General features: G+C 72.1%; 52 protein-coding genes (2 of these 52 only partly in view). 35 read left to right on the forward strand and 17 right to left on the reverse strand.

What is annotated here, in order from left to right:
* From ACFYYN_RS15840 to ACFYYN_RS15925, 18 genes are all read left to right on the forward strand, one after another.
* A protein-coding gene (locus ACFYYN_RS15840; RefSeq protein WP_500324640.1) for a sugar ABC transporter ATP-binding protein crosses the window boundary here: on the forward strand, positions 1-1,308 show its 3' portion. The gene continues 234 nt to the left of window position 1, outside the view; only the last 1,308 of its 1,542 coding nucleotides appear in the window; the start codon falls outside the window, past its left edge; it ends in the stop codon at positions 1,306-1,308.
* Positions 1,308-2,345 carry an ABC transporter permease gene (locus ACFYYN_RS15845; RefSeq protein WP_500546259.1) on the forward strand — a complete coding sequence of 346 codons (1,038 nt, stop codon included), beginning with the start codon at positions 1,308-1,310 and terminating at the stop codon, positions 2,343-2,345. The genes ACFYYN_RS15840 and ACFYYN_RS15845 overlap by 1 nt, the downstream gene beginning before the upstream one ends.
* 85 nt (positions 2,346-2,430) lie before the next feature.
* Positions 2,431-3,468, forward strand: coding sequence for a substrate-binding domain-containing protein (locus tag ACFYYN_RS15850; RefSeq protein ID WP_500546399.1), 1,038 nt, complete (start codon positions 2,431-2,433; stop codon positions 3,466-3,468).
* Positions 3,469-3,517: 49 nt separating this feature from the next.
* Positions 3,518-4,732, forward strand: coding sequence for a Gfo/Idh/MocA family protein (locus tag ACFYYN_RS15855; RefSeq protein WP_500546260.1), 1,215 nt, complete (start codon positions 3,518-3,520; stop codon positions 4,730-4,732).
* A 28-nt stretch (positions 4,733-4,760) separates the two neighbouring features.
* Positions 4,761-5,765, forward strand: coding sequence for a sugar phosphate isomerase/epimerase family protein (locus tag ACFYYN_RS15860; RefSeq protein WP_499515840.1), 1,005 nt, complete (start codon positions 4,761-4,763; stop codon positions 5,763-5,765).
* A gap of 294 nt (positions 5,766-6,059) precedes the next feature.
* On the forward strand, positions 6,060-9,779 hold the full coding sequence (locus ACFYYN_RS15865) for a ThuA domain-containing protein (RefSeq protein WP_500546261.1): 3,720 nt from the start codon (positions 6,060-6,062) through the stop codon (positions 9,777-9,779).
* A gap of 93 nt (positions 9,780-9,872) precedes the next feature.
* A complete protein-coding gene (locus ACFYYN_RS15870; protein WP_500324644.1) occupies positions 9,873-11,027 on the forward strand; it encodes an inositol-3-phosphate synthase in 1,155 nt (384 codons plus the stop codon).
* Positions 11,024-12,241 (forward strand): SCO3242 family prenyltransferase, encoded by a 1,218-nt coding sequence (locus ACFYYN_RS15875; protein ID WP_500546263.1) that lies wholly within the window; start codon positions 11,024-11,026, stop codon positions 12,239-12,241. Before ACFYYN_RS15870 ends, ACFYYN_RS15875 begins: the two co-directional genes overlap by 4 nt.
* Positions 12,238-13,095 (forward strand): sugar phosphate isomerase/epimerase family protein, encoded by an 858-nt coding sequence (locus ACFYYN_RS15880; RefSeq protein WP_500546264.1) that lies wholly within the window; start codon positions 12,238-12,240, stop codon positions 13,093-13,095. The genes ACFYYN_RS15875 and ACFYYN_RS15880 overlap by 4 nt, the downstream gene beginning before the upstream one ends.
* Positions 13,092-13,727 (forward strand): EboA domain-containing protein, encoded by a 636-nt coding sequence (locus ACFYYN_RS15885; RefSeq protein ID WP_500546265.1) that lies wholly within the window; start codon positions 13,092-13,094, stop codon positions 13,725-13,727. Before ACFYYN_RS15880 ends, ACFYYN_RS15885 begins: the two co-directional genes overlap by 4 nt.
* On the forward strand, positions 13,727-14,575 hold the full coding sequence (locus ACFYYN_RS15890; protein ID WP_500324648.1) for a TatD family hydrolase: 849 nt from the start codon (positions 13,727-13,729) through the stop codon (positions 14,573-14,575). Before ACFYYN_RS15885 ends, ACFYYN_RS15890 begins: the two co-directional genes overlap by 1 nt.
* A 13-nt stretch (positions 14,576-14,588) precedes the next feature.
* On the forward strand, positions 14,589-15,758 hold the full coding sequence (eboE, locus tag ACFYYN_RS15895; RefSeq protein WP_500324649.1) for a metabolite traffic protein EboE: 1,170 nt from the start codon (positions 14,589-14,591) through the stop codon (positions 15,756-15,758).
* Positions 15,755-17,143, forward strand: a complete 1,389-nt coding sequence (locus ACFYYN_RS15900; RefSeq protein ID WP_500546266.1) for an alkaline phosphatase family protein — start codon at positions 15,755-15,757, stop codon at positions 17,141-17,143. The genes eboE and ACFYYN_RS15900 overlap by 4 nt, the downstream gene beginning before the upstream one ends.
* Positions 17,144-17,177: 34 nt before the next feature.
* Entirely contained in the window at positions 17,178-18,230 is a 1,053-nt protein-coding gene (locus ACFYYN_RS15905; protein WP_500546267.1) for a sugar phosphate isomerase/epimerase family protein, read from the forward strand.
* Positions 18,231-18,787: 557 nt separating this feature from the next.
* Positions 18,788-19,024 (forward strand): hypothetical protein, encoded by a 237-nt coding sequence (locus ACFYYN_RS15910; protein WP_500546268.1) that lies wholly within the window; start codon positions 18,788-18,790, stop codon positions 19,022-19,024.
* A 238-nt stretch (positions 19,025-19,262) separates the two neighbouring features.
* Entirely contained in the window at positions 19,263-20,006 is a 744-nt protein-coding gene (locus ACFYYN_RS15915) for an SDR family oxidoreductase (protein ID WP_500546269.1), read from the forward strand.
* Between the two features lie 209 nt (positions 20,007-20,215).
* On the forward strand, positions 20,216-21,121 hold the full coding sequence (locus tag ACFYYN_RS15920; protein WP_500436799.1) for an SDR family NAD(P)-dependent oxidoreductase: 906 nt from the start codon (positions 20,216-20,218) through the stop codon (positions 21,119-21,121).
* A gap of 120 nt (positions 21,122-21,241) precedes the next feature.
* Positions 21,242-21,577, forward strand: a complete 336-nt coding sequence (locus ACFYYN_RS15925) for a nuclear transport factor 2 family protein (RefSeq protein ID WP_500546271.1) — start codon at positions 21,242-21,244, stop codon at positions 21,575-21,577.
* 117 nt (positions 21,578-21,694) lie between these two features.
* On the opposite strand, the gene ACFYYN_RS15930 is transcribed toward ACFYYN_RS15925, so the two are convergent.
* The 3 genes from ACFYYN_RS15930 to ACFYYN_RS15940 all read right to left on the reverse strand — a co-directional run bounded on the left by ACFYYN_RS15930 (position 21,695) and on the right by ACFYYN_RS15940 (position 24,126).
* A complete protein-coding gene (locus tag ACFYYN_RS15930; protein ID WP_500546272.1) occupies positions 21,695-22,399 on the reverse strand; it encodes a TetR/AcrR family transcriptional regulator in 705 nt (234 codons plus the stop codon).
* A gap of 110 nt (positions 22,400-22,509) precedes the next feature.
* Positions 22,510-23,655: an alpha/beta hydrolase gene (locus ACFYYN_RS15935; protein WP_500546273.1), complete on the reverse strand. Its 1,146-nt coding sequence runs from the start codon at positions 23,653-23,655 to the stop codon at positions 22,510-22,512.
* A gap of 138 nt (positions 23,656-23,793) precedes the next feature.
* A complete protein-coding gene (locus ACFYYN_RS15940; protein WP_179279764.1) occupies positions 23,794-24,126 on the reverse strand; it encodes a tetratricopeptide repeat protein in 333 nt (110 codons plus the stop codon).
* Between the two features lie 403 nt (positions 24,127-24,529).
* Here ACFYYN_RS15940 and ACFYYN_RS15945 point away from each other — a divergent pair, with 403 nt between their 5' ends.
* A complete protein-coding gene (locus tag ACFYYN_RS15945) occupies positions 24,530-24,991 on the forward strand; it encodes a hypothetical protein (protein ID WP_500546274.1) in 462 nt (153 codons plus the stop codon).
* A 90-nt stretch (positions 24,992-25,081) separates the two neighbouring features.
* Here ACFYYN_RS15945 and ACFYYN_RS15950 read toward each other — a convergent pair whose 3' ends face one another.
* A complete protein-coding gene (locus ACFYYN_RS15950) occupies positions 25,082-25,399 on the reverse strand; it encodes a hypothetical protein (protein WP_500436797.1) in 318 nt (105 codons plus the stop codon).
* Between the two features lie 774 nt (positions 25,400-26,173).
* Here ACFYYN_RS15950 and ACFYYN_RS15955 point away from each other — a divergent pair.
* The 5 genes from ACFYYN_RS15955 to ACFYYN_RS15975 all read left to right on the forward strand — a co-directional run bounded on the left by ACFYYN_RS15955 (position 26,174) and on the right by ACFYYN_RS15975 (position 32,649).
* Positions 26,174-27,415: an ABC transporter substrate-binding protein gene (locus ACFYYN_RS15955; RefSeq protein ID WP_500546275.1), complete on the forward strand. Its 1,242-nt coding sequence runs from the start codon at positions 26,174-26,176 to the stop codon at positions 27,413-27,415.
* Positions 27,412-28,314, forward strand: a complete 903-nt coding sequence (locus tag ACFYYN_RS15960) for a carbohydrate ABC transporter permease (RefSeq protein WP_500546276.1) — start codon at positions 27,412-27,414, stop codon at positions 28,312-28,314. The genes ACFYYN_RS15955 and ACFYYN_RS15960 overlap by 4 nt, the downstream gene beginning before the upstream one ends.
* A gap of 32 nt (positions 28,315-28,346) precedes the next feature.
* Positions 28,347-29,132, forward strand: a complete 786-nt coding sequence (locus ACFYYN_RS15965; protein ID WP_499517024.1) for a carbohydrate ABC transporter permease — start codon at positions 28,347-28,349, stop codon at positions 29,130-29,132.
* 179 nt (positions 29,133-29,311) lie between these two features.
* A complete protein-coding gene (gene yicI / locus ACFYYN_RS15970; RefSeq protein ID WP_500546277.1) occupies positions 29,312-31,588 on the forward strand; it encodes an alpha-xylosidase in 2,277 nt (758 codons plus the stop codon).
* Between the two features lie 41 nt (positions 31,589-31,629).
* Positions 31,630-32,649, forward strand: a complete 1,020-nt coding sequence (locus tag ACFYYN_RS15975) for a LacI family DNA-binding transcriptional regulator (RefSeq protein ID WP_500324674.1) — start codon at positions 31,630-31,632, stop codon at positions 32,647-32,649.
* Positions 32,650-32,664: 15 nt separating this feature from the next.
* On the opposite strand, the gene ACFYYN_RS15980 is transcribed toward ACFYYN_RS15975, so the two are convergent.
* Genes ACFYYN_RS15980 through ACFYYN_RS15990 form a run of 3 tightly spaced genes read right to left on the reverse strand, consistent with a single transcriptional unit; the run spans position 32,665 to position 36,229 of the window.
* Positions 32,665-35,025 carry an ABC transporter permease gene (locus ACFYYN_RS15980; protein WP_500546278.1) on the reverse strand — a complete coding sequence of 787 codons (2,361 nt, stop codon included), beginning with the start codon at positions 35,023-35,025 and terminating at the stop codon, positions 32,665-32,667.
* The gene (locus tag ACFYYN_RS15985; protein WP_500546279.1) at positions 35,022-35,708 is read right to left on the reverse strand and encodes an ABC transporter ATP-binding protein; all 687 of its coding nucleotides are present in this window, start codon (positions 35,706-35,708) and stop codon (positions 35,022-35,024) included. Before ACFYYN_RS15985 ends, ACFYYN_RS15980 begins: the two co-directional genes overlap by 4 nt.
* Positions 35,705-36,229, reverse strand: a complete 525-nt coding sequence (locus ACFYYN_RS15990) for a PadR family transcriptional regulator (RefSeq protein ID WP_500324680.1) — start codon at positions 36,227-36,229, stop codon at positions 35,705-35,707. The genes ACFYYN_RS15985 and ACFYYN_RS15990 overlap by 4 nt, the downstream gene beginning before the upstream one ends.
* Before the next feature lie 116 nt (positions 36,230-36,345).
* Here ACFYYN_RS15990 and ACFYYN_RS15995 point away from each other — a divergent pair, with 116 nt between their 5' ends.
* Positions 36,346-37,182 (forward strand): polysaccharide deacetylase family protein, encoded by an 837-nt coding sequence (locus tag ACFYYN_RS15995; RefSeq protein ID WP_500436793.1) that lies wholly within the window; start codon positions 36,346-36,348, stop codon positions 37,180-37,182.
* 100 nt (positions 37,183-37,282) lie between these two features.
* On the forward strand, positions 37,283-37,561 hold the full coding sequence (locus ACFYYN_RS16000; protein WP_500546280.1) for a hypothetical protein: 279 nt from the start codon (positions 37,283-37,285) through the stop codon (positions 37,559-37,561).
* Positions 37,562-37,584: 23 nt separating this feature from the next.
* Here the strand turns inward: ACFYYN_RS16000 and ACFYYN_RS16005 are convergent, their stop codons facing one another.
* On the reverse strand, positions 37,585-39,717 hold the full coding sequence (locus tag ACFYYN_RS16005; RefSeq protein ID WP_500546282.1) for a SpoIIE family protein phosphatase: 2,133 nt from the start codon (positions 39,715-39,717) through the stop codon (positions 37,585-37,587).
* Between the two features lie 276 nt (positions 39,718-39,993).
* Here ACFYYN_RS16005 and ACFYYN_RS16010 point away from each other — a divergent pair, with 276 nt between their 5' ends.
* On the forward strand, positions 39,994-41,040 hold the full coding sequence (locus tag ACFYYN_RS16010; protein WP_500546283.1) for a TDT family transporter: 1,047 nt from the start codon (positions 39,994-39,996) through the stop codon (positions 41,038-41,040).
* Positions 41,041-41,062: 22 nt separating this feature from the next.
* Here the strand turns inward: ACFYYN_RS16010 and ACFYYN_RS16015 are convergent, their stop codons facing one another.
* Both ACFYYN_RS16015 and ACFYYN_RS16020 read right to left on the reverse strand, forming a co-directional pair.
* A complete protein-coding gene (locus ACFYYN_RS16015; protein ID WP_500546284.1) occupies positions 41,063-41,920 on the reverse strand; it encodes an alpha/beta fold hydrolase in 858 nt (285 codons plus the stop codon).
* A gap of 122 nt (positions 41,921-42,042) precedes the next feature.
* Positions 42,043-42,837, reverse strand: a complete 795-nt coding sequence (locus ACFYYN_RS16020) for an FAD-dependent oxidoreductase (protein ID WP_500546285.1) — start codon at positions 42,835-42,837, stop codon at positions 42,043-42,045.
* Between ACFYYN_RS16020 and ACFYYN_RS16025 the strand changes: the two genes are divergently transcribed.
* A complete protein-coding gene (locus tag ACFYYN_RS16025) occupies positions 42,746-43,150 on the forward strand; it encodes a helix-turn-helix domain-containing protein (RefSeq protein WP_500546286.1) in 405 nt (134 codons plus the stop codon). The genes ACFYYN_RS16020 and ACFYYN_RS16025 overlap by 92 nt on opposite strands.
* A gap of 45 nt (positions 43,151-43,195) precedes the next feature.
* Here ACFYYN_RS16025 and ACFYYN_RS16030 read toward each other — a convergent pair whose 3' ends face one another.
* Positions 43,196-43,519 carry a hypothetical protein gene (locus ACFYYN_RS16030; RefSeq protein ID WP_500546287.1) on the reverse strand — a complete coding sequence of 108 codons (324 nt, stop codon included), beginning with the start codon at positions 43,517-43,519 and terminating at the stop codon, positions 43,196-43,198.
* A gap of 446 nt (positions 43,520-43,965) precedes the next feature.
* Here ACFYYN_RS16030 and tap point away from each other — a divergent pair, with 446 nt between their 5' ends.
* Positions 43,966-46,029, forward strand: coding sequence for a telomere-associated protein Tap (gene tap, locus ACFYYN_RS16035; RefSeq protein WP_500546288.1), 2,064 nt, complete (start codon positions 43,966-43,968; stop codon positions 46,027-46,029).
* Between the two features lie 15 nt (positions 46,030-46,044).
* On the forward strand, positions 46,045-46,593 hold the full coding sequence (tpg, locus tag ACFYYN_RS16040) for a telomere-protecting terminal protein Tpg (RefSeq protein ID WP_500546400.1): 549 nt from the start codon (positions 46,045-46,047) through the stop codon (positions 46,591-46,593).
* Between the two features lie 120 nt (positions 46,594-46,713).
* Here tpg and ACFYYN_RS16045 read toward each other — a convergent pair whose 3' ends face one another.
* On the reverse strand, positions 46,714-47,562 hold the full coding sequence (locus ACFYYN_RS16045) for a helix-turn-helix transcriptional regulator (protein WP_500546289.1): 849 nt from the start codon (positions 47,560-47,562) through the stop codon (positions 46,714-46,716).
* A 136-nt stretch (positions 47,563-47,698) separates the two neighbouring features.
* On the opposite strand from ACFYYN_RS16045, the gene ACFYYN_RS16050 reads away from it, so the two are divergent.
* Positions 47,699-48,553 carry an NAD-dependent epimerase/dehydratase family protein gene (locus ACFYYN_RS16050; RefSeq protein WP_500546290.1) on the forward strand — a complete coding sequence of 285 codons (855 nt, stop codon included), beginning with the start codon at positions 47,699-47,701 and terminating at the stop codon, positions 48,551-48,553.
* A 228-nt stretch (positions 48,554-48,781) separates the two neighbouring features.
* Here the strand turns inward: ACFYYN_RS16050 and ACFYYN_RS16055 are convergent, their stop codons facing one another.
* The 4 genes from ACFYYN_RS16055 to ACFYYN_RS16070 all read right to left on the reverse strand — a co-directional run bounded on the left by ACFYYN_RS16055 (position 48,782) and on the right by ACFYYN_RS16070 (position 51,593).
* Positions 48,782-49,306 carry a P-loop nucleotide/nucleoside kinase family protein gene (locus tag ACFYYN_RS16055; protein ID WP_500546291.1) on the reverse strand — a complete coding sequence of 175 codons (525 nt, stop codon included), beginning with the start codon at positions 49,304-49,306 and terminating at the stop codon, positions 48,782-48,784.
* 11 nt (positions 49,307-49,317) lie between these two features.
* Positions 49,318-49,698: a hypothetical protein gene (locus ACFYYN_RS16060; RefSeq protein WP_500546292.1), complete on the reverse strand. Its 381-nt coding sequence runs from the start codon at positions 49,696-49,698 to the stop codon at positions 49,318-49,320.
* 112 nt (positions 49,699-49,810) lie between these two features.
* Positions 49,811-50,380, reverse strand: a complete 570-nt coding sequence (locus ACFYYN_RS16065; protein WP_500546293.1) for a GNAT family N-acetyltransferase — start codon at positions 50,378-50,380, stop codon at positions 49,811-49,813.
* A gap of 109 nt (positions 50,381-50,489) precedes the next feature.
* Complete coding sequence (locus ACFYYN_RS16070; protein ID WP_500546294.1) at positions 50,490-51,593, reverse strand: NADH:flavin oxidoreductase/NADH oxidase; 1,104 nt, start codon at positions 51,591-51,593, stop codon at positions 50,490-50,492.
* Positions 51,594-51,881: 288 nt separating this feature from the next.
* On the opposite strand from ACFYYN_RS16070, the gene ACFYYN_RS16075 reads away from it, so the two are divergent.
* Positions 51,882-52,892 carry an aldo/keto reductase gene (locus tag ACFYYN_RS16075; RefSeq protein WP_500546296.1) on the forward strand — a complete coding sequence of 337 codons (1,011 nt, stop codon included), beginning with the start codon at positions 51,882-51,884 and terminating at the stop codon, positions 52,890-52,892.
* A gap of 35 nt (positions 52,893-52,927) precedes the next feature.
* Positions 52,928-53,347, forward strand: coding sequence for an SRPBCC family protein (locus ACFYYN_RS16080; protein ID WP_500546297.1), 420 nt, complete (start codon positions 52,928-52,930; stop codon positions 53,345-53,347).
* Between the two features lie 64 nt (positions 53,348-53,411).
* Here the strand turns inward: ACFYYN_RS16080 and ACFYYN_RS16085 are convergent, their stop codons facing one another.
* Entirely contained in the window at positions 53,412-55,754 is a 2,343-nt protein-coding gene (locus ACFYYN_RS16085; protein ID WP_500546298.1) for an FdhF/YdeP family oxidoreductase, read from the reverse strand.
* Positions 55,755-56,017: 263 nt separating this feature from the next.
* On the opposite strand from ACFYYN_RS16085, the gene ACFYYN_RS16090 reads away from it, so the two are divergent.
* Both ACFYYN_RS16090 and ACFYYN_RS16095 read left to right on the forward strand, forming a co-directional pair.
* Positions 56,018-56,410: a hypothetical protein gene (locus tag ACFYYN_RS16090; RefSeq protein ID WP_500324712.1), complete on the forward strand. Its 393-nt coding sequence runs from the start codon at positions 56,018-56,020 to the stop codon at positions 56,408-56,410.
* Positions 56,411-56,448: 38 nt separating this feature from the next.
* Positions 56,449-56,469, forward strand: partial view of an alpha/beta fold hydrolase gene (locus tag ACFYYN_RS16095; RefSeq protein WP_499515879.1) — the 5' end (the start) only. Its footprint extends 843 nt past the window's final position; 21 of the gene's 864 nt are visible here — the first part of the coding sequence; the start codon lies at positions 56,449-56,451; its stop codon lies beyond the right edge, outside the window.

Raw genomic sequence — 56,469 nt, forward strand, 5'->3', positions numbered from 1 at the left:
CCAGTGTCGCTGAAGTCGCCGATCGCCGCCATGCGGCTCGGCATCGCGACCATCTACCAGGAACTCGACCTGGTCGAGGGGCTGTCCGTCGCCGAGAACGTCTTCCTCGGCCACGAACCGACCACCGCCGGCTTCGTCGTGCGCGGACGCGACGCACGCCGTGAAGCGGCCGTCCTGCTGCGCCGGCTCGGACACCCCGAGATCGACCCCGCCCGCCGCGTCGGTGACCTCTCGGCCGCCCAGCAGCAGATCGTCTCGATGGCCCGGGCGCTCTCCCACGACGTGCGCCTCATCGTCATGGACGAGCCGTCCGCCGCGCTGGACCCCGAGGAGACCGACAACCTGCTGCGCATCGTCGGGCAGCTGACCGCCGACGGCGTCGCGGTCGTCTACATCTCCCACCGGCTGGAGGAGATCCGCCGTGTCGGCGACCGGGTCACCGTCCTGAAGGACGGCCGCGCCGTCGCCGGCGGACTCCCCGCCAAGTCGATGCCCACGCGCGACATCGTCGCCCTCATGACGGGCCGTGACGTCGAGTACGTCTTCCCGCCGCGTCCCGCGGGACCGCGCTCCGGCGATCCCGTCCTGCGGGTCGAAGGGCTCGCCCGCGACGGCGAGTTCGCCGCCGTGGACCTGGAAGTGCGCCCGGGGGAGATCGTCGGGCTCGCCGGACTCGTGGGCTCCGGACGGTCGGAGATCCTCGAGACGCTCTACGGTGCCAGGAAGCCCACCGCCGGCCGGGTGACCGTCGACGGCCGGCCCCTCAAACCCGGCAGCGTCCGCTCCGCCGTCCGCGCCGGTCTGGGACTGGCGCCCGAGGAGCGCAAGGCGCAGGCACTGCTGATGCTGGAGTCCGTCACGCGCAACGTGTCGGTGTCCACGCTCGCCCGCTTCTCCCGGGCCGGCTGGCTCGACCGCAGGGAGGAACGACGGGCCGCACAGGAGTCCACCCGGTCGCTGTCGCTGCGGCCCGACAACCCCGACGCCCGGGTGCGCACCCTGTCCGGGGGCAACCAGCAGAAGGCCGTCCTGGCCCGCTGGCTGCTGCGCGGCTGCCGCGTCCTGCTGCTCGACGAGCCGACCCGGGGCGTCGACGTCGGCGCCCGCGCCGAGCTGTACGCGGTGATCCGCCGGCTCGCCGACGACGGGCTCGCCGTACTCCTCGTCTCCAGCGAGGTCCCCGAAGTCCTGGGGCTCGCGGACCGGGTGCTGGTGCTCCGTGAGGGACGCGTCGTGCACACGGCGCCCGCGACGGAGCTGGACGAACACCGCGTACTCGACCTCGTCATGGAAGGGAGCCCGAGCTGATGACACAGCCCGCTTCCCAGGCCCCGCAGGCACCGACGCCGCCCGCGGACGCGTCCCCCGTCACGAAGGGCGGCGGCCGGCGTCCGGCGCTGGGGCTCCACGCCGACGTCCGCAACCTGTCCCTGCTCGGCGTCCTCGCCGCCCTCGTCCTCGTCGGGGGCATCACGCAGCCCGACGCCTTCCTGGACGTCTCCAACCTCCAACTGGTGCTCACCCAGGCGTCCGTCATCGGTGTCGTCACCGTCGGCATGACCTTCGTGATCACCAGCGGGGGCATCGACCTGTCCGTCGGCGCGATCGTCGCGCTCTCCTCCGTGTGGGCGACGACCCTCGCCACCCAGGAGTACGGCTTCGTGGGCATCCTCTTCACCGCGGTCGTCGTCGGCGTCGGCTGCGGGCTGGTCAACGGGGTGCTCATCGCCTACGGCGGCATGGTGCCGTTCATCGCGACCCTCGCCATGCTCGCCTCGGCACGCGGGCTCGCCCTGTACCTCACCGACGGCAAGACGCAGATCGTCACCGTGAACTCGGTGCTCGACCTCGGCCTTCCCGCCAGCTACGTCCTCGGCATCCCGCCGCTGGTGCTGGTCTTCGCCGGAGTCACCGTCATCGGCTGGCTGGTGCTGAACCGGACGACGTTCGGGCGCCGGACCGTGGCCGTCGGCGGCAACGCGGAGGCGGCCCGCCTCGCCGGCATCGACGTCCGCCGGCAGCGGCTCTACCTCTACCTGCTGTCCGGGCTGTGCTGCGGCATCGCGGCCTTCATGCTGATCATCCTGTCCGGCTCGGGCCAGAACACCAACGGAAACCTCTACGAACTCGACGCCATCGCCGCGGCGATCATCGGCGGCACGCTGCTCAGCGGCGGCCGCGGCACGATCGTCGGCTCCGTCCTGGGCGTCCTGGTGTTCATCACCATCCAGAACATCTTCGCCCTCAACAACCTGGAGAGCGCCGTCCAGCAGATCGCCAAGGGAGCGATCATCGTGGCCGCCGTCCTGGTCCAGCGCAGCACCGTGCGCAACGGCGACGGCTGACACAGCCCGTCGCCCCCGCTCCACCCGACAACCCGCACGCGCCCCGCACCGCCCTATCCCGGAGGGTTTCACCGCCATGCCACGAATCCCGGTCACCAGCCGCAGAGGACTGCTCTTCGGCGCCGCCGCCGTCTCCGCCGGAGCGGCCCTCACCGCCTGCACCAGCAACGAGCCGAAGAAGGCGGACACGGCCGCCACCAAGGCCCCGGCCGCCGACGACAAGCCCGGCACGCCGGTCACGATCGGCTTCGCTGGCCCGCAGGCCGACCACGGCTGGCTCAACGCCATCAACCAGAACGCCAAGGACCGCGCCGCGAAGTACTCCGAGGTGACGCTGGAGATCACCGAGGGCTCCAACGACACCGCCGCCCAGATCGGGCAGATCCAGACGCTGATCAACAAGAAGGTCGACGTCCTGGTCATCCTGCCGGCCGACGGCAAGGCCCTCACCCAGGTGGGCCTGCAGGCCATGAAGGCCGGCATCCCGGTGATCAACCTGGACCGGATCTTCGCCTCCCCGCAGGCGTACCGCTGCTGGATCGGCGGCGACAACTACGGCATGGGGCTCAACGCCGGCCGCTACATCGGCGAGCAGCTCAAGGACAAGCCGGACGCCAAGGTCGTCGAGCTCGCCGGCATCGACAACCTGGAGCTGACCCGGCAGCGCACCCAGGGCTTCGACGACGCCCTGAAGAACTACCCCAACATCAGGAAGGTGGCCCGGCAGGCCGCCGAGTTCACCGTCGAGACCGGCCAGGCCAAGATGGCCCAGCTGCTGCAGGCGCAGAAGCAGTTCGACGCGCTGTGGAACCACGACGACGACCAGGGCGTCGGTGCCCTGCGCGCGATCGCGCAGGCGGGCCGTGACGAGTTCTTCATGGTCGGCGGCGCGGGGTCCAAGTCGGCGATGGACGCCATCAAGGCCGACAACGGCGTGCTGAAGGCGACCGTCCTGTACCCGCCCACCATGGCCGCCTCCGCCATCGACCTGGCCCGAGCGCTCGGACAGAAGAAGGGCGTCGGCGGGTTGTCGGAGCTGGAGATCCCCGCGTCGATCACCCTGTACTCGGCCGTCGTCACCAAGGAGAACGTCGACGAGTACCTGCCGACGGGCTTCATCTAACAGATCCGCCCCGCCCGTCCGAACCGAGCAACCGACGAGGAGCAACGGCATGGCTGATATGGCCGGCAAGGAAGACAGTGAGGCAGGGGCCGCTTCGCCGGCGCTCGGCATCGGCATGGTCGGCTACGCCTTCATGGGCGCCACCCACTCCCACGCGTGGCGCACCGTGGGCCGCGTGTTCGACCTGCCGATGAGGCCCGTCCTGGCCGCGATCGGCGGCCGGGACGAGGGGGCGGTGCGGGCCGCGGCCGCCCGGCACGGCTGGGCCGCCGCGGAGACGGACTGGCGGGCACTGGTGGACCGGGACGACGTCCAGCTGGTGGACGTGTGCACCCCCGGCGACAGCCACGCCGAGATCGCCGTCGCGGCGCTCGAGGCGGGCAAGCACGTGCTGTGCGAGAAGCCGCTGGCCAATTCGGTCGCCGAGGCCGAGGCCATGGCCGCGGCGGCCGAGCGGGCGGCCGCCCGCGGCCAGGTGGCCATGGTCGGCTTCAACTACCGGCGGGTGCCCGCGGTCGCGTACGCCCGGCGGCTCATCGCGGACGGGAGGGTCGGCACGATCCGCCACGTGCGGGTGACCTACCTCCAGGACTGGCTCGTCGACCCGGACTTCCCGCTGACCTGGCGGCTCAAGCGCGAGTACGCGGGTTCCGGGGCCCTGGGGGACCTCGGCGCGCACGCCGTCGACCTCGCCCAGTACCTGGCGGGGGAGCTCCTGGTGGGCGTCTCGGCGCTCACCGAGACCTTCGTACGGGACCGGCCCGAGCTGGACGGCGCCTCGTCGGGGCTGTCGGGCTCCGGGAGCGCGCGGCGGGGGCCGGTGACGGTCGACGACGCGGCGCTGTTCACCGGGCGGCTCACCTCGGGGGCGCTCGCCTCGTTCGAGGCCACCCGGATGGCGTCGGGGCGCAAGAACGCCCTGCGGCTGGAGATCAACGGCGAGCGCGGCTCGCTCGCCTTCGACCTGGAGCGGCTGAACGAGCTGTCGTTCCACGACCACACCGAGCCCGCCGACTCGGCCGGCTTCCGGCGGATCCTGGTGACCGAGCCGGGCCATCCGTACCTGGAGGCGTGGTGGCCGCCCGGCCACGCGCTTGGTTACGAGCACACCTTCACCCACCAGGCCCGCGACCTCGTCCTCGGGATCGCCGAAGGGGTCGCCCCGGCGCCGTCGTTCGCCGACGGCCTGCAGGTGCAGCGGGTCCTGGCGGCGGTGGAGGAGAGCGCCGAGAAGAACGCCGTCTACACCCCCGTCCCCGCCTGACCACGCCCGTATCGAGGAGGCCCTCGCCGTGCCACGACCCTTCACCCTCTTCACCGGCCAGTGGGCCGACCTGCCCCTGGAGGAGGTCTGCCGGCTCGCCCGCGACTTCGGTTACGACGGGCTCGAACTCGCCTGCTGGGGCGACCACTTCGAGGTCGACAAAGCCCTGGCCGACCCCGCCTACCTGGACGGGCGGCGGGCGCTGCTCGACAAGTACGGCCTGAAGTGCTGGGCGGTCTCCAACCACCTGGTCGGACAGGCCGTCTGCGACAACCCGATCGACGAGCGCCACAAGGGGATCCTGCCCGCCCGGATCTGGGGCGACGGTGAGCCGGAGGGCGTCCGGCAGCGGGCCGCGCGCGAACTGGCCGACACCGCGCGCGCCGCGGCCGCCTTCGGGGTGCGCACCGTCATCGGCTTCACCGGCTCGTCGATCTGGCACCTGGTCGCCATGTTCCCGCCGGTCCCGGAGCGGATGATCGAGCGCGGCTTCGAGGACTTCGCCGAGCGGTGGAACCCGATCCTGGACGTCTACGACGCCGAGGGGGTCCGCTTCGCCCACGAGGTCCACCCGGCCGAGATCGCCTACGACTACTGGACCACGCACCGCGCGCTGGAGGCCGTCGGCCACCGGCCGGCCTTCGGGCTGAACTTCGACCCGAGCCACTTCGTGTGGCAGGACCTCGACCCCGTCGGGTTCCTGTGGGACTTCAAGGACCGCATCTACCACGTCGACTGCAAGGAGGCCCGCAAGCGCCTCGACGGCCGCAACGGGCGCATGGGCTCCCACCTGCCGTGGGGCGACCCGCGGCGCGGCTGGGACTTCGTCTCGGCCGGGCACGGCGACGTGCCGTGGGAGGACGTGTTCCGGATGCTCCGGTCGATCGGATACGACGGCCCGATCTCCGTCGAGTGGGAGGACGCCGGGATGGACCGCCTCGCGGGCGCCCCGGAAGCGCTTTCCCTCCTGAAGCGGTACGACTTCGATCCGCCTGCGGCGTCCTTCGACGCCGCGTTCGGAGGCAACGACTAGGCGTCACCGCAGGTCACAGCGCACATCCCGCAGCCCGGCGGCCACTGCCGCCGGGCCTGTCGGGCTGCCCGGGCCCAGCTTTGTCCTGGCGCTGGAGAAAGTTCAACTTATTCACCGCGCAAGGCCTTTCGGTCCGGGACGAACCCGGCTACCGTCCCTGAGGTGTACAGGACACAGGCCTGAAACACGAGGCCGGTCCTGAGCGGCACCCGACCAGCGTGACGGCGCACGCCGGTCCCCGGATCTTCCGCACGGCAGCTGCATCCGCCCGTACGACCTTCCCGGAGGACACACGTGCACAGAAAACGGCCCGGAGCATCCAGAACCCGATTCCGGCAGGGACTCGCGCTCCTCACCGGCGGCCTCCTCGCCGCCACGTCCCTCGTCATCTCCGCCCCCTTGGGCGCCTCGGCCCGGCCCCTCGACGCGGAGCCCGCGGCCGCGGCGGCGGAGGAGTTCCAGCAGGTCACCCTCGCCAAGGGGGAGCCCGAGACGGGCGAGCCCATGTCCCTCGCGGTCCTGCCCGACCGCAGCGTGCTGCACACCTCGCGCGACGGCGAGCTGCGCAGGACCGACGCCGCCGGCACCACCACCGTGATCGGAACGGTCCCCGTCTACACGCACGACGAGGAGGGCCTCCAAGGCGTCGGCATCGACCCGGACTTCAGCGAGAACCGGGCGATCTTCCTCTACTACGCGCCCCCGCTCGACACCCCCGCAGGCGACGCCCCCGACCAGGGGACGGCCGAGGACTTCGCCAAGTTCGACGGTGTCAACCGGCTCTCGCGCTTCACGCTGAACGCCGACTGGACCCTCGACAACGCCAGCGAGAAGAAGGTCCTCGACGTCGCCACGACCCGCGGCATCTGCTGCCACGTCGGCGGTGACATCGACTTCGACGCCCAGGGCAACCTGTACCTGTCGACCGGCGACGACTCCAACCCCTTCGCCTCCGACGGCTACGCGCCCATCGACGACCGCCCGGGCCGCAACCCCGCCTACGACGCCCGCCGCACCTCCGGCAACACCAACGACCTGCGCGGCAAGCTGCTGCGGATCAAGGTCGCCGACGACGGTTCGTACACGATCCCCGAGGGCAACCTCTTCGCCCCGGGCACGGACAGGACCCGGCCCGAGATCTACGCCATGGGCTTCCGCAACCCGTTCCGCTTCAGCGTCGACAAGAAGACCGGCATCGCCTACGTCGGCGACTACGGACCCGACGCCGGCGCGGCCGACCCCAAGCGCGGCCCCGGCGGCCAGGTCGAGTTCGCCCGCGTGACGACGGCCGGCAACTTCGGCTGGCCCTTCTGCACCGGCGACAACGACCCGTACGTCGACTACGACTTCGCGACCGGGCAGTCCGGCGCGACCTTCGACTGCGCCGCGCCGAAGAACGACTCGCCGTACAACACGGGCCTGACCGACCTGCCGCCCGCGCAGGCCGCGTGGATCCCCTACGACGGCGGTTCCGTGCCCGAGTTCGGCTCCGGCTCCGAGTCCCCCATGGGCGGCCCGGTCTACCGGTACGACCCCGAACTGGACTCCCCGGTGAAGTTCCCCGAGGCCTACGACGGCGACTTCTTCGCCGGCGAGTTCGGGCGCCGCTGGATCAAGCGCATCGACCAGGGCGAGGACGGCACGGTCCAGTCCATCAACGACGTGCCCTGGACCGGCACGCAGATCATGGACATGGCCTTCGGCCCGGACGGCGCGCTGTACGTCCTCGACTACGGCACCGCCTGGTTCGGCGGTGACGAGCACTCCGCCCTCTACCGGATCGAGAACGCCACCGACGGCCGCTCCCCGAGCGCCGAGGCGTCCGCGAACAAGACCTCGGGCACTGCACCGCTGAAGGTCACCTTCTCCTCGGCCGGCACCACCGACCCCGACGGCGACACGCTCGCCTACAGCTGGGACTTCGGCGACGGCGGCACCTCCACCGCGGCCGACCCCGCGCACACCTACCGTACGAACGGCACCTATACCGCGACCCTCACGGTGAAGGACCCGACCGGGCGCACCGCGACCGCGAGCGTCCAGGTCGTCGTCGGCAACACCGCGCCCAAGGTGACCCTGGACCTGCCCGCCGAGGGAGCCCTGTTCAGCTTCGGCGACGAGATCCCGTTCAAGGTGACCGTCACCGACCCCGAGGACGGGACCGTCGACTGCTCCAAGGTCAAGGTCACCTACGTCCTCGGCCACGACAGCCACGGCCACCCCGTGACCTCCGTCAACGGTTGCTCCGGCGCCATCAAGACCTCCGCCGACGGCGGCCACGACCCCAACGCCAACATCTTCGGCGTCATCGACGCCGAGTACACCGACGGCGGGGGCGGCGGCCAGGAGGCGCTGACCGGCCACGACCAGGCGCAGCTGCAGCCGCGCCACCGGCAGGCCGAGCACTTCACGGGCTCGTCCGGCGTCGACCTCTTCGACAAGGCCGAGGCCCACGGCGGCCGCACCGTCGGCAACATCGACGACGGCGACTGGATCTCCTTCAAGCCCTACAACCTCACCGGCTCCGTCCGGCTGACCGCCCGCGTTTCCTCCGGAGGCTCCGGTGGCTTCCTCGAGGTGCGCACCGGCTCGGCGACCGGCCCGATCCTGGGCTCCGCCCCCGTACCGGTGACCGGCAGCTGGGAGACCTTCCAGGAGATCGACGTACCGCTGCGCGCCGTGCCGAAGAAGACCACCGAGCTGTTCCTGGTCTTCAAGGGCGGCTCCGGGGCGCTCTACGACCTCGACGACTTCGAGCTCTCCAACGTCCCGGCCGACCGCGCCGCCAAGCGCGTCCTGGTCTTCTCCAGGACCGCCGGGTTCCGCCACGACGCCATCCCCACCGGCGTCGCCGCGCTGAAGGAGCTCGGCGCCACCGCCAACATCACCGTCGACGCCACCGAGGAGCCGCGTCAGTTCACCAGCAACAACCTGGCGCGCTACGACGCGGTGGTGTTCCTGTCGACCACCGGTGACGTCCTCAACGCCGATCAGCAGCAGGCGTTCGAGAACTACGTCAAGGGCGGGGGCGCCTACATGGGCGTCCACGCCGCCGCCGACACCGAGTACGACTGGCCCTTCTACGGCGGCCTCGTCGGCGCCTACTTCCAGGGGCACCCGCAGATCCAGAAGGCCACCGTCCGCGCCGAGGACCACACGCACCCCGCCACCGCGCACCTCGACGAGGCCGGCTGGGAGCGCACCGACGAGTGGTACAACTACCGCACCAACCCGCGCGGCCAGGCCCGCGTCCTCGCCACCCTGGACGAGACCACCTACCAGGGCGGCACGATGAAGGGCGACCACCCCATCGCGTGGTGCCAGACCTACCAGTCCGGGCGCTCCTTCTACACCGGTCTCGGGCACACCAAGGAGTCCTACGCCGAGCCGGCCTTCCGCCAGCACCTCCTGGGCGGACTGCGCTACGCCGTCGGACAGGTCAAGGCCGACTGCAAGCCGCAGACGGGCTACCGCGACCTGTTCAACGGGTACACCTCGGAGGGCTGGAAGCAGGCGGGCCCCGGCAAGTTCAACGTCGTCGACGGTGAACTGCGCACCGAGGGCGGCATGGGCCTGCTGTGGTACCAGGCCAAGCAGTACGGCGCGTACTCCCTGAAGCTCGACTGGAAGATGGACGGCGACGACAACTCCGGTGTCTTCGTGGGCTTCCCGGCCTCCGACGACCCCTGGTCAGCGGTGGACAAGGGCTACGAGATCCAGATCGACGCCTCCGACGCCCCCGACCGCACCACCGGCTCCGTCTACAGCTTCAAGTCGGCCAACCTCAAGGCCCGCGACCAGGTGCTGCGTCCCCCGGGCCAGTGGAACAGCTACGAGATCAAGGTCCAGGGTGAACGGCTCCAGGTCTTCCTCAACGGAGTCAAGATCAACGACTTCACCAACACCGACCCCGCCCGCAGCCTGAAGGACGGCTACATCGGCCTGCAGAACCACGGGGCCGACGACCAGGTGTCCTTCCGGAACGTACAGATCAAGGAACTTCCCTCCTCGTAGGGCAGTCCCTGCCGGCACCCACGAGCCGGCGGCGGGCGGGGAGACGCCGTGCCCCCGCCCGCCGCCCCCACCACTCGCACCAGGGAGGCAGCCGTGACGAACCCCCCCGCCCCGGCACCGGCATCGGACCACCGGTCGCCCGCGCGCACCGGAGTGTGGCTCATCGGAGCCCGCGGCTCCGTCGCCACCACCGCCGTCGCGGGATGCGCGGCGATCACCGCCGGGCTCCACCCCGCGACGGGCATGGTGAGCGAGACCGCTCCCTTCGCCTCGGCCGGCCTTCCACCACTCCCTTCCCTGGTCTTCGGCGGCCACGATACGGCTGCCTGCCCGCTGGGCAAGCGGGCCGAACAGCTCGCGGAGGGCGGCGTGCTGCCGTACGGCCTGCCGGCCGCGCTCCGCGCCGAACTCGCCGCCGCCGACGCCGAGATCCGCACCGGCGGCCCGCTCCCCGGCGACACCCGCGGTGACGAGGAGCTGATCGCGGCGTTCGCGGCGGACATCACCGCCTTCACCCACCGCCACGACCTGGCGCGGACCGTCGTCGTCAACGTCGCCTCCACCGAGCCCGTTCCCGAGCCCGGGAGCGACCGCCTCCCGGCGAGCTCCCTCTACGCGGCTGCGGCGATCGAGGCCGGATGCGCCTACGTGAACTTCACCCCTTCCACCGGGATACGGACCCGGGACCTCGCCGAGGCGGCCTCCGCCCGCGGCCTGCCTCACGCGGGACGGGACGGCAAGACGGGGCAGACCCTGCTCCGCTCCGTCCTCGCCCCGATGTTCGTGCAACGCGCGCTGTCGGTACGGGCCTGGTCCGGCACCAACCTGCTCGGCGGCGGTGACGGGGCGGTCCTTGCCGACCCCGCGGCGGCCGCGGCGAAGAACGCCGGCAAGGAGCGCGTCCTCGCCGACGCCCTCGGCGCCGCCCCCGAGGGCGAGGTGCACATCGACGACGTCCCCGCCCTCGGCGACTGGAAGACGGCCTGGGACCACATCGCCTTCGACGGCTTCCTCGGCACCCGCATGGTCCTCCAGACCACCTGGCAGGGATGCGACTCCGCCCTCGCCGCCCCGCTCGTCCTCGACCTCGCCCGCTTCGCGGCCCGCGCCCAGGAGGCCGGTCTGAGCGGACCCCTCCCCGAGCTGGGCTTCTACTTCAAGGACCCCGACCCGGGCGCCCCCGCGGCGCTCTCCGAGCAGTACGGGGAGCTGCTGGCCCTCGCCGTGAGGCTGGGGGAGTCCCGGTGAGGGCACCGGGAGCGGGGCGGCTGCGGGCCCTGGCCGTCGTGGCGGCCCTCGGCGTCGTGACGGCGTTCGCCGCGCGCCGCCCAGCGCGCGGCACGGTGCACGACACCGTCCCGCGGGGCGGGGCGGCGCGCGGCACCCACCGGCCCGGGGCGGAGGAGGGGGCCGCCCCGGGCGGGTGCGACGACGCCCGGCCCGCCGGGCCCGGGAGCGCCGACGACGCCGAGGCGGAACGGCCCGCACCGGCCCCACGGCTGTGGGACTGGGCCGAACTCCTGCGCGTCTCCGCCCTGTTCACCGTCCCGGGCGACGCCCTCGCGGGCGCCGCTGCGACGGGACGCGGTCCCCGTCGCGGCACGTTCCTCGCCATCGGCAGCTCGCTGTGCCTCTACCACGCGGGCATGGCGCTCAACGACTGGGCCGACCGCGACGAGGACGCCGTCGACCGCCCCCACCGGCCCCTCCCCTCGGGCCGGATCAGCCCGGCCGCCGCTCTGACGGCCGCCGGGGCGCTCACCGCGGCCGGCCTGGCGCTCGCGGCCCGCGCGGGACGCGCCCCGCTCGCCCTCGCCACCACCCTCGCGGCGACGGTCTGGGCGTACGACCTGCGTCTTAAGCACACGGCGGCGGGACCGGCCGCCATGGCCACCGCACGCGCCCTCGACCTCGTGCTCGGCGCGACGGCCACCCGTCCCCGGGCGCTCGCCGCCGCGCTGCCCCACGCCGCCCTGCTCGGCGCGCACACCTATGCGGTCACCACCGTCTCCCGCAACGAGACGCAGGGCGGCTCCAGCAGGGCACCGCTCGCAGCGCTGGTCACGACCACGGCGATCGCCGCCGTCACGGCCGACGCCGCCCGGACGCTGCACCACCTGCGTGCGTCCACACGCCCGCCGTCGGCCACTGCCCGGCACGGGGCGGGCGGTGGCCGGCGCGGGCGACCAACCCCGAGGACGGAGCAACCACCGGCCCTGCCCCACGTCCTGACGGCACTGGCTTCCGCGGCCTACGCCGGCACGGCGCTCACCCCCTTCCTGCACGCGGCTCTCAACCCGTCACCGCAGCTCACCCAGCGCGCGGTCGGCGGCGGGATCCGCGCCATGATCCCGTTGCAGGCCGCCCTGGCGGCCCGCTCCGGCTCGGGAGCATCCGCGGCGGCCGTCCTCGCCCTCGGCCCAGTAGCCCGCCGGGTCGCCAGAAAGGTGAGCCCCACATGAGCCTGCGCCTCGGCTACGGAACCAACGGCCTCACCGACCTCCGCCTCGACGACGCCCTCTCCCTCCTCGCCGACCTGGGCTACGACGGCGTCGGCCTGACCCTCGACCACATGCACCTCGACCCGCTGGCACCCGACCTCGCCGCCCGCACCCGACGCCTCGCGGGACGGCTGTCCGCGCTCGGCCTCGAGGTCACCGTCGAGACCGGCGCCCGCTACGTCCTCGACCCGCGCCGCAAGCACGGTCCCTCCCTCCTCGACCCGGACCCCGACGCCCGCGCCTCCCGCACCCGGTTGCTCGTCCGCGCCGTCCAGGTCGCCGACGACCTCGGGGCCCACGCCGTGCACTGCTTCAGCGGGATCACGCCCGCCGGCACGTCGTCCGCAACCGCATGGCAGCGGCTCGAAGGCGCCCTCGCACCCGTCCTGGACGCGGCGTCCACCGCGGGGGTCCCGCTCGCGGTCGAGCCCGAGCCCGGTCACCTCCTCGCGTGCCTCGACGACTTCCACCACCTGCGCGGCCTGCTCGGCGACCCCGAGCCCCTCGGACTCACCCTCGACATCGGCCACTGCCAGTGCCTGGAACCGGCGCCCCCCGCGGACTGCGTCAAACAGGCCGCCCCCTGGCTCCGCCACGTGCAGATCGAGGACATGCGCCGCGGCGTCCACGAACACCTCCCCTTCGGTGACGGGGAGATCGACTTCCCGCCCGTCCTCCAGGCCCTGGCGGACACCGGCTACGAGGGCCTGACCGTCGTGGAACTTCCCCGCCACTCCCACGCCGGACCCGAACTCGCCCGCACCTCCCTCGACTTCCTGCGCTCCCACACCCCCGCGAACGGAGCCACGGCATGACGACACCCACCCGCGAGGGCCTCCAGGGCCGGCTCGGCGACGCCGCCGGCGCCTGGCTCGACGCGGCCCTCGCCGAAGCCGGAGCCGCCCGCGACGGCACCACGGACGACGACACCCCCACCACAGCCTCCTCCGTGCCCGCCTGGGAACAGCGCTTCGCCTCCGCGGGCCGCCACTGCGGCCAGGAGCACGCCGACGCCGCCCGCGTGCTGCTCCTACGGGAGGCCCGCGCCGACGCCGCCACGCTGACCCGCCTGTACCGGCAGGGCACCGCCGCGGAGCGCCGCGCCGTCCTCCTCGCGCTGCCGCACCTCGCGCCGGCCCCCGCCGACGGGGTGCCCCTCGTCGAGGACGCCCTGCGCACCAACGACACGCGGCTCGTCGCCGCCGCCGTCGGCCCCTACGCCGCGGAGCACCTCGACCCGCACACCTGGCGCCACGCCCTCCTCAAATGCCTGTTCACCGGAGTGCCGGTGGACGCGGCCGCCCGGCTCGAGGACCGGGCACGCGGCGACGCGGAACTGGCCCGCATGCTCGGCGACTACGCGGCGGAACGCACCGCCGCGGGCCGGCCCGTCCCCGCGGACCTCCACCGCGCCCTCGCCCTGACGTCCCGGACGGAGGAGTCCTGATGCGCATCTTCGACCCCCACATCCACATGACCTCCCGCACCACGGACGACTACGAGGCCATGTACGCCGCCGGTGTCCGCGCCCTGGTCGAACCCTCCTTCTGGCTCGGTCAGCCCCGCACCTGCCCCGAGTCCTTCTTCGACTACTTCGACTCCCTCCTGGGCTGGGAACCCTTCCGCGCCGCGCAGTACGGCATCGCCCACCACTGCACCGTCGCCCTGAACCCCAAGGAGGCGAACGACCCGCGCTGCCTCCCCGTCCTCGACGCGCTGCCCCGCTTCCTCGTCAAGGACAACGTCGTCGCCGTCGGCGAGATCGGCTACGACTCGATGACCCCCGCCGAGGACACCGCCCTCGCCACCCAGCTCCAGCTCGCCGCCGACCACGGACTGCCCGCCCTCGTCCACACCCCGCACCGCGACAAGCTCACCGGGATGCGCCGCACCATCGACGTCGTCCGCGAGTCCGCGCTCGACCCCGAGCACGTCCTGCTCGACCACCTGAACGAGACCACGGTGAAGGAGGCCGCCGACAGCGGCTGCTGGCTGGGCTTCTCCATCTACCCCGACACCAAGATGGACGAGGACCGCATGGTCGCCGTGCTGAAGGCCTACGGCACCGAGAAGACGCTGGTCAACTCCGCAGCGGACTGGGGGAAGAGCGACCCCCTCAAGACCCGCAGGACCGCGGACGCGATGCTCGCCGCCGGCTTCACCGCCGACGACGTCGACCAGGTCCTGTGGCGCAACCCCGTTGCCTTCTACGGCCGCAGCGGAAAGCTGCAGCTCGACGTCCCGGCCCCCGCGGACCTGCACGAGGGCAACTCCATCCTCCGCGGCGGGGAATGAGGAGGCGGTACCCATGCGCTTCCGGCACCCCGACGGCTCCGTCGTCCACCTGGCCTACTGCACCAACGTCCATCCCGCGGAGACGCTCGACGGAGTCCTCTCGCAGCTCCGCGACCACTGCGAACCCGTGCGCAAGCGGCTGGGCCGGGACCGCCTCGGCATCGGGCTGTGGCTCGCCAAGGACGCCGCGCGCGCCCTCCACACCGATCCGGCGGCCCTGCGCGGGCTGCGCACCGCACTCGACCGCCGCGGCCTCGAGGTCGTCACCCTCAACGGCTTCCCCTACCAGGGCTTCGGCGCCGCCGAGGTCAAGTACCGGGTCTACCGGCCGGACTGGACCGAGCCGGAGCGGCTCGCCTACACCAGCGGCCTCGCCGACCTCCTCGCCGCCCTGCTCCCCGCCGACGTCACCGAAGGATCGATCTCCACCCTCCCGCTCGCCTGGCGCACCCTCTGGGACGAGCGTGCCGCGCGGAGCGCCAGGACCGCCCTCACCACCCTCGCCGGACGGCTCGACGCGCTGGCCGAACTCACGGGCAAGTCCATCAGGATCGCCCTGGAACCCGAACCGGGCTGCATCGTCGAGACCACCGCGGACGCGATAGAGCCCCTCACGGCGATCGCCCACCCCCGCATCGGCGTGTGCGTCGACACCTGCCATCTCGCCACCTCCTTCGAAGAACCCGCCGCCGCGCTGGACGCGCTCACCGCGGCGGGCATCACCATCCCCAAGGTCCAGCTCTCCGCCGCCCTGCACGCCGAACACCCGCACCTGCAGGACGTACGCGACGCGCTCGCCGCCTTCTCCGAACCCCGCTTCCTCCACCAGACGCGCGCCCGCACCGCCGGCGGCCTGCACGGCACCGACGACCTCCACCAGGCGCTCACCGAGGGGCCGCTCCCCACCGGCGCGCCCTGGCGCGCCCACTTCCACGTGCCGCTGCACGCACCGCCGGCGCCTCCGCTCACCTCCACCGTCCCCGTCCTGAAGGACGCCCTCGCCCGCCTCGTCGGCGGCCCGTCCCCGCTGACCCACCACCTCGAGGTCGAGACCTACACCTGGCAGGCCCTCCCCGCCGAGCTGCGCCCGCGCACCCGGGCCCAGCTCGCCGACGGCATCGCCGCGGAACTCGGTCTGGCCCGCGACCTCCTCCACGACCTCGGCCTGAAGGAACTCCCATGACCGACACCGCCGGGCCGGCCCCCCTCCTCGTCCTCGACGTCGTCGGCCTCACCCCCCGGCTACTGGACCACATGCCGCATCTGAGGCGGCTCGCGGACAGCGGCTCACAGGCCCCGCTCGGCACCGTCCTGCCCGCGGTGACGTGTGCCGCCCAGTCCACCTTCCTCACGGGTGCGCCGCCCGCCGGGCACGGCATCGTCGGCAACGGCTGGTACTTCCGCGAACTCGGCGACGTCCTGCTGTGGCGCCAGCACAACGGTCTCGTCGCCGGCGACAAACTGTGGGACGCCGCCCGCCGTGCCCACCCGGGCTACACCGTGGCCAACATCTGCTGGTGGTACGCCATGGGCGCCGACACCGATGTCACGGTCACCCCGCGCCCCGTCTACTACGCGGACGGCCGCAAGGAGCCCGACTGCTACACCCGGCCCCCCGAGCTCCACGACGAGCTCACCGACGCCCTCGGGACCTTCCCCCTCTTCCACTTCTGGGGCCCCGGCGCCGACATCGTCTCCAGCCGCTGGATCGTCGACGCCACCCGGCACATCCTGCGCACCCGCACACCCGACCTCGCCCTCTGCTACCTCCCGCACCTCGACTACGACCTGCAGCGGTTCGGTCCGGACGACCCCCGCTCCCGCCGCGCGGCCACCGAGCTGGACGAGGCCCTGGCCCCGCTCCTCGACGACGCACGCCGGGAGGGCCGCACGGTGGTGGCGCTCTCCGAGTACGCGATCACGCCCGTCAGCCGGCCCGTCGACATCAACCGCGAGCTGCGGCGCGCCGGGCTGCTGGAGGTCCACACCCAGGACGGGATGGAGTACCTCGACGCGATGGCCTCCCGCGCGTTCGCGGTCGCCGACCACCAGATCGCCCATGTGTACGTGCGCCGTCCCGAGGACCTCGAAGCCACCCGCAAGGTCCTCGCCACGCTGCCCGGCGTCGCCGAACTCCTCGACGACGAGGGCAAGAAGCGGCACGGTCTGGACCATCCGCGCTCCGGCGAGCTCGTCGCCGTGGCGGACCCGGACGCCTGGTTCACGTACTACTACTGGCTCGACGACGACAGGGCACCCGACTTCGCCCGGCTCGTCGAGATCCATCGCAAACCCGGCTACGACCCCGTCGAGCTGTTCATGGACCCCGCGGACCCCTACGTCCGCGTCAAGGCCGCCACCGCACTGGCCCGCAAGAAGCTCGGCATGCGCTACCGCATGGCGGTCGTGCCGCTCGACCCCTCACCTATTCGCGGCAGCCACGGCCGCCTCCCGGCGAGCGACGAAGAAGGTCCGCTCATCCTCTGTTCCATCCCCCGTGCCGTCGGCGGCCGCGTGGCGGCCACCGAAGTGAAGTCCCTGCTCCTGCGCCTGGCAGGACTCCACTGAACCACACATCACCGACGCCAAGGAGTTATCCACAATGACCAGCTCGCGTCGTAACAGCACCCCCGACCCGGAGCTCAGCCGCAAGCTCAGCAGACGCGGCATGCTGGGCGTCGCCGCCGGAGCCGGCGCCGCCGCGCTGCTCGGCCTGGCCGCCCCCACCGCTGCCGCCGCCCAGAGCAAGGGGCACGGCAAGGGCCACGGCCGCCCGGTGCTGCCTCCCGGCCGCCTCGGCATCCAGCTGTACTCGCTGCGCGACAAGGTCTCCACACTGGGCTTCGCCCCCGTCTTCGCGGAACTCCAGAAGTACGGCTACGACGAGATCGAGTACGCCGGCTACACGCAGGGCTCCGCGGGCGCCATCACCCTCGCCCAGCTGCGCCGGCTCGCCCGCGACCACGGACTGCGCGCCATCGGCAGCCACGTCGGCTACTACAACGACGGCGACCCGAACGCCTACACGTTCGCCCAGAACCTGACGAAGGTCCTCGACGACGCCCAGGCTCTCGGGCTGAAGCACATCGGAACGGCGTCCGGTCCCTGGCGGTACGGCAGCACCGTCGACGGCTGGAAGCGCTGCGCCGAGGAGTTCAACGAGTACGGCGCGGCCGCCAAGGCCCGCGGCATGAAGTTCTACCAGCACAACCACGCGGAGGAGTTCTCCTTCGCCACCGACCGCCCGGGAGTGCGGCTGTACGACGTCCTCCTCGCCGAGACCGACCCCGACCTGGTCTACCTGGAGATGGACATCTACTGGGCCTACGCGGGCCAGTTCCGGTTCTCCAAGCGTGCGGACGGCACCCCCGCCCCCTTCGACCCGCTGCGCTACGTCCTGAAGCAGCCCGACCGCTACCCCCTCTTCCACGTCAAGGACGGTGAGCGCGACGACACCAACGCCGACGGCTACCGCATGGTCGACGTCGGGGACGGCGACATCGACTACCAGCGGTTCATCTCGGCCGTGACGCGCACGCACGGCGGCCGCCTCGACCACCACTGGCAGACCGAGCACGACACGCCGCCCGATTCCTTCAGCTTCGCCCGCAGGTCGAGCGCGTACCTGCACTCGCTGCGCGAGACGGACTGCTGACGCCGTGTCGGTGTCGATCTGACGCGCCGTCCGGCGTGCCGGAGGGGCCCCGTGCCCGCCGCTCGGGCGGGCCGGGGCCCTTCGTCTTCCCGGGAGAAGCCGGGCTTGCGCGTCGTCGCGACTTCGGGCAGTCCTGCGGCCGCAGCGACGCGCGAGCCCATGACCAGGGACGGAGCGGTTCCCGTCCGCTCCGGGCCCGCGGTCGGCTCGGTCGTCCCGGGGGATGGGTGGCCGCGTTGGCGTACGTTGTCGGTGACGAGGATTCACCCGTCGGGAGGTCCGGACGTGACGGTTCGTGATTACGGTGCGTGGTGGATTCATTGAGGCCCCGTCGGACCCGTGATCATCAGGAATTCGGCGCTGTGCACGCCGTCCGCAGTCCACCGTTCGCCGCACCTGACGCCGCGTCGCGTGACGGAGCGTGACGGAATTCCGTCGTGCGGCGCGGATGTCCTCGACGCAGGCTCTCCATGTCGGAACCCTGCGGGTATCGCCACGGTGCCCGCCGAGACAGGAGAGTCAGTATGCGCGTTTCCCGTTTTGTGGCCGCTGTCGGTGTGGCCTCTGTCGTTCTGCTGGGTGGTGCCACTGCCGCCGGCGCCGCCACCCCGGACCTCGCCGGCGCCAAGGGAACCCACGTCACGGGCGACCACGGCCGCGGCGGCTACGACCGTGGTCACGGTGGGCGCGGCCACCACCGTGACTCCTACCGCTTCGACCGCGGCTTCTTCGGCTCGTACCTCTTCGGGCCCTACCTCTTCGACCCCTTCTTCTTCGGCGGTCGCTTCCGCTGACCTCCGGCCGGCCTGAACGCCCATGCGTGACGGCCGTCGGTCCCCCCGGGCCGCCGCCCCCGTACAGGGGCGGCGGCCCCCGTGCGTGCGGGGCGGTGCGCGCCGCGGACTCCCATGTGAAAGGCGATAACAATTCGACGTTATCGCCGCTTGCGTTTCCGTTGATAACGTGGCACCGTTATCAACGGAAGCGGGGCGACGGAAGGAGTCGCCCCCCTCGCGCCATCAGGAGACCGCCATGACCGAGACCACCACCACTCGCCGCGTCGCGATCGTCACGGGCGGCTCCCGCGGCATCGGCCGCGAAGTCGCGCTGCGCCTGGCCGCCGACGGCCAGGCGGTCGTCGTCGCCTACGCCGGCAACCAGGCCGACGCCGACGCGACTGTCGCCCAGATCGCCGCCATCGGCGGTTCCGGCCTCGCGGTTCAGGCCGACGTCGCCGACGAGAAGGCGGTCCAAGAGCTCTTCGACGCCGCGGAGCGGGAGTTCGGCGGTGTGGACGTCGTGGTCAACTCGGCCGGCCTCATGATCCTGAACACCGTGGCGGACTTCGACCTCGACGCCCTTGACCGCATGCACCGCACCAACATCCGCGGCACCTTCGTGGTCAACCAGCAGGCCGCCCGCAGGCTCCGCGAGGGCGGTGCCGTGATCAACGTGTCCTCGTCCCAGACCCGGATCGCCACGCCGACCTACGCGGCGTACGCCGCGTCGAAGGGTGCGGTCGAGGCCATCAGCCTGATCCTGGCCCGGGAGCTGCGCGGCCGCGACATCACCGTGAACGCCGTCGCGCCCGGCCCGGTCGCCACCGACCTGTTCCTCAACGGCAAGGACGAGGCGACCATAGACCGGTTCGCGAAGCTGAACCCCCTCGAGCGCCTCGGCTCCCCTCAGGACGTCGCCGAGATCGTCTCCTTCCTGGCCGGCCCCGGTCGCTGGATCAACGGTCAGACGATCTTCGCCAACGGCGGAGCGGCCTGACCCGCCGGCCGGACACCTCCGCGCGACCCCTCCGGGCACCGCACCGCCGGTCCGTCCGCCGGACGCCGGGTCGTCGACCCGCCCGGCACCCCGCACCTCGACCGCATCCTGCCCCGGCAGATCCGCCACCTCGTGCCACCCCACCCCGACCCGGGACCCGGACGCCACAGCCGCCGGGACCGGTCCCCATCAGCCCAAGGAGATCCGTCATGTCCCCCGTGTCCTCCGTCGTCCTGGTCACCGGTGCGAGCTCCGGATTCGGCGCGCTGGCCGCCCACGCCCTGGCCTCCGCGGGCCACACGGTCTACGCGAGCATGCGCGACATATCCGGCCGCAACGCCGAGCGTGCGGCGCAGGTACGTGAACGGGCCGCCCGCGAGGGCATCGACCTGCGGGTCGTCGAACTCGACGTGCTGTCCCAGGACAGCGCGGACCGCGCCGTCGCCACCGTCCTGAGCGAGGCCGGCCGGCTGGACGTCCTGGTCCACAACGCGGGCCACATGGTGCTCGGCCCCACCGAGGCCTTCACCCCGGAGGAGATGGCCGCGGTCTACGACACCAATGTGCTGGGCACCCAGCGGGTGAACCGCGCCGCACTGCCCCACCTGCGGGCGCAAGGACACGGTCTGCTGCTCTGGGTCGGGTCCAGCAGCACCCGCGGGGGCACCCCGCCCTACCTGGCGCCGTACTTCGCCGCGAAGGCCGCCATGGACGCCGTCGCCGTCAGCTACGCAGCCGAGCTCGCCCGCTTCGGTATCGACACCTCCATCGTCGTCCCCGGCGCCTTCACCTCCGGCACGAACCACTTCGCGAACGCGGGCCACCCCGCCGACACCGGCACCGTCGCGGCCTACGAGACCCGGTACGAGGGCCTGACCGAGCAGGTCGGCCGCGCCCTGGCGGCCATCACCCCGGCCGACGCCGACGTGGCGGAGGTGGCGCGCGAGATCGTCCGCGTCGTCGGGCTCCCCGCCGGCAAGCGGCCGTTCCGCACCCACATCGACCCCGCCGACGACGGCTCGGAGGCCGTCTCCGTGGTCGCCGACCGCATCCGCCAGGACTTCTACCACCGGATCGGCCTGGACGACCTGCTCAGCCCCCGCGCCGAAGCCTGACGGCCCCACAGCCGACCGTCCCCACAGCTGACCGGCTCGGCAGCCACCCGCCGCGGCCTCCCGGCGCACCGGACCCTTAGGGGGCCGGTGCGCCGGGAGGCACCGAGAAGGAGAACCGTCATGACCACCTCCGAGTTTCCCGAGCTTCCCGAGCCCGTACGGCGCGCCGTCGCCGCGGCGAACGCCCATGACACCGAGGCCTTCCTCGACCAGTTCACCGAGCACGGCGCGGTGGACGACTGGGGCCGCCGCTTCGAGGGCCGTGAAGCGGTCGAGGGATGGAGCGACCGCGAGTTCATCGGCGTCAAGGTCTCCCTGAAGCTCACCGCGGTGACCCGGCGGGGGGACCAGGTGATCGTCTCCGCCCAGGTCGGCGGCGACGGATTCAACGGCCCGTCGGACTTCGCCTTCACCGTCGAGGGCGACAGGGTCGCCCTGATGAGGATCACCGGCTGACCGGCAGGTGCCGGGAGACGCGAACGCCCGGTGGGGAACCGTCACATGACGGTTCCCCACCGGGCGTTCCCCTGCAGCGGTCCGGCCGCGGCGGCCTGAGCCGCCGCGCGTGGCGGCTCAGGCGGAGTGCGTGATGCGGTCCAGCAGCTCGTTCAGCAGGATGCGTTCACCGGGCGTGAGGATCTCCCCGATCTCGGGGAGCACGGCCTTGAATGCGACGGTGCGGGCGATCGACCGGCGCTCCTCCTCGGCGGCCTCCTCGGGCTCCGCGGTGGTGATGGCGGCGAGTATGGCCTCCCGCGTCCGGGGCGACAGCTCCGGGTCGCGAGCCTCGGGCACCGTGGCGATCAGCGTCAGGACGACCCCGCAGCCGGCCGAGTGGATCATCAACATGGCGCGTTCCACGTCGACGCTCAGCCGGCCCGCCTCGGCGACCCGGGTCACCAGGCCGCGGAGGACGTTGAAGGACTCCGTCACGGCCGCCGGCTCGGCCCCGGGCCTGGGCTGACCGAACATCAGCTGGTATATCTCCGGGTTGGCCACACCGAACTCGATGTGCAGGTCCCAGCCCCAGCGCAGGTCCTCGACCGGGTCGGTGGCCCGCACCCGGTCGGTCTTGCGGTGCAGGTAGTCGGCGAAGCCCTCCGCCGCGACGGCGTCGAGCAGGCCCTGCATGTCGCCGAACTGCCGGTAGATGGTCGGCGGCTGAACGGCCGCCGCCTTGCTGACCGACCGGGTCGAGACCGCGTCGCGGCCGCCCTCGGCGAGCAGGGCAGCGGCGGCGGACATGATCCGCTCTCGGGTGGTCGCCCTTTCATCCATGAATCGACGATAACAGAAATTTGTTACCAAGGGAAACTTTTCGGTCGTCAGACCGTGGAGGGGTGGCCGGGTGTGCCGGCCGCCCCTCCACGTCCCGCATGCCGGGAGGGTCACTTGGCGGGGCCGGAGCCCTCCCCGTGCAGCGCCTCGCGCAGCGCCGTGGTGGCCTCGGCCACCGCCTTCTTGTTGGACTCGGTGCCGCGGAGGGCGTTGAGCATCATGAAGTCGTGCGTGATCTCGGGGTAGTGCGTGAGCTGGACGGGCACACCGGCCTTCCGCAGCATCTCCGCGTACGCGGTGCCCTCGTCGTGGAGGACGTCGGAGTCCGTGATCATCAGCGCCGGAGGCAGGCCGCGCAGCTCGTCGACCGTGGCGCGCAGCGGGGCGGCCAGCGGGTTCTGCCGGTCCTTGAGGCGGGGGGCGTACGCGTCCCAGAACCACTTCATCGCGGGCTTGGTGAGCCAGCAGTTCTCCGCGAAGCGGTTGTACGAGGCGGTGTCGAAGTTCGCGTCCGTGACCGGGTACAGCATCACCTGGCGGCGGAAGTCGGGTCCGCCGCGCTGCTTGGCCATCATCGCCACGGCGGCGGTCATGTCACCGCCCACGGAGTCTCCGGCGACGGCCAGCCGCGAGGGGTCCACGCCGATCTGGCCGCCGTGGTCGGCGACCCACTTGGCCACGGTGTACGCCTGCTCGATCGGCACGGGGAACTGGGCCTCGGGCGAGGGGGTGTAGTCGACGAAGACCACCGCCGCCTGCGCGCCGTTGGCGAGCTCGCGCACCAGGCGTTCGTGGGTCTTGAAGTTGCCCAGCACCCACCCGCCGCCGTGGATGTAGACGATCCCGGGCAGGTTCCCCTTGGCGCCCTCGGGCCGTACGACGTGCACGGACACCGGGCCGGTCGGTCCGCCGGGCACGGTCCGCTCGCTGATCTGCGCCGGGAGCATGTCCACCGGGCCCGCCTGCAGCTTGTTCAGCACCTCCCGGGCGGCCGTGTAGGAGAGCGTGTACAGCGGCGGGCCGTCCGCCGCCGCCAGCTGGTCGAGGAAGTCCTGGTCCTGCGGGTCCAGCCGCACCGGCGGGTTGCCGCACGGCACCTTCGGCGCGGGCGTGTCGGCGGGCACCGCGTGGTCGACGCGCAGGACGTTCGTCGCCCTCTCGCCGCAGGCCGTGAGGCCCGCGGCCGCCGCGAGGAGGACTGCGAAGGCGTAGCGTGCCTTGCGTCGCGTTATGGACCGGACGTGCGGACAGGTCATTGCGGTCTCCGAACCGTGGTCGGTCGATGGCCCCCACGTGAGCAGCCTGCGGAGGCGGTACGGTCCGGACAACCGGGGATGGGCCGGGGGAGTGGCCCGCGGGCGTCGGCGCCACGCGGCCTCACCGGGCCCGGAGGGTCAGACCACGACGAGGTCCCAGGCGGTCATCGCGTCGGCGAGCCGCAGGTGGGGGGCCGCTTCGGCGAGCCGGCCCTGACGCTCCAGCGTGCGCCCGAGGAGGAGGTGCGCGTGCGCGTCCTGCGGCTCGGCACGCAGGAGGTCACGCAGCTCCGCCTCGGCCCGCGACAGCTGCGCGGAGAAGTAGTACGACCGGGCCAGCAGCATGCGCACCGCCATGTTGCGGGGTGCCACGTCCACGATGGACGCGAGCGTCCGGGCCGCGGCGGCGTAGCGCTGCCGGTTGAAGAAGAGCACGGCGCGCTTGAACGTCTCCGTGGTCGGGCTGCTCATGTCGGTGCCCACTACTGCATCACCTCGGTCGAAGGACGATCTCCTTGGTATGGCTTCCAACCGGGGCAAGTGTCTGATTTGTTCCACTCCGCCCCCTTGATCTGCCGAAATCTTTGTGCGCCCGCCCGATCACCGTGCGTGTCGTCCGGAGTCGGAGGGGGCCGGGCCGGGTTGCGCACCTCACCCTCCTGGGGGAACGTGACTTCGAGGCCGCATGGCCGCACGTCCGAGGATCTCCCGCCGTCCTCCGCTCTCCTCCGCTCCCGTTCTCCGCCGCTCAGCGGCCCCCTCGGGACGCCGGCAACCGCGCCCCCGCATCCCGCGACCCCGCAGCGGCACTCCGGACCGCATCCTCGCCCACGACCGCCACCACCCCCGGCAGCGGCCAGGAAGGCAGAACGACATGCCACTCCTCCGCACCCTCGCCCTGACCACCGCGTCCGCCGCCCTTGCGACCGTGGTCGCGGCCGCCCCGGCCACGGCCGCCGCCGCGACGGCCCAGGCCGCCCCTGGCGGCGCCGCCCCGACCTACGCCACGGTGCTCGTCACGTGCTTCGGCCGGGGACTGGTGATGCCCCCGGACTTCCTCCTGGCCTGCGGGGACGGGAACGACCGGCTGGGCGGTCTGTACTGGTCGCACTGGGGCAGCGACTCGGCCGTGGGTACCGGTTACGAGGAGGCCAACGACTGCGATCCGTACTGCGCGGCAGGCCACTTCCACACCTTCCCGGTCAAGATCAGGCTCTCCGAGAGCAAGCCCTGGCCCGAGGACCCGCACCTGCGGCACTTCACCAAGCTCACGATCACCTACCCCGACACCGAACCCTCCTGGCCGCACGATCCGGTCCGCGAGCTGTGGGACTGAGCGGGCGCGCGACGGAGCAGGACACGCCGACGGCCCCCGCGTCGCGGGGGCCGTCGGTCGTTCCTCGATGATCTTCAGTGGATGTGACTCTCAGCGGTAGAAGCCTCCGTAGAAGCCGGTCCCGTAGAAGCCGGGGTAGAAGCCGTAGTAGCCGCCATAGCCGCCGTAACCCCCGTAGCCGCCGTAGCCGCCCCAGCCGTAGCCGTTCCCCCAGCCCCAGCCGCCGTGGCCGCCACCGTGGCCGCCACCGTGTCCGCCGCCCCAGCCGCCGCCGTGGTCGACGACGGACTGCGCGGTGGTGGGTGCTGTCTGTGGCGTCGCCGCGCTGGCCGCGGTGGCTCCGGCGAAGGCGAGCAGGGGCGCCACCACGGCGGCGGCGGCGATCCTGCGGATGGTAAGCGTGCGCATGACTCCCCCTTCGGGGATCTGGACTTCGGGTCGCGGTCCGCACGGAGCGGGCCGCCGTCGCGCCGGATCGTGCGCGTGATCCCGGCGCAGATGGGGGTGCGGGCGTCTGGTGCGGACGCACCTCACGGACGTGGAACGCCGGAACAGATATCTGTAGTTGAAGACGTCCCTATATGAACGGTAGGCACGTTTTATGCCGCCCGTCAAAGGGATCCGACAAAAAGTGCATATTGGTATCTTTTGCTCTACTGTGACGCCCTTTCAACCGTGCGTACCGCACAGGTTCCGTTGCGTCAGCGGCTGCCCAACGGGCCCTCGAACCAGGCTGGTTGAGGCCGCGGTGCGACCCCTTTCGCCGTGAGTCCCCCGTGACCACAGGGGCTGATATGGCAAATGCGACAGAAGGGGCAGGTGGTGCCAGTGGGGTGTAGGGGAATTTCCCTCCGGAATCCGGAAGAGATGAATCCGCTTCGCTGTCAAGCGCTTCCGCCCCTCCGGCGGCACCGCTGCGTCCCCATGTGGTCACTCCGGGCATCCGTCGCATGTCGCGCAGCTGTTGCGCGTCGGTAACGCTTCAAAAATCGCTGGTCGGCGATTTGTTAACACCATTGACATATCCGCGATCGCTGCATACGGTCCTGCGTCGAAGCGCTTCGACGCGTCGCATCGAAACCATTCGATGGACGCCTCACTCGTTCGGCCCAGGTGGAGGTCACTTCAATGTTGAAGGTGCGCAGACCGCTGGCTCTCGCAGCAGCTGCCCTTGCGGGCGCCATGCTCATCACTTCGTGCGGAAGCTCGGACGGGGGTGCGGAGGGCGACGGCAAGACGCTGAAGCTCTGGCACTACGAAGCCCCGAACAGTGCCATGGGCATCGCCTGGAACCAGGCGATAGAGGAGTTCAAGAAGAGCCACCCGGGCGTCAAGGTCGAGTTCGAGGCCAAGGGCTTCGAGCAGATCCAGAAGACCGCCTCGATGGTGCTCAACTCCAGCAACGCCCCTGACCTCATGGAGTACAACAAGGGCAACGCCACGGCCGGCCTGCTGGCCAAGCAGGGCCTGCTGACCGACCTCACCCCGCAGGTCACCAAGTACGGCTGGGACAAGCTGCTCAGCCCCAGCGTCACCACCACCAGCCGCTACGACGCCAAGGGCGTCATGGGTTCCGGCAACTGGTACGGCATCCCGAACTTCGGTGAGTACACGATGGTGTACTACAACAAGGACCTCTTCGCGAAGAACAACGTGAAGGTCCCGGCCACGTTCAACGAGTTCGAGCAGGCGCTCGCCGCCTTCAAGGCCAAGGGCATCACCCCGCTCGCCAACGGCGGCGCCGAGTACCCGGCCCACCAGTACCTGTACCAGCTGGCCCTGACCAAGGCCGACCGCAGCTGGGTCGACTCCTTCGAGCTCTACAAGGGCAAGGCGGACTTCCACGACGCCGCCTGGACGTACGCCGCCAACACCCTGTCGGACTGGGTGAAGAAGGGCTACATCGCCAAGACGAGCAGTGGCGCCAAGGCCGAGGACGCCGGCGTCTCCTTCATCGGCGGCAAGTCCCCGATCTTCTTCTCGGGCAGCTGGTGGTACGGCCGCTTCCGTGACGAGAACAAGTTCCAGTGGGGCTCGTTCCTCTTCCCGGAGTCCAAGATGACCCTCGGCTCGGGCGGCAACCTCTGGGTCGTCCCGAAGAACGCCAAGAACAAGCAGCTGGCCTACGACTTCATCGACATCACGATGAAGAAGGGGATCCAGAACACCCTCGGCAACAACGGCGGCGTGCCCGTCGCGGCCGAGCCCTCGGCGATCACCGACCCCAGCTCCAAGGAGCTGATCGAGAACTTCAACAAGGTCTCGGACCAGGACGGTCTCGCCTTCTACCCCGACTGGCCGGTCCCCGGCTTCTACGACGTGCTGGTCTCGGCCACCCAGAAGCTGATCACCGGCAGCGGCACCCCGGACCAGGTCCTGGACGAGCTGCAGAAGGCCTATGACGCGGGTGCGCCCACGTCATGAGTGCCCGACCCCTCCGGCTGCGCAATCCCTACGCGCTGTACTTGATCCCGGGTGTCATCGCCTTCCTGGCCGTCGTGATCGTGCCGTTCGTGATGAACATCTACTTCAGCTTCACGCACTGGCAGGGCGTCGGCTCGCCCAGCTGGGCGGGGCTGGAGAACTACCGGGAGCTGATGAAGGACTCGCGGTTCTGGGAGTCCTTCCGGCACAGCGTCGCCATGGTCCTGGCGATGGCGGTCATCCCCACCGCCGTCGGCCTGGTGGTGGCCGCCGCGCTGTTCGACTTCATCGGCAAGCACTTCGGTTCGAAGCTGGCCAGCGTGCTGCGTGCCTGCTTCTACCTCCCGCAGGTCCTGCCCATCACCGTGGCGGGCATCGTCTGGAGCTGGATCCTGGCCCCCGAGAACGGCTCGCTCAACGAGCTGCTGAAGGCGGTCGGCCTGGGCTCGCTCCAGCAGGACTGGCTGGGTGACCCGAAGTTCGCGCTCTACAGCGTGATGGCCGTCATGGTCTGGGTGCAGCTGGGGTTCCCCGTCGTGATCTTCATGGCGGGACTCCAGCGGGTCGATCCCTCGCTCTACGAGGCGGCCGAGCTGGACGGGACGAACTGGTGGCAGCGTTTCTGGCACGTGACGCTGCCCCAGATCCGCCCCGAGATCTACGTGGTGATGCTGTGGTGCACCATCGCGGCCCTCAAGGTCTTCGGCGCGGTCTACGTCCTCACCAAGGGCGGACCCGCCGACTCGACCATCGTCCCGTCCTACTTCTCCTTCTCGACCTTCTTCGAGAAGACCGACGTGGGCTACGGCTCGGCGATCGCGACGGTCCTCACCCTGATCATCCTGGCGCTGACCACGGTCGGCCTGCGCTTCCAGACCCGATCGGAGGACGCACAGTGAAGGCGCTCAAGCGCTACCCCGTGCTGGTGGCCATGATCCTCGGCGCGATCTTCATGGTGCTGCCGCTCCTGATCGTGCTCATCAACGCGCTGAAGTCGCCCGCCGACTACTCCGCGCACGGCCCGCTCTCGCTGCCCCACGGCCTCCACCTGGACGGCCTGACGGACTTCTGGACCCGGGTCAACTTCGGGCACACGCTGATCAACTCGATCGTGATCTCGGGTTCGGTGGCCGTGTTCGGCGTCATCCTCTCGGTGCTGAACGCGTACGCGATCGGCATCGGGAGGATCAAGGGCAAGGCGTACTTCCTCGCCTTCTTCGTGCTGGCGAACGTGCTGCCGCAGGAAGCGCTGGTCTACCCGCTGTACTACCTGTCCAAGCAGGTGGGCCTGTACGACACCAGGCTGAGCCTGATCATCGTCTTCAGCGTCGTGCAGGCGGCGTTCGGCACCTACCTCCTCTCCTCCGTGCTCGGAGCCTTCCCGAAGGAGATCATCGAGGCGGCCAGGATCGACGGCGCCAACAGCTGGCAGATCCTGTGGCGGATGGTGGTCCCGGTCAGCCGGCCCACCCTGGGCGTCCTGCTGGTGTTCTTCTTCATCTGGACCTGGAACGAGTTCCTGCTGCCCCTGGTCATGCTGCCGTCGAACGACAACCAGACCGTCTCGGTCGCGCTCGGCGTGCTCCAGGGCCAGCGTCTGATGGACGCGACGATGACCAACGCGGCCGGCCTGCTCGGCGCGCTGCCCGCGATCGTCTTCTTCCTGCTCTTCCAGCGGACCCTCACTCGCGGCATCGCCGTCGGCGCCGTGAAGTGATCCGCGCCCGGACCACCGTGTCCGCGGCCCTCCACCTGGGCGGATGACCTCCCCGCGTCCCGCCCACGGCTCTGCCTCCCCGCTGCCTCCCCGCTCCGCGGCAGGAGGCAGAGCCGGCCCCACCTGCTCCCACACGTACCGAGAACGCCGGTGGCCGCCCACCGGGAAAGGCATCGACCATGAAGTTCACCAACGGGTACTGGCTGCTGCGCGAAGGCGTCACGGCGGCGTATCCGGCCGAGGTCCTCGATGCCGTCCCGGGCCCCGGAACGCTGCGGGTCCACGCGCCCACCCAGCACATCCGGCACCGCGGCGACCTGCTCAAGGGCCCGCTCGTCACGGTCGACTGCACCGCGCCCATGCCCGGTGTCATCGGTGTGCGCATCACCCACTTCGAGGGCGACGTCGAGACCGGGCCCCACTTCGAGCTGCACCACGAGCCGCACGAGCCCCTCGTGACGGTCGACGAGGAGCAGGCCGTCCTGACCTCCGGCGACCTGAGCGTCCGCTTCCGCCTCGACGGCGAGTGGCGGATGGAGTTCCAGGCCGACGGACGCACCCTCACCAGCAGCGACGTCAAGGCCATGGCGCTGATGGAGACCGCCGAGGGCGAGCACCACGTCCGCGAGCAGCTCCGGCTGGCCGTCGGCACCTCCGTCTACGGGCTCGGCGAGCGCTTCGGCCCGCTGGTCAAGAACGGCCAGACCGTCGACATCTGGAACGCCGACGGCGGCACCAGCAGCGAGCAGTCCTACAAGAACATCCCGTTCTACCTGACCGACGCCGGCTACGGCGTCTTCGTCGACGACCCCGGCAAGGTCTCCTTCGAGGTCGCCTCCGAGCAGGTCTCGCGCGTCCAGTTCAGCGCCGAGCGGCAGCAGCTGCAGTACTACGTCATCCACGGCCCCACGCCGAAGGAGATCCTGCGCAAGTACACCGCGCTCACCGGCCGTCCGGCCCTGCCGCCCGCCTGGTCCTTCGGGCTGTGGCTGACCACGTCGTTCACCACCTCCTACGACGAGCAGACCGTCACCGGATTCGTCGAGGGCATGGCCGAGCGCGACCTGCCGCTGTCGGCCTTCCACTTCGACTGCTTCTGGATGCGCGAGTTCAACTGGTGCGACTTCGAATGGGACCCGCGCGTCTTCCCCGACCCCGAGGGGATGCTGCGCCGGCTGAAGGAGCGCGACCTCCACATCTGCGTGTGGATCAACCCCTACATAGCCCAGCGCTCACCGCTGTTCGCCGAGGGCAAGGCGGCCGGCTACCTCCTCAAGCGCCCTGACGGCGGCGTGTGGCAGTGGGACCTGTGGCAGCCCGGCATGGCCCTGGTCGACTTCACCAACCCCGACGCCTGCGCCTGGTACGCGTCCAAGCTCGAGGCCCTCCTCGACATGGGCGTCGACTGCTTCAAGACCGACTTCGGCGAGCGCGTGCCCACCGACGTCGCCTGGTTCGACGGCTCCGACCCGGAGCGCATGCACAACTACTACACGCAGCTGTACAACAAGACCGTCTTCGACGTGCTGCGCAAGCACCGCGGCGAGGGCGAGGCCGTGCTCTTCGCGCGCTCGGCCACGGCCGGCGGCCAGCAGTTCCCCGTGCACTGGGGCGGCGACTGCGAGTCCACGTACGAGTCGATGGCCGAGTCGCTGCGCGGCGGCCTGTCGCTCGGCCTGTCCGGCTTCGGCTACTGGAGCCACGACATCGGCGGCTTCGAGGGGCTGCCCGACGCGGGTCTGTTCAAGCGCTGGACCGCCTTCGGCATGCTCTCCTCGCACAGCCGGCTGCACGGTTCCTCGTCCTACCGCGTGCCGTGGCTGTTCGACGAGGAGGCGGTGGACGTCCTCCGCCACTTCACCAAGCTCAAGCTGAGCCTCATGCCCTACCTCTACGGTGCCGCGCACCAGGCGCACACCGAGGGCGTCCCGATGATGCGGGCCATGGTGCTGGAGTTCCCGGACGACCCGGGCTGCGCCTCGCTGGAGCGCCAGTACATGCTCGGCGGGGACCTGCTCGTCGCGCCGGTGTTCTCCGAGGACGGCGAGGTGTCGTACTACGTGCCCGAGGGCACCTGGACCCACTTCACGACCGGCGAGAAGGTCACCGGTCCGCGCTGGGTGCGCGAGACCCACGACTACCTGAGCGTCCCGCTGCTGGCCCGGCCCGGTTCCGCGATCCCGGTCGGCGCGGTCACCGACCGCCCCGACTACGCGTGGGCGGACGACGTCACCGTCCGGGTCTTCGAGCCCGCCGACGGCTCCCGCACCACCGTGCGGATCCCCCGCGAGGACGGCACGGCCGCGGCCGAGATCACCGTCGTGCGCGAGGGCTCCACGCTGCGGGCCGAGACCTCCGACGCGTCGCTCCCGTGGGGCGTCGAGGTGGCCGGCGGAGCCTCCGCGCGTGCGGCGGCCGGTACCGCCGTCCTCACCCTGGAGCTCGCCGGCTCCTGAGGGCGGTCTGCTGCAGCACGCACGTACGGGAAGGGAGTTGCATGGTCAAGATCACTGACGTCGCGCGGCACGCCAACGTGTCGCCGAGCACCGTCAGCTACGCCCTCAGCGGCAAGCGGCCGATCTCCCCGGAGACCCGGCGGCGCATCGAGGACAGCATCCGTGAACTGGGCTACCGGCCGCACGCCGGAGCCCGGTCCCTGGCCAGCAGCAGGTCACGGGTGCTCGGTCTCGTGCTGCCCCTCCGGAAGGGCATCCACGTGCCCGTGGTCATGCAATTCGCCACGTCCGTGCTGACCGCCGCCCGGGAGCACGACCACGATGTCCTCCTCCTCACGCAGAGCGAGGGGGAGGAGGGCATCATCCGGGTCGCCCAGAGCGCCATGGCGGACGCCTTCATCATCATGGACGTCGAGATGGACGACCGCAGGCTGCCGTTGCTGCGCACCATGGACCGGCCGTCCGTGCTGATCGGTTTCCCCTCCGACCCGGCCGGGCTGACCTGCGTCGACCTGGACTTCGCGGGTGCCGGCGAGGCGTGCGTGGAGCACCTCGCCTCGCTCGGCCACCGGACCGTGGCCCTGGTCGGCTCACCCCCCGAGGTCTACGTCCGCGGCACCGGGTTCGCCCGCCGGGTCGCCGCGGGGTTCACGGCCGCCGCCGACCGGCTCGGCCTGCGCTCGTCCGTCCACCCCTGCCCGGAGACCCCGGCCGCCGCGCGAGCCATGGCCGAGCAACTGCTGCGCGAACAGCCGGGGCTGTCCGGGATCGTCGTCCACAACGAGCCGATCACCCAGCCCCTGATCGCCGCCTTCCAGGCCATGGGCCTGCGGGTACCGGAGGACCTGTCGGTCGCCGCGATCTGCCCCGACGAGACCGCCGAGCAGGCATCGGTTCCCATCACCTCCGTGTCGATCCCCTCAGCCGAGATCGGCACCCGCGCGGTGGACCTCCTGCTGGCCAAGCTCGCCGGCCGTGACGACGTGCCGGAGACCACCGTGCTCTCCGCGGTCCTGACCCCCCGGGCCACGACCGCCCCGCCGGCGGCCGTGGCCCCGTGACCGGCCCCGTCGCCGTCACTCCGTGCGCAGGCCGTCCGGTCGCATCATGCGGACCAGGGCAGGGAGGCTGAGCGCGGTCACCAGCAGGACGACCGCCGCGCTGACGCCGGTCATGGCGCCCACGTCGGGCCAGCCGACGGTGACGGGCGCACCGACCATGCGGAGCAGCACCGCGCCGAGGGTCAGGCCCACCGCGCACGCGAGGGCGAGGCCGAGGCCGACGGGGAGGGCGGTCTGCCACAGCACCGACAGGCTGAGGGTGCTGCGGCGGGTGCCGAAGGCGACCAGGGTGGACAGCAGCTTCTTCCGCTCGCGCAACTGCTCCAGCTGAGAGACGAGCAGGCTCGCGCCGATCAGCAGCAGGACGCAGCAGGCGCCGACGAACAACCAGGTGCGGATCGAGGCGAAGCGCGCGGACTCGGTCCGGGTGACGTATTCGTGCGCCTCGGCGAGCGGGTCGATCGCGGCCACCGTGTTGCGGACGACCTCGGGCGCGTCCGGGACGGAGCGGTCGATCGAGACGTAGACCCTGCCCGTGACCGTCCCGGCGGCGGACGGGGGGAGCGCCCCGGGGGTGACGAGGACGCCGCCGCGCTTGTAGCCGCTCGGGTCGGCGCGGGTGTGGGCGTCCTTCAGGCCGGACGGCAGGTGCCAGGCGAGTCCGCGTCCCGGCGCGCCGGCGTAGCCCGGGTCCAGGTAGACGACGTGTCCTGGCCTGGCCGTGCGGACGGTGTCGTCGTCGTACTCCCGGTCCCGGACGACGAAGACGTCGCCGTCGCGGCACGCGGAGACCCTCGCCACCACGCGCAGCGCGTCGCAGGTGCCCACGGTCAGTTCGACGTACCGCTGCGGGTCCTGGGCACGTTCGCCGAGCATCCCCACCGACAGCGGGGTCGCTTCGCGCACGGCGTCGGCCGCGGTGAGCCGCCGGGCGGCGTCCGCGGGGGAGTCGGCGGCCGGGAGGAAGACCTCCATCTGGGCCCGGGAGAGGTCGTTCCCGGTACTGCGGGTGTACGAGCCGTCGACGCCCGCGAAGAGCATCTGGAGCGCGATCGCCCCGGCGACGGCGACGGCGATGCCGTTGACCGTGCGGGCCGCGGTGCCGCTGTTCAGCTGGAGCCTGCGGACCGCGAGCTGCCAGGAGGGAGCGCCGGTGCCGAGCCGGTCGACGGCGGCCTCGACGATCCACGGCAGCAGTGCCGTGACGCCCATCAGCAGCAGGACCGTGCCGCCGACGACCAGCGCCTCGTTGAAGTTCCCTCGGTCGCGGCCCTGTCCGACCATCGGGTACAGGAGGGCGAGCCCGCCGAGCGGCAGCAGCAGGCGCCACCACAGCCGGCGGCGAGGCGGCTTGCTCGCGCGGACGACACCGAGCGGCTCGATGACCACGCCGCGCAGCGCGAGCAGCGTCACGGCCACCGAGGCGGCCGGGACGGCGACGGCGACCAGGGCGGTGAGCGCGGGCGCCGGCGTGAGGTCGCCGGGGAAGACGCTGACGCGGTAGAAGCCGACCTGGCCCGCCAGGGCGCGACCGGCCGCGAACAGCACGGCGCCGACGGCGAGTCCGCACACGGCGCCGGCGAGGGCCTCGCCCGCGGCGACGCGTCGCGTGGTCCCGGCGTCCGCACCGAGCAGGCGCAACGCGGCGAGCCGGCGGTCGCGGCGGTCCCCGCCGAAGCGGACGGCGGCCGCGATGAACACGCCGACCGGCATCAGCAGCGCCACGAAGACGATGAGGACGAGCAGCACGAGGACCGGGTCCGTCGTGCTGCCCTGGTCCACCGAGCCGAAGGCGTGGATGCGCTCGACGCGGACGGTCTGCCCGGCCCCGGCGCCGGCGGCGAGCCCGGAGGTCCCCGCGTAGTAGGCGAGGTCGTCCGGTCCCACCAGCCCGTCCTGCCCGATGGTGCCCGCGATGCGGTACGGCAGGCGCTCGCTCAGCAGCCGGCCCTCCGCAGAGGCGAGCAGCCGCCGCAGGGCGGGGGAGACCACCATCGTCCCGCGCCCGGGCAGCCGGGCGACGCCGGGCGGCAGCGGTGGACGCCGGCCCTCGGGCTGCAGCAGGCGGCCCCGTACCTCCTGGTCGCGGTAGGTGGTGTCGACCGTCGCGATCAGCATGGTGTCGTCGGCCCGGTGCTTGACGACCGAGGTGTACGTCATGTCGTTGCGGGCGCGTTCGCGGTCGTGACGCTGCGTCAGGGCGTTCGGCAGCGCGGCGGTGAGCAGCAGCAAGGCCACTCCCAGGCCGACCCCGACAGCGGTCAGGAGCGTACGCACCCAGCCCTCGCGGCCACCGGTGACGGCGAACCGGACACCCATCGCCAGGTCCTGGATGCGGCTTCGGCGGCTGGTGCCGGGGGTGTCGCCCGAGCTCATGCCACGCGCGCCGTGTCGCGGACCTTCCCGTCACGCACGACGACCTCGCGGTCGGAGTACGCGGCGACCCTCGCCTCGTGGGTGACCAGGACGACCGCCGCGTCGGTCTCGCGGGCGGCGGCGCTGAGCAGCTGCATGACGCGTTCGCCGTTGAGGGAGTCCAGCGCTCCGGTGGGTTCGTCGGCGAACAGCACGCGGGGGCCGGTGACCAGGGCACGGGCGACGGCCACCCGCTGTCCCTGCCCGCCGGAGATGGCCCCGGGCCGCTGGCCCGCGACGTCCTCGACCTCCAGCCTGCGCAGCCACTCCAGGGCGGTGCGCTTCGCGTCCTTGCGGGAGGTGCCGCCCAGCCGGAGCGGCAGCGCCACGTTCTCCGCGCAGGTGAGCTCGGGGACGAGCTGCCCGAACTGGAAGACGAAGCCGAACTCGCTGCGCCGCAGGGCGCTGCGCCGGGCGTTGTTCATCGCGGACAGCTCACGACCGCGGTAGGTGATGGTGCCGGCGTCCGGGACGATGATCCCCGCGAGGCAGTGCAGCAGGGTGGACTTGCCGGAGCCGGAGGGGCCCATCACGGCGACGACCTCGCCGGGGCGTATGGAGAAGTCCGCCCCGTCGAGGGCCGGCGTCCGGCCGTAGCTCTTGTGCAGGCCGTCGGCGGTGAGCAGGGGCTCTGCGGGCGTCACGCGCTCACCTCCCGGGCGAGCCCGTCGAGCCGCGCCGCGGTCAGCTCCAGCCAGCGCAGGTCGGCTTCGAGGTGGAACAGGGCGTGGTCGCAGATCAACTGGTCGGCCAGGTCCCCGGTGCGCTTGCGTTCGGTCAGGTCGCGCATCAGCCGCAGGTGCTCGGCACGCTGCACGTCCAGGATGTCGGCCGCGTCGCGCTGGGTGAGCAGCGCGAGGACGACCTTGGTGTAGAGGGTCGACTGCAGGTATGGCTCGGGCTTCTCCGGGGTCGCCAGCCACCGTGCGACGTCGGTGACGCCCGCCTCCGTGATGGCGTACCGCTTCCGCTCGGGGCCCTCGCCGGGCTCTATGGCCTCGACCTCGACCAGGCCGTGCTTCAGCAGCCTCGACATCGTGGAGTAGACCTGCCCGTAGTGCAGCGGCCGGTCGTGGCCGAATCGCTCGTCGAAGGCGCGCTTGAGGTCGTAGCCGTGGCGCGGCCCGGATTCGAGGAGGCCCAGGAGGGTGTGACCGATGGACATGCGCGTCAATATACACATGAGGTATACACGTCATGTAGACGCGATGTCGCGATGTGTGCAGTTGGGGGCACCCCCGCTATGAATTGCGTGTATACCCCCTGTGTAGAGTCGCGGTCATGCGAACTACCCGGCTCCGAAGCCTCCTGCCCGCCCGACGCGACGCCGCCTCCGCCCGGACCGCCCGCAGATGGGCGGTGCTTCCCGCGGCCGCCCTGGCATTCGCGCTCGCGCTCACCGGTTGCACCCGCGTGGAGACCACCTCCCCGGGCACCGTGCGGCAGGAGGCCGGCAAGACCGGCACCGGCACCTTCGGCAGCGTCGACTGCCGCAAGGCCAAGTGCATCGCGCTCACCTTCGACGCGGGACCGAGCAAGCACACGGCGCAGCTGCTGGACGTCCTCAAGGAGAAGCAGGTGCCCGCCACCTTCTTCCTCCTCGGAAGGAAGCACATCGACCGCTACCCGGACATGGTCAAGCGCATGGCCGCCGAGGGGCACGAGGTCGCCAGCCACACCTGGACGCACAAGATCCTCACGCAGATCGAGCCCGAGGAGATACGCGAGGAGCTGAGCCGTCCCAACGACGCGATAGAGCGGATCACGGGCCGGCGGCCCACCCTCATGCGCCCGCCGCAGGGACGCACCAACGACACCGTCCAGGGCATCGCCCGTGAGATGGGCCTCTCCGAGGTGCTGTGGAGCGTCACCGCCAAGGACTACGAGACCAACGACCCCGACCTGATCACCAAGCGCGTCCTGGACCAGGCCGACCGCGACGGCATCATCCTGCTCCACGACCTCGTCCCCGGCCCGGCGGCCAAGGGCTACCGGGGCACCCTGCCGGCCGTGCCCGGCATCATCGACGCGCTCAAGAAGCGGGGCTTCACCTTCGTGACCGTTCCGCAGCTGCTCGCCCCCGGCACCCCGCAGCCCGGGGCGGTCTACCGCCCCTGACCGGATCCGAGGAGGACGCGGCCGGATGGAGGTGGCCCCGCCGGCGGCTTCGGCGGCACCGTGGATGACCGGTGCAGGGAGCGTGTGGCGGGAGCGAGACATGACGGACACCCACCCTCACAACGGTGACGAGGACGGTGTGGTCTGGCTGGTCGGGCTGCGACACCGCGGCGGCTCGGGGGCGCTGGTCCGCCACTACTACATGGTGGCCGGGACGATCGCCGGGGTCGACGCGCTGCGCCGCGCCCGCTGGTTCGCGGCCCAGCCCACGGAGCGCGTGCTGCGCGGCGACGCGGCGGTCGACGGCACATGGGCCGAGGTGCGCCGGCTGATGCAGGACACCCTCGGCCGCTTCCGTCTCGCGGGCCGGGCGGCCTGAGCGCGCGCGGAACTCCCGCTCCGTCACTCCGCGGGCACCGGGCCCACCAGCAGCAGGGCGATGTCGTCGCGGCCCCCGGAGGTCCGCCGGGCCTCCCGCAGGAGCTCGTCGGCCAGGTCGTCCAGCGAACGGACGGGCGCCGCGGCGAGCCGGCCGGCGAGTTCCCCGAGCGCCGTCCCCAGATCGGCGCCGGGACGTTCGATCAGGCCGTCGGTGAACAGGGTGAGCACGCTCCCCGGTGGCATGGACACCTCCGCGGCCCGGTAGTCCGCGGTCACGTCGACCCCGAGCAGGAGCCCGGGCGGTACGTCGAGGATCTCCGTGCGACCCGACCGGTGGCGCAGCAGCGCCGGCAGATGGCCGGCGCTCGCCAGCAGCGCGCGGTGCCCGGGCACGTCCAGCTGTGCGTACAGGCAACTGGTGAACAGGTCGGTGTCGAGGTCGTTGAACAGGCGGTTGATCCGGGTCAGCACCTCGTCCGGGGCCGCGCCCGTGCTCGCGTGGGTGTGCACCGCCGTGCGGATCTGGCCCATCAGCGCCGCCGCGTTGACGCTGTGCCCCTGGACGTCGCCGATGACCGCGGCCGCCGCCCCGGCGCCGTCCAGGCGGATCAGGTCGTAGAAGTCGCCGCCGATGTCCATGCCGCTGGTCGCCGGGAGGTAGCGGGCGGCGACGCGCAGGCCGGGCACGTGCGGCAGGGAGTGCGGCAGCAGCGCGGTCTGGAGGGTGCGCGCGACCTGGCTCTTGGTGTCGAACAGCCGGGCACGTTCCAGCGCCTGGGCGATCATGCCGGCCAGCGAGGTCAGGGCGGCGCGCTCGTCGGGCGGGAAGGCGCGGGGGAGGGCGAAGGCCAGGACGCAGCAGCCGATCGTGCGGCCCGAGGCGTTCAGCGGGAGGAACGCCCAGGCGCCCATCCGCGTGTAGGGGGCGACGAGGGGGAAGGCCTGCCGTATCGCGTCGACGTCGCTGAAGAAGAGCGGCGCACCCGTGGCGACGGCGCGGGAGCCCGCGGTGTCGACCGTCAGCGACAGACCGCGGAAGAAGTCCTTGTGGGTCCGGGGGAAACCGTGGGAGGCGACGTCCTGGAACCGCCCCTCGTCCGCGATCAGCAACGACAGGCCGTCGGCCCCGAGGACGGGCATGATCTGCTCGGTGACGGCGGTCGCCACGTCCTGGACGCCGACCGCCTCGGTGAGGGACGAGGCGATGTACAGCAGGTGGTACAGCGCGCCGGCGCGGGTCGGCGCGGTCCCGGAGGGTGTGGCGGGCGGGAGCCGGTCGCCCGCCGGGGACGGGGCGGTCCGCAGCCGGATGCTGATCCCGGTGGTGTCGGGGTAGAGCCGGAAGGACAGCCAGTCGTCCGGGGGGCGCAGCGCGGTGAAGTCCGTGGGGAGCCGGCTGAACAGCGCGGCCAGGTACGGGTCTTCGTAGGCCGGGTCGATCAGCCAGGGCAGGGACTCCCAGAGGCGGGTGTGCATCAGCTCGGCCTTGCCGCGGCCGAGCAGCTCGGCGGCCGTGGCGTTGAGGAAGGTCACCCGCCCCTCCAGGTCCAGCGCGAGCACCCCGTCGTCCAGGCGCTCCGTCAGTTCCGCCGCGGCCTGGGCCTCGGCGGGCGGCAGGGGCGGCGGAGGGTCCGGCGCGAGCACCCGGGGCATGGTGCCCGGCCGCAGCGGCCGCCCCCGGGCGGCGGCCCGCGTCAGCAGCGCGCTCATCCGGTCGGCGGCGTGGGTCACGGCGGCCCGCTCCTCCTGGGCGAGCCGGTCGGGACGGGTGTCGGGCCACAGCAGTTGCAGCACGCCCGACACCGTGGTGCCCGTGTGCAACGGCACGACGTACATCGCCAGCCGGTAGGGCAGTGCGAAGGCCGTGCGCGGGAACCGGCGGGCGAGCTCGTCGTGGCCGTGCACCCAGACCGGACGCCCGTCGCGCGCGACCGTGGAGACGGGCGCGGGTGTCGCGAGCGCCAGCCGCGACCACGGCCGCACCACTCCGGCCGACAGGCCCGTCACCACCGCCAGGCGCAGCGCCTGGGCGTGCGGCACCAGCAGGAAGACTCCGGCAGCGTGGGACCCGGTGATTCTCGCCACCTCGGCCAGAGCCTGGTCGAGTGCGGCCTCTTCCTCCGGCGCGGTGCCGGGCGCTGCGCTCCCGCTCATCACCCACCGGCCCCGCGCGGTGACCAACGGGCCGTTCGCCGCCGGGGAACGCCGTTTCGGCGTGGCCGGGGCGCTCCCATATGTGGACGATAGTCCCCGCCGACAGGTGGGGGCATCTCGGCCCGGCCCGGCCCCGGGGCCGGGCCGGGGATTCCGGGACACGATCCCGGATTCCCCGCGGGAGCGGGAAGGGCTCGCCGTCGCGTCTGGTTTAAAGTTGCAACCACGCTCCGCCGCGCCTCTCAGCGGCGCCGGACCCCCAAGGAGAAGCACCGCATGCAGCCGGCCGTACTCGACGCACCCGTGACCGTCACGCCCCCGGACGACTCGTCGGGGCCCGCGCACGCCGCAGCCGGGGACGGTGGAGGCGCCCGGCGCGCCACCCACATCGCCATGATGTCGGTCTCCCTCGGCACGGCGGGCCTGGGCGGGCTCTGGCAGTCGGCCGCGGCCACGGTGGCCGCGCCCATCGGGGTCAGCGACGCCCTGTTCGTGGTCAGCGGACTGCTGTGGGTGGTGCTGCTGGCGCAGTACGTGCGGCACGGCGGAGCACGCAGGCGCAACATCCTGGAGGACCTGCGCCACCCCGGTCAGGGCTTCGCGCTCGCGTACGTCCCGATCATCGGCATGCTGGCCACCGGCCACTTCGCCCGCTTCGGGGTCGACGGCGCCCGCTGGTTCTACGCGCTGTTCGCCCTCGCCTCCGCCGCCCTCGCCGCCCGGCTGCTCGCGCACTGGGTGACCGGCGGCCTCGGCTCCGCCCCGCTGCACCCCGGCTACCTGCTGCCGGTGGTCTCCGGACCCTTCATCGCCAGCACCACCGGCACCGCGGTCGCGCTTCCCGACGCGGCCTCGGCCGCCTTCGCGGTGGGCGTCCTGTACTGGCTCGCCTTCGGCACCGTGGTCCTCGGCCGCCTCGTGACGGACGGCCTGCCCGGACCCGCGCGCCCCACGCTGACCGTCCTCACGATCCCGCCGGCCGTCGGCGGCCTCGCCTGGACCGCCGCGCACGGCGGACGGGTCGACGCCGTGGGGTACGGCTTCGCCGGGCTGGTGCTCTTCACCGTCCTGATCGTCCTGTTCCTGGTGCCGCACGTCCGCCAGGAGGGTTTCCACACCGGCTACTGGGTCTTCTCCTTCCCCGCGGCGGCCACCGGCAACTTCCTCGTCCGCTGGCTCCACGGCGCCGCCGTCCCCGGTTGGCAGGGCCTGACCTGGCTGGTGATCGTCCTGGTCGGCGGGGCGTTCCTCGTCCTGTACGCGGCGACCGTCCGGTACGCCGTCCGCGCCGTGGGACGGCATCGGGCGGTCGCGGGGGCGTAGTGACGGCGGGCCCGCCACGAGGTCAGGTGAAGGGGACCTCGCTGTCGAGGAAGCGGGCGACGTGGGCGCAGAACAGCCGGGGGTACTGGAAGAGCGCCCCGTGGCCCGCGTCCGGGTAGACGACGAGCTGCGCGTGGGGGATGTGCTGCGCGAGGATCCACGAATTGACGGTCGGGACCATGATGTCGTCGCTGCCGTTGACGACGAGCGTCGGCTGGGTGATGCGCCGCAGCTCCGTGAACCGCTCGCCCCGTCCGGTGTTCCAGTCGGCACGCAGCGCCTGCTGTGCGCGGACGCTGTCCGGGCCGGATTCGGCGTCGGCGTCCACCGTCCGCTCGTGGCGGCGCAGCCAGAACTCCCGGCAGGCCCGGCGTCCGCCGGGGGAGTCGTCGAAGAAGAGGTACAGGTAGTCCTCCTCGGTCAGGACCTCGTGGGCGGCCACCTCCGCGACCCGTTCGCCGACGCCCGCCATCTCGCCCGCGCGCGGCTTCGTCCCGACCAGGACCAGGCGGCGCACCGGTTCGGGATGGGCCACGACGAGGGCCTGGCTGACGTACCCGCCCACCGAGAAGCCCAGCAGGTCGACCTCGGGAAGGCCGAGCGCCCGCAGGAACGCGACGGCGTTCCCGGCGAAACCCTCCGCCGATTCCGGCGTCCGGCCGCCCGAGTTCCCCACCCCGGCGTTGTCGAAGCGGATCACCGGCCGGTTCTCGGCGAGGCCGTCCGTGACGAGCGGATCCCAGTGGTCCATGCCCGCGCGGAAGTGCGGGAGCATCAGGAGCGGCGTCCCGGAATCCGCCCCGAAACGGCGATGGGCGTAACGGTCGCCGTCCACCTCGATGTACCGGGTCGGTGCCGTGGTGTGCACGTACGAAGGCACGATGCCGTCCTGCGCTGGGTGAGCCCCCGCCGTCGACGGTGTGCGTGCCGCCGTCGCCAACATTGTCCGGCGAGGTTCGGTTCGGCTCAAAAGGCGCAGGCGACGGCAGGGCCTCACCGTGCTCACCGGACGGTGGCCAGCACTTCGTTGAAGGCCTCGGTCGAGCTCGGGTGCGTGTAGATCGTGTCGCGCAGCTCGGTCGCCGTGACCCCGTGCCGCATCGCCAGCGCGACCGTGTTGACGAGCTCCTGGGAGTCGACGCTGAGCAGGGCGGCATCGAGCACCCGGTCCGTCGCCGTGTCGAGGACGAACTTCATCAGCCCACGCGTTTCCCCGACGATCTTCGCCCGGGGCATCGCGGCGATCTCGCCGACGGCCTTCTCGGCGACGCCGACCGCGTACCCCTGCTCGCGTGCCTGCTTCTCGGTGAGCCCGACGCGGGACAGCGGGGGCGTCGTGAAGAGGGTGTACGGCACGGCCTCGCGGTCGCGTGTCGTCCGCGTGCCGGCACCGGTCAGCTGGTCGGCGACGATCCGGCTGTCGTCGAGCGAGATGTACGTGAACTGGGGCCCGCCGTTGACGTCACCGACGGCGAAGACGTGCGGCCGGCTGGTGCGCAGGTGCTCGTCCACGGCGACGGCACCCGACTCGGTGGTCCGGATCCCGGCGGCCTCAAGGGCGAGCCCCGCGGTGGCGGGTCTGCGCCCGGTCGCGACCAGGACGGCGTCGGCGTCGGCCGTCCGCTCCTGCCCGTTGACGCGGTAGGGCACGGTGGCGTGGTCCGCGGCGTCCGTGACACCCGTGACGGTCGCTCCCGTCACGACGGTGACGCCATCGCCCGCCAGCACGCCCGCCACCGCGTCGGCGACGTCCTCGTCCTCACGCGGCAGCACCCGCGCACCCGTACGGACCGTCACCGACGCCGTCCTGCGGGACCCCGCCCACGACTGGGGCATCGAGAAGTTCGCCGCGCTCACCTCCATGTCCAGGGCGACCTTCATCCGGCACTTCGGCCGGGAGGCCGGGATGAACGCCGGCGAGTTCCTGATGCGGCTGCGCATGCTCCTCGCTGCGGAACTGCTCACGGAGTCCGAGCAGCCGGTCGCCGCCGTCGCCGCCGCCGTGGGGTACGCCTTCGGCCGCGCCTTCCGCCTCGCGGCGGGCGACACCCCGCCCGGCTCCGTCGCGCGGCCCGTCATGGCCTGCCCGGCGAGGGTGCCTCCGTCCTGAGCCTGCGCGCCGCGACCGGCGGGGGAGCGTCCCGGCCGTGACCGGTCAGTGGCGACGTCGCAGGCGGCGGACCCATGTGCGCGGCCCCCGCGCGGAGCGTACGGCCGGGCGGGCCGGGACGGTCGCGCGGGCCGGGCGCCAGGGCTCGTCCGGCGAGTCGAAGGGCAGCCTGCGCTCGGCGTGGGTGTGGATCTCCTGGTGGGCCTCGTAGGACGTGACGCGGAACGCCTCCTCATAGGAGGCCAGCGCGGCGGCGACCGCATGGCCGGCGAGACCGCGGCGCCGGATCACCCGCGCCAGCCAGGCGAACACGCCCATGACCCCGGCCAGTACGGCCGTGAGGATCAGGCAGCCCATGAGGTCGGTCACGGACCACACCCTACGACGGACGCCCCGCCGGGCGCTTCGGTGCCCGCGGGCCGCCTTGTCGGCCGATAAGGTCCGTTGTCGCGGGCCCGGAAAGGATGGTCCCGGGCCGGACGGAGCGGCGGAGGGAGGGCCGGGGATGCCGACGTCGGACGTACGGGAGGCACCGCGCGACGGGCGCACCGTCGAGGAGAGCGCGGCCCGGGACTGGCGCTTGTCGGCCCGGACGGTCGCCCGGCACGCCGACGACGCAGGCAGCGGGAAGTCCGTTTCCACCTGGCACCCGCACGGCGTTCCCGCCGGGTGCCGGGCAGCAGCCTTCCGCTGCCCCCGCGGCGCAACCCGGCCCGTATCCTCACGGGGCAGCACCCGCGCGAGTTCCTCCCCACGGAACCTCGTTGTGCGCCCGTAACCGGCCAGGACCGAGCAGCGAAGGAGCCCACCGCCGCATGGCCAGCACGTCCGATCCCGTCGACGCCCTCCTGAAGCCGGGGCCGCGGCGGACCCGCCTGCCCGAGCCCGCCGAACGCTCCCGGCTGCGCACCGAGTACGGCCTGACCCAGGCGGAGGTCGCCGAGGCGCTTGACGTGACCCGGACGACCGTGGCCGGCTGGGAATCCGGCCGCAGCGAGCCGCAGGGCGCCACCCGCGCCGCGTACGCCAAGCTCCTGGACGGCATCGCCGCCCAACTCGGCGCCACGGAACCCGAGCCCGTGCCCGCGGCTCCCGCCGTCCCAGCCCCCGGACCCGCTGCCGCGCCTGCCGCCGTCACCGCGCCCGCCGCCCGCCCCGCGCGGCCGGCGCACGCCCCCGCGCGCAAGGAAGCGGAGCCCGTGCCCGACGCGGCGGATCCGCGTTTCGCCCATGGCCCGCTGGCCGTGCTGGACGGCGACGGCACCGCCTACTGCGCCGGCGGCCTCGTGCTGCCCTGCCCGGCCACCGATGTCCCCTCGCTCGTCGCGTGGACGCTCACCGAAGCGAGGCTCGGTGCGCCGCGCCTGCACCGCAACGGCAAGGACGCGGACCCGCTGATCGTTCTCACCGCCCCGGCCGCCGAACGCCTCGGCCTGCCCACCGTCCTGGAGGACCGCAGGGCCCTGCGCCTGCCCGCCGACCACAAGGTCGTCCGGCAGGTCGCCCGCGCCAAGTGGCAGCTCACCCGCCGCGGGTTCGGCCCCTGGGCCCGCGTGTACCGCCCGGCGCAGGACGGCAGGCGTCAGTGCGTACAACTCGCCGTCCTGCCGTGGGGCGCCCTCGACAGCCGCTCCTGGGGCGACGTCGAGCACCTGCCGCCCCCCGAGCTCGCCCAACTGCTCGCGGACTACGCGCACCGCGTCATCACCCCGCGCGGCTCCACCGCCGTGAGCGGTCTGGAACTGATGACCGCCCTGCGCCCGCCGACCCGCGCCGTCAAGGACCAGGCCACCGGCTCCTGGGTCCCGGCTCCGAACCCCGGTGCCCTCGCGCAGCCCGTGGACCCGGCACCTCCCGAGGCCCCCGACGAACACCCCGTCGTGGCCTCGCTGTTCGCGCGCGGGCACCGCCGCACCCCGGAAGAGGTCCTCGACGAGGAGGCCTTCGAGTGGACCCGGGACCCGCAACTGCTCACCGACGACGAGTGCGCCCGGAAGTACGCCGTCGGGATCGACGTCAACATGGCGTTCGCCGCCGCCGCGAACCGCCTGAACGTGGGCCTCGGCGCCGCCGTCCACGTCCGCGCCCCGGAGTTCGACAAGGCGCTGCCCGGGTCCTGGCTCGTCGACCTCTCGCACATCGACGTCGACCCGCGCCTGCCGAACCCGTTCACCCCCGACGGGACGCGCCCCGGGGGCCCCGCCTGGTACGCCACCCCCACCGTGGCGTACGCGGTCGAACTCGGCCACGACGTGCGCCCGACCGAGGCGTACGTCCGCCCCGAGCACGGCGCCTACCTCGACGCCTGGTACGGCCGCCTGCGCGACGCCTACATGACCACCATGGCCGAACTCGGCGTCGTCTCCGGCATGCCGGAGGCCGAATTCCTCGCCGCGATGGAGCACCACAAGGAGGCCGACCCGGCCCGCGCCGGCCTCCTCTCGGCCGTCAAGGCCACCGTCAAGGGCGGCATCGGCAAGCTCCGCGAACGCCCTCAGGGCACCGGCTACCGCCCGGGGGAGCGCTGGCCCGCCCTCGACCGGCCCACGTGGCGCCCCGACATCCGCGCCGCCGTCATCGCCACCGCGCGCGTCAACATGCACCGCAAGATGGTCAGGTTTGCGGCGGTGGGCCTCTTCCCGGTGGCGGTGCTCTCCGACTGCGCCGTGTACCTGTCCGACGGCCCCGGCCCGCTGGACTTCCTGCCGCGCACGCCCGAGGGCAAGCCGCTGGCCGGCGGTTTCCGGCTCGGGGTGTCGCCCGGGATGGTCAAGCACGAGGGCACCCAATCCCTCATGTGGGCCGTGGAGTTGCTCGAGGACGGCCACAACCCCGCCCGCCACATCAAGGGCGGCGACGCCGCACTCGACGGAGAGTAGGAGAGCCAGGTGGGCATGCTCGGCGACGGCCTCGACAAGGCCACGGCGAAGACCCTCACACGGCCCGTGCCCAAGTCGGCGCAGGCCCAGATGCGGTTCCTGGTGAAGCAGGAGAAGGGCACCAGGGCCGTCGCCGCCCTGCTCGGCGTCTCGCAGCGCACCGTCGAGCGGTACCTCACAGGCGAGATCAAGCGTCCCCGCAAGGACCTGGCCGGCCGCCTCGAGGACGAGGTCCGCAGACGGTGGCAGCCCCGCGTCCGTGAACGCGCCCGCCGCCACGCGGCCACCACCGGCGGCATCGTGATCGAGACCCGCGCCCGCTTCGGCTTCACGGCCGCCCCGGGCTCCACCGACGACGCCCGCGTCCGCCTCGTCACCCAGGCCCTTCCCCCCGACTACGCCGCCCGTCTCTTCACCGCCCGTGCCGCGGGCGCCGGCGAGGACCAGCTGCGCGCCATCGCGGCGGAGGGCCTCCAAGAGGTCTACTTCAAGGACCGCGGCCGCCGCGCACAGGGACTGCAGGTCGACTTCACCGACATCGACTACGTCGAGTTCGAGTTCTGAGTGTCGATAGCCTCGGCCAGCTGCTCAGCGTGGCCGTCAGGCAGGGGCTTGAGCGCTCGGTAGTGGGCGTGGTCGTCTGTCTGCCTGTGCCAGTGGCAGACGTGAAAGGCGCGCACGCGTTCAGGAGCTCGTCGGCGACAGGTCCTGCATGCCCACCACCCGCAGCAACTGCAAGCGCTGGTACGACTCCGTGCCCGGACGGGCCGTGTGGATGACGAGCTGTTGGTTGTGGTCGGAGTTGACCAGGACCTCGCAGTCGAGTTCGAGGATGCCGATCGCAGGGTGCCGGAAGCGTTTCGTGGCGGCGCGGCGTACGGCGACCTCGTGTTCGTCCCAGAGGCGGGCGAACTCCTCGCTCGCGGCGCGTAGTTCGGCGACGAGGGAGGAGGGTTCGGGGTCCGTGGGGCGGGCCGAGGCCACCGCTCGCAGGCCGGCGACCTGCTCGCGGGCGCGCTCGGGGCGGTCCTCGGGCGGGAACAGTTCCTGGGCCGCCGGGTCCAGGAAGAATCGGCGGATCATGTTGCGTCCTTGGGGCGGGCGGGCGAGGACGTCTCCGCTCAACGCCCGTGACAGCGCGTTCTGGGCCAGGACCTCGCCGCAGTCGGTCACCACCATCGCCGGGGTGTCGTCCAGCCGGTCCAGCACCAGGAGCAGGCCCGGGCGCACGTGCGTGCTGGTCGCCTCCCGGCGCGGCGGCTGTTCACCGGTGAGGTGGAAGAGGTGGTCGCGTTCGTCCTCCGTCAGGCGCAGGGCGCGGGCCAGCGCGGTGAGCATCTGGCGGGACGGGCTCGGGCCCCGGGACTGTTCCATCCGCGTGTAGTAGTCCACGGACATGCCGGCCAGCTGGGCCACCTCCTCGCGGCGCAGCCCCGGCGTACGGCGGCGGGCGCCGGCGGTGAGGCCCACGTCGGAGGGGTCCAGGCGGGCGCGGGCGCGGCGCAGGAAGTCGGCTAGTTCGCCTCGGTTCACCTCTCCAGGGTGCGGGAGGCCGGCCGGCTTATCCAGGGACTCCCGATCCCCTGATGAAGAGGTCTCTCCCGGTCGTTCCCGCATCCGCCGAGGCTGGTCGTCAACGACAGGCGACACAGTGCGTGAGGAGCACATCATGCTGACTTTGGTGACCGGAACGACGGGACAGGTCGGACGCCGCTTCGTGCCGAGGCTGCTGGCCCAGCGGCAGCCGGGCGAGCAGGTGCGGGTGCTGGTACGGGACGCGACCCGCGGCGGGCGCTTCGCGGAGCTGGGCGCCCAGGTCGCCGTAGGAGACATGCGCGACGAGGAGACACTGGGCAAGGCGCTCGTCGGCGTGGACGCCGTCGTGAACGTCGCCGCCTCCTTCCGCGGGGTGCCGGACGAGGAGGCATGGGCCGTCAACCGGGACGCCGCGGTGGCCCTGGGCCGCGCCGCGCAGGCCTCCGGCGTGGAGCGGTTCGTGCAGGTCAGCACGGGCAACGTCTACGGCGTCGGACGGGGCCGCCCGCTGACCGAGGCGGACGAGAGCCGGCCGGGCGGCGAGATGTGGGGCGCCTACCCCGAGTCCAAGGCCGAGGCCGAGCGTGAACTGCTTGCGCTTGAGAGCCTGGACGTACGCATCGGGCGGCTCCCCTTCGTCTACGGCGAGGGCGACCCGCACCTCACCGACTCCTTGCGTTGGGCCGCCGGTTGGGCGCCGCACCAGCGCCTGCAGATGGCCCACCACGCGGACATCGCCCAGGGTCTGATGCGTCTGCTGTACGCGCCGGGCATCGCCGGCCGGATCTACAACATCGCCGATGACGCCCCTGTCACGACGGTCGAGCTGTACCATCTCAACGGCGTCGAGGTGCCCGCCGGGCTCCACGAGCTCACGGACCCCGACCCGTGGTTCGGGATCATGTCCAACCAGCGCATCCGCCGGGAGCTCGGCTTCCGGCCGATCTATCCGAGCGTCTGGACGGCCCGGGACGCCGGAGCCCTGTGACGGTCACCACGCGAGGTTGGTCCCCCCCCCCTCTGATCCGCCCCACCAGCACCGGCCCCGCCACACGGATCACGACCGCCACCAGGTACAGCACCGGTAGCGTCACGATCGGCACCGCGCGGGCAGGATCTGATGCTGCTGCCTTCGGCTCAGGCGGCTGCGGGGCGCAGAGGCGGTGACAGGTAGCGCGCCGTACCGGTGACATCCACTGTGCTTCGGCTCAGCACCTCAGCCCTTGACGGCCTCCGCGATCTGCTGGGCGGCCTGGGCGGGCGTGAGGTGCGTGGTGTCGACTACCTGTGCCTCGCCGTGCAACCAGGTGCGGGCCGCCTCGGCATAGGGCTCGAGGTATCGGAGACGGAACGGGGAATTGGGGCCGAGAACAGTGTCGCCCTCGATGCGCCCGCGGAGGGTGTCCTGGTCGGCGTGGAGGACGAAGTGCCGGACCGGGATGGCATGCCGGGCAAGGCCCGAGCTGATCTCGCGCCAGTACCGCTCGACCAGGACGGTCATGGGCATCACCAGGGTGCCGCCGGTGTAGTCGAGTACCCGGCGGGCGGTCTCGACGACGAGCGGTCGCCACGGCGGCCAGTGCTGGAAGTTGTCCGTCGCGGGCAGCCCGGGCGTGATGTCCACGAGCGTCTCGCCGACCTTCTCGGCGTCGAACACCCGTGAATCCGGGATCAGCGGCTGCAGGAGCGCACTGGTCGTCGTCTTCCCCGCGCCGTGGGTGCCGTTGAGCCATACGATCATGCGTCCCGATGCTAGCGCTGTGCGGGCGGCGGCAACACTTCGGGTCCGGGGAGACCGGGGCAGCCGGCCAGCTTCTCCCGCTGCTCGACGGACCCCGTGGTGGCCAGCAGGCGCGCCCACTCCGGCGGTCCCACGCGCCCGTCCAGCAGGGCGAGCGCGACGAACGGCCGGTCGACGGGATCGACATCGGCCGCGGAGAGACGTCCCCCGTACGCCAGGCTCAGGGCGGCGCCCTCGTCGCGCGCGGCCAGGGCCGCCACCTGCGCACGGGTGAGGTCGGGGCGGTCGGCGAGCGCACCGGCGACATCGGCGTCCGCGGTCGCGATCAGACGGTCGACCCATTCGGGCGGCAGCGAGGGATTGCCGGCCAGGCCGTACAGGAGGTCGTTCACAGGGCACCATCGTGGCGCAGGCCCGGCCGGCCGTGCGATGCCGGGGGGCGCCGTCCGGCGTGGGCGGGACCGGAACGGCGAGCAGGGGAAGGCCGTCGGGGAAGGCGAGGGGTCACGTCGTCATGGAGAAGCGCCGGCACACGTGGACGCGGCTGAACTCCGCGCGCATGCGGGTCTCGTCCTCGAGCTTCGCGTGCAGGAAGGCGGCCATGAGCCGCAGGCCGGGGCGCGGGGTGAGGATCGCGCGGTCCGGTTCGCCGGGAGCGGTGTACTGGTGGGCGTACACGTGCAGGTAGTGGTCGCTCTCCGCGAAGCCCATGGCGCGGTACCAGGCGAGGGTGTCCGGGTCGTCGCGGGTCCAGGCGTCGAGGGTCGTCGCGCCCCGCTCGCGGACCTCGGCGCGTGTGCGGTGCAGGAGGGCCCGGCCGAGACCGCGGTGCTGGTGGTCGGGGTGGACCGCGACGGTGTCGATGGTCGCCAGGGCGGTGTCGACGACGGTGTCCATGATGCCGACGACCGTCCCCGAAGCGTCGACGGCGACGAGTTCCAGGCCGGGGGCCGGGATCGGCGGCTTGGTGCGGTCGACGTCGTCGTAGTAGGCGGTGCCCAGGAACGAGAGCACCCTGCAGCGCAGCCAGGAGGCCTCGTCCGCCGGGGCGTACTCGCGCAGCGTGTAGGTCACGGGGGTGATGCTGTCCGGGCGGGGAGACGCCGCGCAACGCGATTTCCGCCTCCGGCGTGCGCCGTCCCCGCCGTACGACGGTACGACGGGGACGCGGCTGTTACGACCTTCAGGAGCGGTGGTACTGAACCGGGGTGGTGACCTTCCCGCCCAGCGCGGTGGCAGCGTGGCGCGCCCAGTAGGGGTCGCGCAGCAGCTCGCGGCCGAGGAGGACGGCGTCGGCCTTGCCGGAGGCGACGATGGTCTGCGCCTGGTCGGGTTCGGTGATCATGCCGACGGCCGCCACGGGCATACCGGTCTCGTTGCGGACGCGCTCGGCGAACGGCACCTGGTAGCCAGGAGCCGCGACGATCCTGGCGTCGGGGGCGTTGCCGCCCGTGGAGACGTCCATCAGGTCCACGCCCCGGGCCTGCAGTTCCTTGGCGAGGCGGACGGTGTCGTCGGCGGTCCAGCCCTCGCGGTCGTCGTCGGCGTTCTCGCTCAGCCAGTCGGTCGCGGAGATGCGGAAGAAGACCGGCAGGTCGGTGGGCCAGACGGCGCGGACGGCGTCGACGACCTCCAGGGCGAGGCGGGTGCGGCCGGCGAAGTCCCCGCCGTAGCCGTCGGTGCGGCGGTTGCTGTACGGGGAGAGGAACTGGTTGATGAGGTAGCCGTGGGCCCCGTGGATCTCGGCGACCTGGAACCCGGCGTCCAGGGCGCGCCGGGCGGCCGCGGCGAAGTCCGCCACGATCCGGCCGATCTGCTCGGTGCTGAGCTCCTCCGGTGTGGTGGAGCCGGTGCCGAACGGGACGGCGCTGGGGCCGGCGGGTGTCCAGCCGTGCTGGGTGTCGGGGGCGATGGGGGCGCCGCGGTCGACCCAGGTGCGTTCGGTGGAGGCCTTGCGGCCGGCGTGGGCGAGCTGGATGCCGGGGACGGTGCCCTGGGACTTCAGGAAGGCGGTGATCCGGCGGAAGGCCTCGACCTGGGTGTCGTTCCAGATGCCGAGGTCGTACGGGCTGATCCGGCCCTCGGGGCTGACCGCGGTGGCCTCGGTGATGATCAGTCCGGTGCCGCCGGTGGCCCGGGCCGCCAGGTGCGTGAAGTGCCAGTCGTTCGGCACGCCCGCCTGCTCGCCGTCCGGCGCGGCGCTGTACTGGCACATCGCGGCCATCCAGATCCGGTTCGGAATGGTCAGCGACCGGAGGGTGAAAGGCTCGAACAAGGTGGTGGTCACGAAGCTGTCTCCTCAGGGGGCGGTCGGGGCCGGGTCACGCGGCGACGCGTCGTTGCATCGCTCATGCGCATGCGCCCTACAGGCTCCCTCAATAATTGCACGCGCTGATTAATTCCCGCATCCCGCGCACAGTGCTCGATCGCCCACAAGTGGATGACGCAGATATCAATCGTTTGCATTAGCCCGCGTCTGCAAGTAACCTCGATCCTCGTAAGGCGCAATCCCCTCACCTCACGGCCCCGCGGCGGGGTACCTCGCCCCCGCGTACGGCCGTCGAAAGGCACCATCATGTCGCTCAAGGAACTCATCCCCGGCCCCCTCGGCTTCGGTACCGCCCCCCTCGGCAACATGTTCCGCGCCATCCCCGAAGAGGAGGTGAGCGCGACCCTGGAGGCCGCCTGGGACCAGGGCGTCCGCTTCTACGACACGGCCCCCTTCTACGGCGCGGGTCTCGCGGAGCTGCGGCTCGGCGAGCTGCTCTCGCGGCGGCCCCGCGACGAGTACGTGCTGGCCACCAAGGTCGGGCGCGTCATCCTGGACGAGCCCGAGCCGGACGCCCGCGACCTCGGCGAGAAGGGCGGGCTCTTCGAGCACGGCCGTCCGAACGCGATGCTCCACGAATGGACCGCGGATGCCACCGAGCGGTCGATCGAGGGAAGCCTGAAGCGCCTCGGCGTCGACCGCGTGGACATCGTCTGGGTGCACGACATCGCCCAGGACTTCCACGGCGACCTGTGGCTGAGCAAGTTCGAGGAGGCCCGCACGGGCGCCTTCCGGGTGCTGTCCCGGCTCCGCGACGAGGGCGTCATCAAGGCCTGGGGCCTCGGCGTGAACCGGGTCGAGCCCATCGAGCTGACGCTCGACCTGGACGAGCCGCAGCCCGACGGCTTCCTGCTCGCCGGCCGCTACACCCTGCTGGACCACGCGCGACCGCTGGAGCGGCTGCTGCCCAAGGCGCAGGAACAGGGCGTCGGCATGGTCGTCGGCGGCCCCTACAGCTCCGGGGTCCTCGCCGGCGGCACCCACTTCGAGTACCAGGACGCGCCTCCGGAGATCGTCGAGCGCGTTCGGCGCATCAAGGAGATCACGGCCCGCCACGGGGTGAGCGTCAAGGCGGCGGCCCTGCAGTTCTCCCTCGCGCACCCGGTGGCCGTCGCCGCCGTCCCCGGCTCGACCAAGCCGGGCCGCATCGTTGAGGACATCGCCGCGCTCAACGAGGACGTCCCGGCCGCCTTCTGGTCCGACCTGCGCGCCTCCGGCCTCGTCAGCCCCGCCGCGCCGCTCCCGAACGGTGCCTGAACGCCCTCGCCCCCCACAAGCCAAGGAGGAATACCATGGCGTCCACCTCGGTCAGCCGAGTCGTGCCCGCGTCGCCCGAACGCGTCTGGGACCTGATCGGCGGCTTCCACGCGCTGCCCGACTGGCTCCCGTTCATCCCCGAGAGCACCCCACTGGAGGGCGGGCGGGTGCGCAGGCTCCGCAACCCCGACGGCGAGGTGATCGTCGAGCGCATGGTGGCCTTCGACGAAGCCGAGCGCCACTACGCGTACGCGATCCTTCAGGCGCCCTTCCCCGTGACCGGGTACGTCTCCGACCTGCGGGTCCACGCCGTACCCGGGCAGCCGGAGGTCGCGGAGGTCGTGTGGAGCGGCCGGTTCGTCCCCGACGGTGCCGGCGAGGCGGAGGTGGTCGAGCTGTTCACCGGCATCTACCGCGACGGCCTCGAAGCGCTCCACGGCACGCTCGCGGGCTGAACCCGCGCCGACGCTCCCCCGTCACGCCCGGTGGCGGGGGAGCGTCGTGGTGACGGCAGGCGCCTCAGCCGGTGGGGCCGATGGTGACCCGGACGCTCTTCATCAGCGGCTGGTCGCTCTGGGTGCTGTAGTCGTTCGCGGCGATGAGCACGTTCATCTCCGGCATGTAGCCGGCCGCGCAGTAGCGGGGCATGTCGTAGGGCAGCGCGCGGTAGCCGGTGAGCGTGCGCCGGCTGCCGTCCTTGGCCGTCGCCGTGATGTCGACGAGGGTGCCGGGCTCGATGTCCCGGGCCCGCATGTCGGCCGGGTTCATCAGGACGAGGGTGCGCAGGTTCTTCACGCCGCGGTAGCGGTCGTCGTCCGAGTAGATGGTGGTGTTCCACTGGTCGTGGGAGCGCATCGTCTGCAGGACGAGCATCCCGTCGCGGGGCACCACGTCCGGCAGCGGCGCGCTGGAGAACTCGGCACGCCCGGAGGGCGTGAAGAAGACCAGTTCGCGCGCGGGCTGGCGGATCCGGAAGCCCAGGGGGAGCCGGACACGACGGTTGAAGTCCTCGAACCCGTCCAGGACCTTGGCCATGGTGTCGCGGATCCGGTCGTAGTCCTCGACGTAGTGCTCCCACGGCGTGGAACTGCCGGGGAGGGCGGCGCGCGCCATGCCGGCGATGATGGCCGGTTCGGACAGCAGGTGGGGCGAGGCGGGCCGCTTCATGCCGACGGACAGGTGGACCATGCTCATGGAGTCCTCGACGGACGTGGCCTGCAGTCCGCGCCGCTGCTCGTCCTTCTCGGTGCGGCCCAGGCACGGCAGGATCAGGGCCTGCCTGCCGTGGACGAGGTGGCTCCGGTTGAGCTTGGTGCTCACGTGCGCCGTCAGGGCGCACTTGGCCAGGCCCTGGGCCGTGTACGGGGTGTCGGGCGCGGCGAGCACGAAGTTGCCGCCCATCCCGATGAACACCTTGATCCTGCCCTCGTGCATGGCGGCGATGGTGCCCACCGTGTCCAGGCCGTGCTCCCGGGGCGGGTCGATGCCGCAGACCGCGGCGAGCCGGTCCAGGAAGGCCTCGGCCGGCCGGTGGTCGATGCCGCACGTGCGGTTGCCCTGGACGTTGCTGTGCCCGCGCACGGGGGAGGGGCCGGCGCCCTCGCGCCCCAGGTTGCCGCGGAGCAGCAGGACGTTGACGATCTCGCGGACGGTGTCCACGCCGTGCTCGTGCTGGCTGACGCCGAGGCACCAGCTGATCAGGGTGCGGTCCGAACGCGAGTAGACGGCCGCGGCCTTGAGGATGTCGGCGCGGGTCAGCCCGGACTGGTGCTCCAGCTCCTCCCAGGGCGTGGCCTCGCACAGGGCGCGGTATTCCTCGAAGCCGGACGTGTAGCGCTCGATGAACTCCCGGTCCAGCGCCTTGGGATCGCCGACCGACTGCTCCAGCACGGCCTTGGCCATGCCCCGCAGGAGCGCCATGTCGCCACCGGCGCGGACCTGCAGGTTGAGCGTGCTGGTCCGGGTCGACTTGAACAGGGCCATGTCCGTCATCTCGTGCGGCACGATCGTCCGGGTCGCAGCCGCCTCGATCAGGGGGTTGACGTGCACGATCTGGGCGCCCCGCCGGTAGGCGTCGGCGAGCGCGGTCAGCATCCGCGGCGCGTTCGAGGCCGCGTTGACGCCCATGATGAACAGTGCCTCGGCGGACTCCCAGTCCTTCAGGTCGGCGGTGCCCTTGCCGGTGCCCAGGGACGCCTGCAACGCCCGTCCCGACGCCTCGTGGCACATGTTGGAGCAGTCCGGCAGGTTGTTCGTGCCGAATTCCCGGGCCATCAGCTGGTAGAGGAAGGTGGCCTCGTTGCCGAGCCTGCCGGAGGTGTAGAAGGAGGCCTCGTGGGGGCTGTCCAGGGCGCGGAGTTCGCGGCCGACGAGATCGAAGGCGGCCTGCCAGGAGATGGGCACGTAGTGGTCGGTGCCGGCGTCGTACACCATGGGTTCGGTGAGCCGGCCCTGGTCCTCGAGCGCGAAGTCGGTCCAGGTCGACAGCTCCGTGACGGTGTGGGCGGCGAAGAAGTCCCGTGTCACGCGCTTGGGCGTCATCTCCCAGGTGACGTGCTTGATGCCGTTCTCGCAGATGTCGAGCTTGAGTCCCTTGGTGTCGTCGGGCCACGCGCAGCCGGGACAGTCGAAGCCGCCGTTCTCGTGGTTCATCTTGAAGATCGCCCGGGGGCCGTCGACCAGTGCGCGTTCCCGCAGCAGTACCCGGGTGACGCTCTTGGCGGCGCCCCATCCCGCGGCGGGGTGGTGGTAGTCGTGCTGGGACGGCCGCTTGTCGTCGGCGGGACCCTCACCGCCGGTCGGCGGTACCTCGGGCCGGCCGTCGCCGGGTGCCATCGGCTCGTTCACGCCCTGGACGCTCATACCGATCACCTTCGGGGCAAATGTGGCATTCAATGATGATCTTTATCCTATGAGGGCATCTGGGGCGCTGTCCTCCCCGGAGGTGCACCAGGAGGGCGGGCCCGCCGCGAGGCCCGCCTGGTGGGCGCGCCGTACGGGGTGGCGGTGCCACCACCGGACGCTTTGCCGGGGTGCGTGCGGGGGACGTGACGGCGTGCCCCCGCCCGCGCGCACCCGGCGGTGTATTAGCTGGGCGCAACGATCGACGTCAGCGAGGAGAGGACATGGCGACGGCAACGGCGCAGGGGCCGGTGGAGGAGTTCCGCCGGCTCAGTGACGGCGACGCGGAGCTGCGGGCGCACGGGGCGTACTTCAGCTGCACCTATCTGCTGGACATGGAACGGCACGCCTTCCTGGTGCGCATGCACCGCGGCCGGGTGGAGGACCTCGTCGTCGATCCCGAGCCGCTCACCGCCTACGACTTCGCCATCAGGGCCGGCGCCGCGACCTGGCGGGAGTTCTGCTCGCCGGTGCCGAAGCCGATGTACCACGGCATCTGGGCGGCGAGCTTCCAGCGGGACATGCGGCTGGAGGGCGACCTGCTGGTCCTCATGCAGAACCTGCGCTGCCTCACCCGTCAGCTGGAACTGCTCCGCCTCACCGGCCCGCTGGGCTGAACCACCGTTCCGCCCCGCACCGCCGAAAGGACCCCTCGATGAGCACCGCCTCCCGTATC

It is taken from the genome of Streptomyces sp. NPDC001902 (genome assembly GCF_042891295.1).
In the GTDB taxonomy this organism is placed as follows: Bacteria; Actinomycetota; Actinomycetes; order Streptomycetales; family Streptomycetaceae; genus Actinacidiphila.

Bases quoted from the DNA above. Each gene is read 5' to 3' on its own strand.
- ACFYYN_RS16090 (WP_500324712.1), top strand. From the start codon at position 56,018: ATGGCGACGGCAACGGCGCAGGGGCCGGTGGAGGAGTTCCGCCGGCTC.
- ACFYYN_RS15880 (WP_500546264.1), top strand. From the start codon at position 12,238: ATGAGCCTGCGCCTCGGCTACGGAACCAACGGCCTCACCGACCTCCGC.
- ACFYYN_RS15930 (WP_500546272.1), bottom strand. From the start codon at position 22,399: ATGGATGAAAGGGCGACCACCCGAGAGCGGATCATGTCCGCCGCCGCT.
- ACFYYN_RS16080 (WP_500546297.1), top strand. From the start codon at position 52,928: ATGGCGTCCACCTCGGTCAGCCGAGTCGTGCCCGCGTCGCCCGAACGC.
- ACFYYN_RS16050 (WP_500546290.1), top strand. From the start codon at position 47,699: ATGCTGACTTTGGTGACCGGAACGACGGGACAGGTCGGACGCCGCTTC.
- ACFYYN_RS15900 (WP_500546266.1), top strand. From the start codon at position 15,755: ATGACCGACACCGCCGGGCCGGCCCCCCTCCTCGTCCTCGACGTCGTC.
- ACFYYN_RS15940 (WP_179279764.1), bottom strand. From the start codon at position 24,126: ATGAGCAGCCCGACCACGGAGACGTTCAAGCGCGCCGTGCTCTTCTTC.
- ACFYYN_RS16055 (WP_500546291.1), bottom strand. From the start codon at position 49,306: ATGATCGTATGGCTCAACGGCACCCACGGCGCGGGGAAGACGACGACC.
- tap (WP_500546288.1), top strand. From the start codon at position 43,966: ATGGCCAGCACGTCCGATCCCGTCGACGCCCTCCTGAAGCCGGGGCCG.
- ACFYYN_RS16010 (WP_500546283.1), top strand. From the start codon at position 39,994: ATGCAGCCGGCCGTACTCGACGCACCCGTGACCGTCACGCCCCCGGAC.
- ACFYYN_RS16085 (WP_500546298.1), bottom strand. From the start codon at position 55,754: ATGAGCGTCCAGGGCGTGAACGAGCCGATGGCACCCGGCGACGGCCGG.
- ACFYYN_RS15960 (WP_500546276.1), top strand. From the start codon at position 27,412: ATGAGTGCCCGACCCCTCCGGCTGCGCAATCCCTACGCGCTGTACTTG.
- ACFYYN_RS15980 (WP_500546278.1), bottom strand. From the start codon at position 35,025: ATGAGCTCGGGCGACACCCCCGGCACCAGCCGCCGAAGCCGCATCCAG.
- eboE (WP_500324649.1), top strand. From the start codon at position 14,589: ATGCGCTTCCGGCACCCCGACGGCTCCGTCGTCCACCTGGCCTACTGC.
- ACFYYN_RS16005 (WP_500546282.1), bottom strand. From the start codon at position 39,717: ATGAGCGGGAGCGCAGCGCCCGGCACCGCGCCGGAGGAAGAGGCCGCA.
- ACFYYN_RS15915 (WP_500546269.1), top strand. From the start codon at position 19,263: ATGACCGAGACCACCACCACTCGCCGCGTCGCGATCGTCACGGGCGGC.
- ACFYYN_RS15965 (WP_499517024.1), top strand. From the start codon at position 28,347: ATGATCCTCGGCGCGATCTTCATGGTGCTGCCGCTCCTGATCGTGCTC.
- ACFYYN_RS15935 (WP_500546273.1), bottom strand. From the start codon at position 23,655: ATGACCTGTCCGCACGTCCGGTCCATAACGCGACGCAAGGCACGCTAC.
- ACFYYN_RS15885 (WP_500546265.1), top strand. From the start codon at position 13,092: ATGACGACACCCACCCGCGAGGGCCTCCAGGGCCGGCTCGGCGACGCC.
- ACFYYN_RS15995 (WP_500436793.1), top strand. From the start codon at position 36,346: ATGCGAACTACCCGGCTCCGAAGCCTCCTGCCCGCCCGACGCGACGCC.
- ACFYYN_RS15955 (WP_500546275.1), top strand. From the start codon at position 26,174: ATGCTCATCACTTCGTGCGGAAGCTCGGACGGGGGTGCGGAGGGCGAC.
- ACFYYN_RS15975 (WP_500324674.1), top strand. From the start codon at position 31,630: ATGGTCAAGATCACTGACGTCGCGCGGCACGCCAACGTGTCGCCGAGC.
- ACFYYN_RS16000 (WP_500546280.1), top strand. From the start codon at position 37,283: ATGACGGACACCCACCCTCACAACGGTGACGAGGACGGTGTGGTCTGG.
- ACFYYN_RS15925 (WP_500546271.1), top strand. From the start codon at position 21,242: ATGACCACCTCCGAGTTTCCCGAGCTTCCCGAGCCCGTACGGCGCGCC.
- ACFYYN_RS15920 (WP_500436799.1), top strand. From the start codon at position 20,216: ATGTCCCCCGTGTCCTCCGTCGTCCTGGTCACCGGTGCGAGCTCCGGA.
- ACFYYN_RS15905 (WP_500546267.1), top strand. From the start codon at position 17,178: ATGACCAGCTCGCGTCGTAACAGCACCCCCGACCCGGAGCTCAGCCGC.
- ACFYYN_RS16075 (WP_500546296.1), top strand. From the start codon at position 51,882: ATGTCGCTCAAGGAACTCATCCCCGGCCCCCTCGGCTTCGGTACCGCC.
- tpg (WP_500546400.1), top strand. From the start codon at position 46,045: ATGCTCGGCGACGGCCTCGACAAGGCCACGGCGAAGACCCTCACACGG.
- ACFYYN_RS15855 (WP_500546260.1), top strand. From the start codon at position 3,518: ATGGCTGATATGGCCGGCAAGGAAGACAGTGAGGCAGGGGCCGCTTCG.
- ACFYYN_RS15890 (WP_500324648.1), top strand. From the start codon at position 13,727: ATGCGCATCTTCGACCCCCACATCCACATGACCTCCCGCACCACGGAC.
- ACFYYN_RS15950 (WP_500436797.1), bottom strand. From the start codon at position 25,399: ATGCGCACGCTTACCATCCGCAGGATCGCCGCCGCCGCCGTGGTGGCG.
- yicI (WP_500546277.1), top strand. From the start codon at position 29,312: ATGAAGTTCACCAACGGGTACTGGCTGCTGCGCGAAGGCGTCACGGCG.
- ACFYYN_RS15845 (WP_500546259.1), top strand. From the start codon at position 1,308: ATGACACAGCCCGCTTCCCAGGCCCCGCAGGCACCGACGCCGCCCGCG.
- ACFYYN_RS15990 (WP_500324680.1), bottom strand. From the start codon at position 36,229: ATGTCCATCGGTCACACCCTCCTGGGCCTCCTCGAATCCGGGCCGCGC.
- ACFYYN_RS15945 (WP_500546274.1), top strand. From the start codon at position 24,530: ATGCCACTCCTCCGCACCCTCGCCCTGACCACCGCGTCCGCCGCCCTT.